Source organism: Sphingomonas sp. 1185 (genome assembly GCF_040544655.1).
GTDB lineage: Bacteria > Pseudomonadota > Alphaproteobacteria > Sphingomonadales > Sphingomonadaceae > Sphingomonas.
Map to the genome: position 1 here is coordinate 113,086 of NZ_JBEPKL010000006.1, position 57,671 is coordinate 170,756.

Consider the following 57,671-nt stretch of genomic DNA (forward strand, 5'->3'; position numbering starts at 1 on the left):
CGCTGCCCGGCATTCCTACCGAAGCACGGCCAGTGTTGCCGCGACCCCGACCGCCGCCGAGGCCATGGACAGCAGCGCATAGCGCCAGCCGCCGCCGATCCGCACGACCTCGATCTGCTTGAGCGGCGGGGCGGGCGGCTCGCCACCCGGCGCGGGGTAGCGCGCCTCGATCCGGCGGACCAGTTCGGGCAGACGGGCGAGCGTCTGCACGTCCTCGATCAGGCGATCGGCGATCTTGGCCTCGGGACCCAGTTCGGTGCGGATCCACTCGCGCACGAACGGTGCGGCCGAGTCCCACAGGTTGATATCGGGATCGAGGCTGGTCGCCACGCCCTCGACCATCACCATGGTCTTTTGCAGCAGCAGCAGATGCGGCTGCGTCACCATGTCGAAATCGCGGGTGATCGAGAACAGGCCGTCCAGCATCATGCCGATCGACATGTCCTTGACCGGCAGCCCGCGCATCGGCTCGCCCACCGCGCGCAGGGCGGTGGCGAACTCGGCGACATTGTGGTGCGCGGGCACATAGCCCGCCTCGAAATGAATCTCCGCGACGCGCTTATAGTTGCCGGTGATCAGGCCATAGAGGATCTCGGCCAGCCAGACCCGCGCGCGCCGGTCGATCCGGCCCATGATGCCGAAGTCGATCGCGGCGATCTTGTTGCCGGGCAGGGCGAAGAGATTGCCCTGGTGCATGTCGGCATGGAAGAAGCCCTCCGCGATCGCCTGGCGCAGGAACGCGCGGACCAGCGTCTGGGCGAGGTGCGGCAGGTCATACCCCGCCTCGACCAGCGCCTGCCGGTTGGACAGCTTGATCCCGTCGATCCATTCGACCGTCAGCACCTTGGCGGTCGAGCGCGCCCAGTCGATCTGCGGCACCATGAAATCGGGCTCGGCGGTCATCGCCTCGGCGAGCTCGGAGGCGGAGGCTGCCTCGCGCCGGAAGTTCAGTTCACGCAGCGTCCAGCGACGGAAATTCTCGACCGTCAGGCGCGGGCGAAGCCGGGCGGCCTCGCCGCTCATCCCCTCGACCTGCGCGGCGGCCCATTGATAGGTGTCGATGGCGCGGGTGAAGTCCTCCTCCACGCCGGGGCGCAGCACCTTGACCGCGACCGTCCGGCCATCGGTCGTCACCGCCCGGTGCACCTGCGCGATCGAGGCGGCCCCGACCGGCGTCTCCTCGATCGAGGTGAAGAAGTGCGAGGGCGGGCGGCCCATGCTGGCCTCCATCGCGGCGCAGATCGTCGCGAAGGGGACGGGGGGCAGCTGGTCCTGGAGCCGCAGCAGATCCTGCGCGGCTTCCTCGCCGACCAGATCGGGGCGGGTGGCCAGCGTCTGGCCCAGCTTGATCGCCGCCGGGCCGATCGCCTGGAAGGCATCGGCATAGGCGGGCTGGGCGGGCACGCGCGCGCCGAATCGCGCGACGCGCGCCAGACGCCGCACGGGGGCGGGCGTGTTGGGATCGCGCTCGATACCCCGCAGCGCGCCATGCCGCGCCAGCGTCCGCCCCCATTTGAGCAGACGCCAGAGATGCACCACCGGCTGGGTCACAGGGCGTACCCGCCCATGCCTGGCTGCATCAAACCTTCCAGCCCGAATGGATGGCGACCAGGCCGCCCATGATCGGTTCGACCTTGGTCTCGATAAAGCCTGCCTCGCGGATCATCCGCTCGAAGGTCGGCATGTCGGGGAAGCGGCGGATCGATTCGATCAGATAGCGATAGCTGTCGGCATCGCCCGCCAGCATCTGGCCCAGCTTGGGGACCAGCTTGTGCGAATAGGCGTCATAGACTTCCGAAAAGCCCGGCCAGACGGTGGTCGAGAATTCCAGGCAGAAGAAACGCCCGCCACGGCGCAGCACGCGGTGCGCTTCCTTGAGCGCGGCCGGGATGTCGGTGACGTTCCGGATGCCGAACGCGATCGTATAGGCATCGAAGAATTTGTCGGGGAAGGTCAGGATCTCGGCATTGGCCTCGGTCCAGACCAGGCCGTCGATGCCGCGATCCTGCGCACGCTTCATGCCGACTTCCAGCATCGCCGGATTGATGTCGGCGACCGTGATGCTGGCGCCCGATTCGGCCAGGCGGAAGGCGATGTCGCCCGTGCCGCCCGCCATGTCGAGGATCTGGTCGCTGGCGCGCGGCTTCACCCGGCGGACGAAGCGATCCTTCCACAGCCGGTGCATGCCGCCCGACATGGCGTCGTTCATCAGGTCGTATTTGGCGGCGACGTTGGTGAAGACCCCGCCGACACGGGCAGCCTTCTCGTCGCGGGGCACATCTTCATAGCCGAAGGAGACGGTATCGCTCATGGACTTGCCCTAGCCCGGCCTTGCGGGCGGGGCAAACGCTACCTAGCTGTTTGGGCGACGAAAGCCATTCAGAGGGACGATGCCCGAACTTCCCGAGGTCGAAACCACCGTGCGCGGCCTGACGCCGGTGCTGGCGGGCGAGCGGTTGACGCTGGTCGAGCCACGCCGCGCCGACCTGCGTCGCCCGTTCCCCGCCGAGCTGCGCCAGCGGATGACGGGCGCGACGGTCACGGCGCTGGGGCGGCGCGCCAAATACGGCCTGATCGACACCGATCGGGGCGATACCATGGTCTTCCACCTGGGCATGTCGGGCCGCTGGCGGATCGATCCGGGCGAGCCGCTGGTCCATGACCATCTGCTGCTGGAGACGGGGGCGGGGCGGCGGCTGGCGCTGAACGATCCGCGGCGATTCGGTTTCGTCGATCTGTGGCCGACCGCCCAGCTCGCGGGCTATCCGCCGTTCCTCGCCATGGGGCCCGAGCCGCTGGGGCCCGACTTCACCGCCGACTATCTGGCGACGGCGCTGGAGGGGCGCGCGGCCCCGATCAAGGCGATGCTGCTCGACCAGCGAATCGTCGCGGGCCTGGGCAATATCTATGTGTGCGAGGCGCTGCACATGGCGCGGATCACGCCGGGGCGCGCGGCCGGGCAGATTTCGCGGACGCGACTCGTGCGGCTGGTCGAGGCGATCCGGGCGGTGCTGGAGGCCGCGATCCTGGCGGGCGGGTCGTCGCTGCGCGATTATGTCCGCCCCGATGGCGAACTGGGCTATTTCTCGAAGGAGTGGCGGGTCTATGGTCGCGAGGGCGAGGCCTGCGAATGCGGGGCGATCGTCCGGCGCCGGACCGATTCGGGGCGGTCGACTTTCTGGTGTGCGACCTGCCAGCGGAGTTGACGACCGTCCCGCCAAGGTTTAAGGGGCGCGGCTTCAAAGCTGGTGCGTCGCGCCGCTATTCCTTTTGATCGAAATTTAGAGGTTTTCATGGCGAACACGCCGCAGGCCAAAAAGCGTATCCGTCGCAACGAACGTCGCGCCGTCATCAACGGCAACCGCGTCAGCCGCATCCGTACCTTCGTGAAGAAGGTCGAAGCCGCCCTGGCCGCCGGTGACAAGGAAACCGCGACGGTCGCTCTGGCCGCGGCGCAGCCCGAAATGGCGCGTGGCGTTGCCAAGGGTGTGCTGCACAAGAACACCGTGGCGCGCAAGTTCTCGCGCCTGACCAAGCGCATCGCCGCGCTGGCCTAAGCCTCTCGAAGCGACGAACGAAACCCGCCGGGGGCGGTCCCCCGGCGGGTTTTTTCGTGCGCCTGTCCCGGGTTAACGCATCGATTCCGTATCGGGCGGCGGGAACAAATCCGCGCTTTGCCGAACCCTAGGATTCTCCGCGATTCGACTAGATCGGGTCCGGGGAAGGCTTTCGTGTGACTTGGTTAATTTACAGCGATTTCAGTGGGTTACGAGATAATTGAACGGGTTTCTGCGGGCTTTTGCCTGTCAATCCGGTTTATTTCAGATTTATGGCCGGACACGGTCTTGATCAGACCCCACCATGGCTCATAATCGGTATCCCAGCAGCGGCGTTACGTCGCCGCGTCATGGAAATAGCAAGGTGACAGGACCGGGCCGAATCCCCTCGATTCGCTCCAGGGATGTCCTGTCGCCAAGTGAAACAGGGTCGGCCGTCAGCGGCGGCCGGTGAGTATGGAGTGCGCGGGTGACGAATTGGCAGGCAACGCGACCGACGTCGGACCAGGCTCGTGCCTGGGCGCGCGTCCGCGCGAACCTGCGCGAATCGGCAGGGGCGCGGCTGTTCGACCAGTGGCTCAAGCCCATGGAACTGATCGAGGGCGATGAGCCCGACACGGTCCGCCTGGCGCTTCCCTCGGCCTTTGCGACCAACTGGGTGCGCAGCCATTATGCGGACCGGCTCCATCTGGAATTCAAGGCGGTGCTGCCCGAGGTCCGCTCGGTCGTCATCGAAACCCGCGCGCCCAGCCGCACCGCACGGCTGACCAGCGCGGACACGCTCGACGTCGTGACCCCGTTGCGTGCGGTTGCGGCCCCGCGTGTCGAGGAGGCCGCGCCACCTGCCGAGCAGCCGTCGCTGTTCGCGGTTCCGGCCGAGCCGGTGGCCGCGCCCCCCGCACCGTCACGGGCCCGCGCGCCGCGTGCCGCCCCCGCCGCCGCGCCGCATCCGGTCGCGCAGGAGGCCGCTCCCGCGACCACTGCCGCGCCGGCGATTCGGGTGACGAGCGACCGCCCGCCGCTCGACCCCCGCCTGACCTTCGACCGATTCGTGGTCGATTCGTCGAACCGGGTCGCGTTCAATGCGGCGCTGTCGCTCGCCGAACCTGGCCCGCCGCGCTTCAGCCCGCTCTTCCTCCATGGCGGCACCGGGCAGGGCAAGACCCACCTGATGCATGCCATCGCGCATGCCTTTCTCGAATCGCATCCCGAGGCGGTCGTGCTGTGCATGTCGGCCGAGCGGTTCATGTTCGATTTCGTCGCCGCGATGCGCGCGCGCGACACGCACAGCTTCAAGTCGCGGCTGCGCTCGGCCGACCTGCTGCTGATCGACGATCTCCAGTTCATCGCGGGCAAGGATTCGACGCAGGAAGAATTCTTCCACACCGTCAACGAGCTGGTCGGCGCGGGCAAGCGGCTGGTCATCTCGGCCGATCGTTCGCCCCAGTCGCTCGACGGGGTGGAGCCGCGCATCATCGGTCGCCTGGGCGCCGGGCTGGTCGCCGACATCAAGGCGCCCGACCTGACGCTGCGCCGCACGATCCTGAACCGCAAGGTCGCCGACCTGCCCGAGAATGTCCCCAACGACGTGCTCGACCTGCTGGCCTCGCGAATTCGCGGCAATATCCGCGAGCTGGAGGGCGCGCTGAACCGCGTCGTCGCCTATGCGCAGCTGACCGGCGACAAGATCGACCTGGAATTCGCGGTGGCGACGCTGGGCGAGGTGCTGCGCGGCGCCCAGCGGCGAATCACCATCGACGAAATCCAGAAGCTGGTGAGCCGCCATTTCGAGCTCAAGCCGCTCGACCTGGTCTCGGCCCGCCGCGCCCGCGCGATCGCGCGTCCGCGCCAGATCGCCATGTATCTCGCCAAGCGCCTGACCACCCGCTCGCTGCCCGAGATCGGCCGCAAGTTCGGCGGGCGCGACCATTCGACCGTGATCTATGCGGTGCGCAAGATCGAGGAACTGCGCGATACCGACCGCGATATCGACAATGCGGTGCGGGTGCTGATGAAGGAACTGGAAGGCTGAGGTCCCGCCGGGCGGGGTGGGGGGGCGTGGCCTTCGACTTCGCTCAGGCTGAACGGAACAAGGGAAACAAACCCTGTTCCAACAGCCGTTCAGCCTGAGCGAAGTCGAAGGCCACGCCCGTCCATTCACCCCAGATCGGCCAGCACCCACTCGAGCGTCGGCGCCCGCTGCCCGGCGGCCCCATCACCATGATGCGGGTGACGGGGCCGGGGGTCATCAGATTTGCAGGCCCATGGTCCGCTGCACGTCGAGCAGCATCGGCGCGGCCAGATCGCGCGCCTTCTCGGCGCCACGCTCCAGGATGCGGCCCACCTCGCCGCGATCGTCGAGCAACCGGGTCAGCCGCTCGCGGATCGGGCCCAGCGTCGCGACCGCCAGATCGGCCAGCTCGGGCTTGAACGCGCCGAAGCCCTGGCCCGCGAACTGCGCCAGCACATCGGCGGGCGCGCGGTCCGCCATCGCGGCATAGATGGTGATCAGGTTGCGCGCCTCGGGGCGGCCCTCCAGCCCCTCCAGCGTCTCGGGCAGCACGTCGGGGTCGGTCTTGGCCTTGCGGAATTTCTCGGCGATCTGGTCGTCGCTGTCGATCAGCTTGACCAGCGACATCTCCGACGGGTTGGACTTGGACATCTTGGCCGATCCGTCGCGCAGGGACATGATGCGCGGCGCCGCGGCGCTGATCAGCGGTTCGGGCAGGGTGAAGACCTCGCGGCCATAGTCGTTGTTGAACTTGGTCGCGATGTCGCGGGCCAGCTCCAGATGCTGCTTCTGGTCCTCGCCCACCGGGACATGGGTTGCGTTGTAGAGCAGCACGTCGGCGGCCATCAGCACCGGATAGTCGTACAGGCCGACGCTGGCGCCCTCGCGGTTCTTGCCCGCCTTGTCCTTGAACTGGGTCATGCGGTTCAGCCAGCCGACCCGCGCGACATTGTTGAGCAGCCAGCCCAGCTCGCTATGCGCCGGCACCCGCGTCTGGTTGAACAGGATCGAGCGTTCGGGATCGATACCGGCCGCGATCAGGGTCGCGGTCATCTCGATGGTGTTGGCCGCCATCGCCTCGGGCGCGATCCACTCGGTCAGGCCGTGCAGGTCGGCGATGAAGTACATCGTCTCGCCGCCCTGGGCCTGGATCCGGTCCTGCATCGCCACCCACTGCTTCACGGCGCCCAGATAATTGCCGAGATGAAGGTTGCCCGTGGGCTTGATGCCGGAAACGACGCGCATGATGGTCCTCAACTGTTGCGGCGAACGAGCCGCTTGATGTCCGCGATCCGGAAAGCGCCGGTCGCGAAGGTGGCCATCGCATAGACCAGCATGCCGGTGGCGACCAGTAGGAGGAGCGCACCCCAGCGTTCGAGGTTGGAGCCGGTCACATAGGGCTGGAACTGCGTGTTGAGCAGCGCCATCGCCCCGCCCATCAGCAGCGCCGCGACCCCCATCCGCCACGCGCGGCGGCGCAGCTGCGCATCGGCGACGAAATGCCCACGCTTCGACAGGGTGCGATAGAGGAGCGCGACATTGACGGTCGAGGCGATCGCGGTGGCGAGCGGCGGGCCCATATGCTTGAGCGGCCAGATCAGGATCAGGTTCAGCACCAGATTGACCAGCATCGACTGGGTGGCGAACCGCACCGGCGTACGGGTGTCGGCGCGGGCATAGAAGCCCGGCGTCAGCACCTTGACCAGGATATAGCTGGGCAGCCCGATCGAGAAGGCGGCCAGCGCCTGCGAGGTGTAGAGGCTGTTGGTCGCGGTGAACTTGCCATGCTGGAACAGCGCGGCGGTGATCGGCTGGCCACAGACGATCAACGCGACCGTGGCGGGCAGGGTGAGCAGCAGCGCCAGCTCCATGCCCCGGTTCTGCGTCTCCATCGCCTCGGCCTCCTTGCCCGCGCCCAGCAGGCGCGAGATGGTGGGCAGGAGGACGGTGCCCAGGCCGATGCCGATCAGCCCCAGCGGCAACTGGTTCAGCCGGTCGGCGGCGTAGATATAGGACACCGAGCCCGCAGGCAGGAAACGCGCGGCCAGCCCGGTCGAGATCAGCAGGTTGATCTGCACCGCGCCCGCCCCGGCGGCGGCGGGCAGGATCAGCTTCAGCAGCCGCTTGACGTCGTCGTTGATCGTCGGCCGCTTCAGCCGCAACCGGACCCCGGCGCGGCGGCAGGCCCACCAGAGCCAGACGAATTGCAGGATGCCCGCGACCGACACCGCGATCGCCTGGTTGCGCGCGGTGGGGAGCGGATCATGCGCGTGGAACAGCAGGAGGGCCGCGATCAGCGTCAGGTTGAGCAGGATGGGGGCGGCCGCATTGACCCAGAAACGGTGCAGCGAATTGAGGATGCCGCCCAGCAGAGACACCAAGCTGATGAACAGCAGATAGGGAAAGGTCAGCCGGTTGAGCAGCACGATATAATCGAACTGCGCGGCCGTCCCGTCGCCATAGCCGAAGGTCTGGAGCCAGGTGACGGGCCAGGCCGCGACCTCGACGATCGCGGTCATCACGATCAGGACGGGCAACAGCACCGACAGCGCGTTTTCGGCAAAGGCCAGCCCCAGCGCCAGGCCGGAGCCTTCCGCCGCCTTGTCCCCCTCCGCCACCTTGCGGTTGAACATCGGGATGAAGGCGGCGGAAAAGGCGCCCTCGGCGAAGAGGGCGCGGAAAAGATTGGGCAGGCGAAACGCGATCTGGAATGCGTCGGAGGCGAAGTTCGCGCCCACGAAGCGGAAGAACAGCGAGTCGCGAACCAGACCAAGCACGCGGCTGGCCAGAGTCAGCCCGCCGACCGAGCCCAGCGCCTTGGTCAGATTCATCGATCAGTCCGGATCAGGCGTGGCCGGTTTCCGGGGTGTTCGGCTGGGCCGTGCCCTGCGCCTCGGACTGCTGGACATAGAGCTGCGCGAAGTCGATCGGCTCCAGCATCAGCGGCGGGAAGCCGCCGTCGCGGACGGCATCGGCCAGCACGCGGCGCGCGAAGGGGAAGAGCAGGCGGGGCGCTTCGCCCAGCATGAAGGGCTGGATCTGGTCGACCGGCACGTTGCGGAAACCGAACAGGCCCGCATAGCTGAGGTCGACGATGAAGGCGGTCTTGCCCTCGGACTCGGCGCGCACCTCGATCTTCAGGACCAGTTCGTGCACTTCCTCGCCGACCTGCGACGCCGAGATATTGAACTGCACGTCGATGCCGGGGGCGGCCTGCGCCTGGTAGATGCCCGGCGCGTTCGGGTTCTCGAACGACAGGTCCTTCACATATTGCGAGATCAGACCGGCGGCGGGGCCGCCATCCTCACCCTCGGCGGTCGGCGCTTCGAAGCCCTGCGGCAAACCCTGTTCGTCCATCGTCAATACCTTCTAGCGTAGCATAAAGGGGAAAAGGGAACCGAAAGGGCGGGTTCGCGCGTTCGGCCCAATGGCCGCTTCGCGTAGCAGCGGGTCGACGGGGATTCAACCTTGGCCTCTTGCATGGGCCGTGCGGGTTTCCATTGTCGGGCCGCGCGCCTATATCGGCCCTACTAGTGAAAGGCGCCTGCGTTGTTATTCTACGTCGTTCTTCTCGCGATGGTCGCGCTCTTCCTCGCGCTGAGGCTGTACAGCGTGCTGGGCAAGCGTACCGGTCATGAACAGCAGCCGCTGGCGCGCAGCGCCGACGATCGGGCCCTGCCGGTCACGCTGCCCCGCGCGCCCGAACCGGCGCAGGCGGCGATGCCGGTGATGAACCGCAACATCGATCCGCGCGCCGAACAGGGCCTGCGCGCGGTGATCGCGGGCGAGTCCGGTTTCGACGTGGCGCAGTTCCTGAACGGCGCGCAGGCGGCCTATCGCATGACGCTGGAAGCCTTTTGGAAGGGCGACGAGGACGCGCTGGCCGATCTGGTCGAGGCCGATGTGCTGGGCGCCTTTGCCGAGGCGATCGAACAGCGGCGCGCGGCGGGCCAGACGCTCGACAACCGCCTGATCCGTATCGAGAGCGCCAAGATCGTCGACGCGCAGGTGCAGGGCCGCGATGCGCGCATCACCGTCCGCTTCGACGCCGACATCGCCGCGATCACGCGCGATGCCGACGGCAACGTCATTGCCGGTTCGCTGAGCGACGCGGTCGAGACGCACGACGTGTGGACCTTTGCCCGGACGCTCAAGAGCGGCGATCCGAACTGGAAGCTCATCGACACCGACGAAGCCTGACGCGGCCATATGGGGGACAGGAAAGCGGTGAGGGGGCTGAGGCTCGCGGCGACGGTCGCGCTATCGTTGAGCTTGGCGGCCTGTGCCGGACGGATCGTGCCGCCGGGCGCGGCGGGTAAGGCGCCATCGCGCGGACATGGGGTTCGGCCCGAGCCCGTCCGGCCCCGTGCCGGTGGCGCGGCGGTTCAGCCGGGCGGTCCCAGCGTGTCGCGCGTGCCCAATGGTCCGGCCCGGATCGTGGGGGCGACGCCGCTGCCCGCCACCCCGGTCGTGCCCGTTGCGGGCGCGCTGAACGCGGCGCAATCGGGTATCCTGGCCGGACCGCCCGTTGCCTCGCTTCCCATCACCGAGCCGCAGGCGGAGGCCGCGCGCGCCGCCTTCGCGCTGTCCTGCCCTGGACTGATGCGGCGCACCGATGCCAGTGGTCTGACGCAGGGCGCCGACTGGCAACCCGCCTGCCAGGCCGCCGCCAGCGTACCGCCTGGGCAGGCCCGCGACTTCTTCGCGCGCTATTTCGAGGCGGTGCAGGTCAGCGACGGCCGCTCGCTCGCCACCGGTTATTATGAGCCCGAGATTGCGGGCTCACGCGACCGGCGCGCAGGGTATGACGTGCCGATCTATGCCCGGCCGCGCGACCTGATCGATGTCGATCTGGGGGCCTTCTCGACCGATCTGAAGGGCAAGAAGGTGCGCGGCAAGGTGCAGGGCAGCAACCTTGTCCCCTATGACGACCGCACCGCGATCGAACAGGGATCGCTGGCGGGGCGTGCGCCGATCCTCGCCTGGGGTGCCGATCCGGTCGAGGTGTTCTTCCTCCAGATCCAGGGATCGGGGCGGCTGCGCCAGCCCGACGGGTCGGTCATGCGGATCGGCTATGACAGCCAGAATGGCCGCGACTATACCGGCATCGGCGCGCTGATGAAGGCGCGCGGGCTGCTGGGGCCGGGGCAGACCTCGATGCAGGGCATCGTCGCATGGCTGCACGAGCATCCCGAAGAAGGCCGCGCGATCATGCGCGAGAATAAGAGCTTCGTCTTCTTTCGCGAGCTGAACGGCGCACCCCAGGGGGCGATGGGCTATGCGGTGACCGGGCAGGTCAGCGCCGCCGCCGATCCGAAATTCGTGCCGCTGGGCGCGCCGGTTTTCCTGTCGATGGACCGGCAGGACGTGACCGGCCTGTGGGTCGTGCAGGACACCGGGGGGGCGATCAAGGGCTCCAACCGCTTCGATACCTTCTGGGGGGCGGGCGATACGGCGCGCAGCGTCGCGGGCGGCATGTCGGCGCGCGGCACCGCGTTCCTGCTGCTGCCGGTGGGCACGCTGGCGCGGGCGGGTTTGGCGAGCGCGAGCGGAACGCCCGGTGCGCCCCCTCAACGCTGACGAAGCGCAGCTCTGGGCGCGGGTGATGGAGACGGTGCGCCCGTTGCGCGCCGCCATCGTCCCCGCACGCCCCGCGCCGCCGCCGCCCAGCATGGAGGCGGTGTTCCACGAAACGCCCGGCGCACCCAAGGTTCGCGTGAAGGGACGGGTGCCGCCGCTGCGCCAGCCCGCGCCGCCGCCCGCCGCGCCTAAAAAGGGGCCGGGCGAGACGCTGGACGGCGGTTGGGACAAGCGGCTGGCGCGGGGCAGCGTGATGCCCGACAGCTCGCTCGACCTGCATGGCCATACGCTGGCCTCGGCGCATGCGCTGCTCGATCAGGGGCTGGGCCGGGCGATTGCGCGGGGCGACCGGGTGCTGTTGCTCGTCACCGGCAAGCCGCCGCGTCCCGAAAGCGAACGGCCCCATGCGCGCGGCGCGATCCGTGCGGCGATCAGCGACTGGCTGGGGGCGTCACGCCATGCCGATGCGATCGCGGCGATCCGGGGCGCCCATCCGCGCCATGGCGGGCTGGGCGCGCTCTATATCGTGTTCAGGCGCCCGCGCGAGCGATGACACCGGCATAGATACGGGTCAGCGCGCGCAGGTCGTCGACCGCCACCGCTTCGTCGACCTTGTGCATCGTGGCGTTCAGCAGGCCGAACTCGACCGTCGGGCACAGCTTCGACAGGAAGCGCGCGTCGGAGGTGCCGCCGGTGGTCGACAGTTCCGGCTCGATCCCGGTCTCGGCACGGATGGCCTCGGCGATCATCGCGGAGAAGGCACCGGGCTGGGTCAGGAAGGCCTCGCCCGAGATGCGGCCTGTGACCTGCGCCGATGGGGCATGGGCGTGCGCGATTTCGGTGATGCGCGTCACCAACGCCTCGCCGCTCTGTTCGTCGTTGAAGCGGATCGACAGCCGCGCCTGGGCCGAGCCGGGAATGACGTTGGTCGCCGGATTGCCGACATGCAGGTCGGTGATCTCGATATTCGACGGCTGGAACCAGGCATTGCCGGTGTCGAGCGTGATCCCCTCGATCGCCGCCAGCATCGCGACCAGCGGGGTGATCGGATTGTCGGCAAGATGGGGATAGGCGACATGGCCCTGCCGGCCGGGCACGGTGATCCAGATATTGACCGACCCGCGCCGTCCGATCTTCATCATGTCGCCCAGCCGCTGGGTCGAGGTCGGCTCGCCGACCAGGCACAGATCGGGTGCGATGCCGCGCGCCGCCATCCGGTCGATCAGCGCGCGGGTGCCGTAGATGGCGGGGCCTTCCTCGTCGCCGGTGATGATCAGCGACAAAGGGATGGTCGCGGGGCAGGCGGCGACCGCCGCGACGAAGGCGGCGACCGCGCCCTTCATGTCGACCGCGCCGCGCCCGAACAACAGCCCGTCGCGCACGTCCCCCGAAAAGGGTGAGCCCCGCCAGCCATCGCCCGCGGGCACGACATCGACATGGCCCGCAAACGCCAGATGGGTGCCGCTGCCGCCGCGTGTCGCCAGCAGATTCTCGACCGGACCGTCGGGGGCCTCGCCCGCCACGAAGCGATCCACCGCAAAGCCGAGCGGGGTCAGCGCCGCTTCCAGCACGTCGAACACGCTTCCCATCGCGGGCGTGACGCTGTCGGCGCGGATCAGCGCCTGGGCGAGGTCGAGAACATCGGTCATGCCCGGCGGCATAGGCACCGCATGGCCGCTCGGCAATTCCCCGTTTGACGCAAAGCCCAAGGGCGGCGGCTTGGACCCCTGCGCCGCCCGGCTTCGTTCTGTCCTCCGGATAACAGGAGCGATGCGATGAACGATCCCGATCATAAGGGGCACAAGGCGGGCGGACGATTGCTGATGTGGCTGGTGATCGCACTGGGGATTGCAGGAATCCTGCTCTACACCTTCAGCACGCGCGTCGCCGAACCGGCGGACGAACAGCGCGCGCCGCTGAACGAGGTGCGGCAGACCGCGCGCTAGGTCGGATCGACATTCACGATTGCTTCTTTTCCCTCTCCCCTGGACAGGGGAGAGGGTTAGCGAAGCTTGCCAGCGTGCTGGCTAGCGCAGCTTGGGTGAGGGGTTGAGCGAGCCGAAAGGCTCGCGCGCTCGCCAAGCGAGCGCCCACCCCTCACCCAGCTCCGACTAAGCCTTTGCTCTCGCAAAGGCCAAGTCTGCGCAACCCTCTCCCCTCTGCGAGGGGCGAGGGAAAGAAAGGCAGCGCTGAATGGCGATCGGCCCTAGATTCCCCCTCCCTTCGCGCCGCGTCGAGCAGCGAGCGGAGGGGCGGCGGTCACGCCACGGGCTGCTCGAACCGCTCGATCACCCATTCCTCTTCCTGCGCGGCGGCGATCCAGTCCTGCATGAAGGGATGGCGCAGCACCGCGTCCATATAGGGCACGGCGAAGCGCGCGACGGGCAGCTGATAGGTCACGATGCGGGTGACGACCGGCGCGAACATGATGTCAACCGCGCCGAACGCCCCGAACAGGAAGTCGCCCCCGCCGCCGAAGCGCGCGCGGGCCTGCGCCCACAGCTCCATGATGCGCTTAAGATCGACGATGACGTCCTCATCGGGTGTTTGCGCCGGATAGACCTGGCGGATGTTCATGCTGTGCTTGCGGCGAAGCGCGACGAAGCTGGAATGCATCTCGGCCGCCATCGACCGCGCCATGGCGCGCGCGGCATCGTCCTGGGGCCAGAAACGGTCGCGGCCTACCTTGTCGGCCAGATAGTCGATGATCGCCAGGCTGTCCCACACGACCGCCTCACCGTCCCACAGGATCGGCACCTTGCCCGAGGAGGGGGCGAACTCGGCACCCTCGCGGCGGCGGTCCCAATCCTCGTCATAGAGCGGCACGACCACTTCCTCGAACGCGATGCCCGACTGCTTACAGGCGAGCCAGCCGCGCAGCGACCAGGAGGAATAGGCCTTGTTACCGATGATCAGCTTCATGGGCCAAGGCGTAACCGGCCCGACGCGACGCCGCAACCACACAAAAAAGCCCGCCCGGAGGGAACCGGACGGGCCTTTTCGTTTCGGCCGGGGCCGATCAGAAGCGGGCGGTGGCCGCCACGCGGAAGAAGCGCCCGATGATGCCCGAATAATAGGGCTGCACGCCCGTGGTGCCGACCGGCAGCGGGTAGGGCGGCCGGGCGTTGAACACATTGTCGACGATGAAGCGCAGGTTGAACTGCTCGTTCACCTTCATGCCGACCGTGGTGTTGAACACCATCCAGTCGCTGGCGCCCTTCACGTCGCGGGCATTGGCGGCCTCGTCCATGTCGAAGCGGACCTTGCCGGTATATTGCCCCTGGAACAGGACGTTGAAGTTCCGGCCCTCATAGGTGAGGTTCGCGGTGCCCGAATGGCGCGGATAGCCGATCTCGCCCGCATTATGGTTGATGTCGCCGGTGCCGACCTGGGTCTGCAGCTTGTCGCGGTAGAAATAGTTGACCGACAGGCCGACGGTTCCCGCATCGGTCAACCCGACCCGGTCGAGCGGCAGGCGATAGGCGATGGTCGATTGCAGCCCGGCCGTCTCCAGCACGGCGGCATTGTAATAGCCTTCGCGGATGGTCGTGATCTGCCCGTCGGCGCCGCGATCCAGCAGGCCGCAGAACTGGTTGGGATAGCTCGACGAGTCGTAGCAGGCGTTCAGAATGTCCGTCCCGCCTAGCGAGGCGATGGCATCGTTCAGCTTGATGTTCACCCAATCGACCGCGATCGACAGGCCGGGGATGAAGCGCGGCTGCGCGATGGCGCCGACGGTCCAGCTGTCCGCCTTTTCGTTGCGCAGACTCGGGTTGCCCGCGACCGTGACCGGCACGGTGAAGTCGCTGAAGTTCGACGTGAAGCTGTCCGGATTGATCCCGGCGGCGACGCAGTTTGCGCGACGGACGGCGGGATTGGGACCATTGCCGACATAGCGGGCGTCACACGGGTCGTTGCCCGAATCGAACGCGCGCGAGGTCGGGTTGAACACCTCCGTGATCGCGGGCGAGCGGATCGAGCGGGTGAAGTTGCCGCGGAAGGTCAGCCCCTGGAAGAAGCCGACCCGGCCGCCGGCGGTCCAGGTCAGGTCGCCGCCCGACAGCGAATTGTCGACATAGCGCGCCGCCCCGTCGAATTCGAGCGTCTTGAGCCAGCGCAGCTCATTCTTGCTCGACACGAAGGGGACGACCAGTTCGCCGAACACCTCGTTGGTGTGGAACTTGCCACGGATCGGGTCGATCGGGATGATCCGGCCATATTGGACGCGGCTGCCGTCCGCCTGCGGCTCGCCATAATAATAGGTGCCGGGATCGAAGCGGGTCTTTTCCTCACGATGCTCGTAACCCAGCGACAGCGAGACGTCGTTGCCGAACAGCTGGAAGACCGGGCCGTTGATGTTCGCGTTGAGCACGATCTGCTCGTTGACCGAACGCGGCGTGGCGACCGCGAAGATATAGTCGCGCGCCGCCTGGCTGGCCTGGCCGATGCCGAAGATGTTGAGGGGCGTGCAGCTCTGGTTCGCGGTCGGGATGGTCGCGTTCACGACGCCGGGGCGGCAGGTGATGTTGCCCGACGCATCGCGCACCGCGTCGATCGCATTGGCGAAATTCTGCTGCACCAGTTCGTAATTGCGGCCGTCGGTCTGCGAACGGCCATAAACGCCCGAGGCTTCCCATTTGAAGTCGCGGCCGAGCAGCGGCACCGTGCCGTCGAACCCGCCGACGAAGCGATAGGTCTCTACCTTCGCCTCGGCGCGGCCCGTGGTCAGGTCGGCGAGCGCGCGGCCCAGATAGAATTGGTTCTGTCCCGCAGGCAGGTTGGCGGCGATCGTCGCGCGGTCGGCGGCGGACAGGAACGGATTGTCCAGATTGACGATGATGTTGCCGTCGGCGGTGCCCGCAGCGTCGAACAGCGCGGTGTTGTAATTCGGCTGGTCGATCAGGTTCACGCCCTTGCTGTGCGTGTACCAGGCCTCGCCGAAGAAGCGGATGCGGTCGCTGATCTGATAGCTGGCCTGCGCGCTGGCGATATAGCGTTCGGAATTGGTCAGCAGATTGTTCTGGAGCGGCAGGTTGAAGCCGTTGCCGCCGCTGCTGATGTAACCCTGGCGCATCGGCGTGCCGAGGTCGAGCGGAACGAGCGTGCCGTCCGCGCCGAACTGGAGCAGCTGGCCCGCCGCGTTGCGGATGCCCGACCGGCGGGCGAGATAGTCGTCCGCGCTGAACGGCACGCCGCCCACGGTGAACGCGCTGTAACGCTGCGACGGATAGAGGATGCGCTGGAACGGCGAACTGGTATCGGTCGGCGTACCGAAGAAGCGGCCCTCGGCGGTCACTTCGCGATCGGCATAGGTCAGGCCGGTGACGCGGTTATACTCGCCCGAGATAGTGATGTTGCCGCGCCCGTCGGCGAAATTCTTGCCCGCCAGCACGCTCAGCCGCTGATCGGGGGCGTCGCCGCGCTGCGAGACGCCCGCCTGACCCTCGAGCTGAAGCCCCTCGTAATTGCGCTTCAGGATGATGTTGACGGTGCCCGCGATCGCGTCCGAACCATAGATCGGCGCGCCGCCGATGGCGACGGTCTCGACCCGATCGACCAGCGTGGTCGGGATGTTGTTCAGATCGACCTGCGTACCGGCCGACACGGGGCCGAAGATGCTGGCGGTGTTCGACGAAACGAAGCGGCGGCCATTGATCAGCACCAGCGTGCGCTGGGTGCCCAGGCCGAAAAAGTCGACAAAGGTCTGCGCGGGGCCGAAGGACGACTGGGCGCCGACGCCGCTATTGCCCGGAGGGCCGAAGGCGGGGATTTCGCTCAGCACCTGGCCGACATTGGTATAGCCGCGATTTTCGATCTGCGCCGCGCCCACGACCTGGGTCGGCTGCAAGGTTTCGAACTCGGGACGGGCGATGCGCGATCCGGTGACGACCACGTCCTGGCTGCCCGCCGCGTCCTGATCCGCCGGGCTATCCTGCGCGGTGGTGGTTTCCGGCGCGCTGGGGGGGCAGGGTCTGCGCGGCGGCGGGGGCCGCAAGCAGAGTGAGCAGCGCGACGGCGCTGACGTCGCGCAAGGCGCGCGAGCGGATATTCCGGGACATGATACGCTTTCCCCATGTTATGGTCTTGTTTTCATGGGGCTATTCCTGCGTATGACAGGAGGTCAATAAAAGCGTCATATTTGCTGACATTTGTCGGCCGTCGCTGCATTTTTGCAACAACATCAGTTAGTTCGTCGGGGGCGATCGACATTCAGGGGCCTCCTTCCCTCGCCCCTCGCAGAGGGGAAAGGGTTGCGCAGACTTGGTCTTTGCGAAAGCAAAGGCTTAGTCTGAGCTGGGTGAGGGGTGGGCGCTCGCTTGGCGAGCGCGCGAGCCTTTGGGCTCGCTGTACCCCTCACCCAAGCTGCGCTAGCCAGCAGGCTGGCAAGCTTCGCTAACCCTCTCCCCTGTCCAGGGGAGAGGGAAGAAGGCGCAATGCTGAATGCCGATCCGACCTAGGCCCCGGCATGTGGCCGGAATGTCATGGCGAGAGACGGGAGCCCGCCGCCACGCGGCCGGGCTCCCACGCCTGGTTCAGCCGATCGCTTCGAGTACGGCGGCGCGCAGCTCGGGAATGCCCAGCCCGCCCTCGCTGGAGGTGGCGAGGATCTCGGGATGCGCCGCGGCCCGCTTGCGGGCCTCCGCTTCGGTCCGCTCGACGACGGCGGCCAGTTCGCTCGCCTTCACCTTGTCCGCCTTGGTCAGGACGATGCGATAGCTGACTGCCGCGCGGTCGAGCATCTCCAGGATCTCGCGATCGACCTCCTTGATGCCGTGGCGTGAGTCGATCAGCACCAGCGCGCGCTTCAGCGCCTGCCGTCCGCGCAGGAAGTCGTTCACCAGGAACCGCCACTGCTTGACCATGTCCTTGGGCGCCTTGGCGAAGCCATAGCCCGGCATGTCGACCAGCCGCAGCGTCGGCGGCGTGCCGACGTCGAAGAAGTTCAGCTCCTGCGTCCGACCCGGCGTGTTCGAGGTGCGGGCCAGGCTGTTGCGGTTGGTCATCGCGTTGAGCAGCGACGACTTGCCGACATTGGACCGGCCCGCCACCGCGACTTCCGGCACGATCGGATCGGGCAGGAATTTCAGCGCGGGTGCCGATTTCAGGAAGGTGACCGGCCCGGCGAACAGCTTGCGCGCCGATTCGACCAGTTCCTCCGAAAAACCGGTCGGTTCTTCGAAGGGGAGGGGGGTGGGAAGCTCGCTCACTTGGCGACCGGCTGCTTCAGGCCCGGATGGCGGGCATAGAGCAGGCGCTGCTGCAGGATCGAGATGCAGTTGGTCGTGATCCAGTAGACCTGAAGGCCGACCGCGAACGGTGCCATCACGAACATCAACACCCAGGGCAGGATCGCGAAGACCTGCTTCTGCGCGTCGTCCATCGGCTGCGGGTTCATCTTGAACTGGAAGTACATCGAGATGCCCAGCAGGATCGGCACCACGCCGATCGCGATGAAGTGCGGCGGCACGAAGGGCAGCAGGCCGAACAGGTTGACCGGGGTCAGCGGGTCGGGCGCGGACAGGTCCTTGATCCAGGCGACGAACGGCTGGTGCCGCATCTCGATCGTCAGCATCAGCACCTTGTAGAGCGCATAGAAGATCGGAATCTGGATCAGCGTGGGCAGGCAGCCCGCCAGCGGATTGACCTTCTCCTGCTTGTAGAGGGCCATGACCTCCTGCTGCATCCGGACCTTGTCGTCCTTGAACCGTTCCTGCAGCGCCTTCATCTTGGGCTGCACCGCGCGCATCGCCGCCATCGAGGCGAACTGGCGCTGCGCGATCGGGAACATCAGCGCGCGGATGGTGACGGTCAGCAGGATGATCGCGACGCCGAAATTGCCGACGAGTTTGAACAGCCAGTCGAGATAATAGAAGATCGGCTTTTCGAGGACGCGCAGATAGCCCCAGTCGAGCGCGTAATCGAGCTTCGTCGCGCCTTCCTTGTCGGTATAGCGGTCGAGCAGCGCGACTTCCTTGGCGCCCGCGAAGAAACGGGTCGTCTGGGTGATCTGCTTGCCCGGCGCCAGCGTCTGCGGCTGGAGCGTATAGTCGGCCTGATAGGTCTGGCCCGCACCCGCGCGGAACTGGCCGTCAAAGGCCTTGGACTGGTCGGGGATCAGCGTCGCCAGCCAATATTTGTCGGTAAAGCCCAGCCAGCCGCCGGTCGTGGTGAAGCGGGTCGGGGCCTTGTCCAGATCCTTCCAGTTGGGGCCGTAATGCGCGGTGCCGTCATTGACCGACATCGGGCCGACATGGATCGTCCAGGTGTCCGGGTCGGCCGAGATGCCGCGATTGACATAGCCGTATGCCGCGACCGGCACGGCCGCGTTGCCGCCGTTCGCCACCGTCTGCTGGACGGTGAACATATAATCCTTGTCGACCGACAGGGTGATCTGGAAACGCTGGCCGGTCGCGTTGGCGGCGGTCAGCGTGACCGGCTGGCCGGGGCGCAGTACGGGCGCGCTGGCGGTCCAGACGGCATCGGCGGCGGGCGGGTTCAGCCCGTCGGTGCGCCAGCCGAACCCGGCGAAATAGGCACCCTGCGCGCCGGCGGGCGACAACAGGCGGATCGGCGGCGAATCCTTGGCGACCGTTTCCTTATAGTCGAGCAGGACGAGGTCATCGATCCGCGCGCCCTTCAGGTTGATCGAGCCCTTCAGGCGCGGCGTCTCGATCGCCACGCGCGGGGTTTCGGCCAGCACGACGCGGCGGTCGCGAATCGCGGAGGGCGTCGTCGCGGTCGGATTGGCCGTCGAGTTGGCCACCGGCACCTGCTTGCCGTCGACGATCTTCGTCGCGGGCGGGTTGCTCGGGAAGAACTTGTTCTGGATGAGCGGCCATCCGAACAGGATCAGCGCCGCGATCACCGCGAACACGACGAAATTCTTGCGGTCTTGGTTCACGTGGAAACCCCAGTTGTGACGCCAGTTACGTCAGGGGACCGGGTCGGGTCCGTGCCCGCCCCAGGGATGACACCGCGCAATGCGCTTGAGCGCCAACCAGCCCCCTTTGACCGCGCCATAGCGGCCAATGGCCTGTATTGCATAGGCCGAACAGGATGGTTGATAGCGGCAAGTGGGCGGTAAAATGAGCGACGGGCCGAGTTGCCAGCCCCGCGCGATCAGAATCAAGGCCCGCGCGAACAGGGTCACGCGGGCTCCTGAGACGGTGTGGCGGGCTGGCGATACGCGCCGCCGCGGGGGCTGCGCCCCTTGCCGCGACCATGATGCACGCGCGGTTCGCGCGGTTTCTGGTCGCCGCCGGTGTCGGGCGAGGCGGCGCGGGTCAGCGCCTTGGCCAGCTCGGCGGTGAGGGCGGCATAATCGCGCTCGATCCCGCCTTGCCGTCCGATCAGGACATGATCGGCGCCCGCAATGCCCTTTACCGGCAAAAGATCGCGCGCGAGCGCCCGCAACCGGCGTTTCATCCGGTTGCGAACGACCGCGTTGCCGATCTTCTTGGTGACGGTGAAGCCGACGCGAATCGTGGCCTCACCATCGTCACGCGGGCGAACCTGCAGCACGAAGCCGGGCATCGCCACGCGTCGCCCGCCATTGGCCGCGAGGAAATCGCGGCGGCGGGTCAGCGTCGTGATTACGCCGACAGCTTCTTGCGGCCGCGCGCGCGACGCGCCCGGATCACCGCACGGCCACCGGGGGTCGCCATCCGCGCACGGAAGCCGTGACGGCGAGCGCGCACCAGGTTGCTGGGCTGAAAGGTCCGCTTCATCGTTCATTCCTTGGATACGTCTGAATAAAAACGGCCGCCACGAGGACGGCCTTGGTGGCAAGCGGCTTACGCAAAGCGGGGTTTCAAGTCAATCCGCCGCACGCGATCCCCGTGCACCCGTCGCCCCTTGCGGTCGGGCGGTATCCTTTGCAGGAAGCATAAGCGGGCAGGGGAGCGCCCGTACAGGGGGATTTGCATGGCGACGATCGTGTCCACGGTGGCCTATCTGGGGCTGGAGGCGCGTGCGGTCGAGGTGCAGGTCCAGCTGATCGCCGGGCTGCCCGCCTTCAACCTGGTGGGCCTGGCCGACAAGGCGGTGGGCGAAAGCCGCGAGCGCGTACGCGCCGCTATCGCCGCGATGGGCCTGGCCCTGCCGCCCAAGCGGATCGCGGTGAACCTGTCGCCCGCCGACCTGCCCAAGGAAGGATCGCATTTCGACCTGCCGATCGCGCTCGCCCTGCTGGCGGCGATGGGAGTGATCGATGCCGAGTTGCTGGCCGATCATGTCGTGGTCGGCGAGCTGGCGCTGGACGGACGGATCGGGCCGTCGCCGGGGGTGTTGCTGGCCGCGCTCCATGCGGGGGCGCTCGACAAGGGGCTGATCTGTCCCGTCGCGCAAGGCGCCGAGGCGAGCTGGGCCGGGGGCGGGGCGGTGATCGCCGCGCCCGACCTGCTGTCGCTTATCAATCATTTGAAGGGACATTCGCTGCTGCCCATGCCGCAGGGCGGGGTGGTCGAGGACGGCGTGCCCGGCCCCGATCTGTCGCAGGTGAAGGGCCAGGAAAATGCCCGCCGCGCGCTGGAGATCGCGGCGGCGGGTGGCCACAACCTGCTGATGAGCGGCCCGCCGGGGTCGGGCAAGTCGCTGATGGCGGCGTGCCTGCCCGGCATCCTGCCACCGCTCGACGCCGCCGAGGCGCTGGAGGTTTCCATGGTCCAGTCGGTCGCCGGGACCTTGGTCGGAGGACGGCTGACCCGTACGCGTCCGTTCCGCGCGCCGCATCACTCGGCCTCGATGGCGGCGCTGACCGGCGGCGGGTTGAAGGCGAGGCCGGGCGAGGTGAGCCTGGCGCATCTGGGCGTCCTGTTCCTCGACGAACTGCCCGAATTCCAGCGCGCCGTGCTCGATTCGCTCCGCCAGCCGCTCGAGACGGGCACGGTCAGTATCGCGCGCGCCAACGCCCATGTGACCTTCCCGGCGCGGGTGCAGTTGGTCGCGGCGATGAACCCGTGTCGCTGCGGCCATCTGGGCGACGCGGCGCTCGCTTGTGCCAGGGCGCCGCGCTGTGCGGCGGATTATCAGGCCAAGATTTCCGGGCCGCTGCTCGACCGCATCGACCTGTCGGTCGAGGTCCAGCCGGTCCGCGCCATCGACCTGTTCGCCCCCGCCGCCGCCGAATCGTCCGCGATCGTCGCCCAAAGGGTCGCCGCCGCCCGCGCGCGCCAGACGCAGCGCTATCTCGACGCCCCGGTCACAGTCCGCACCAATGCCGAGGCCGATGGCGCCTGGCTCGAACGCTGGGCCACGCCGGACGAGTCGGGCCGCGCCCTGTTAATCGAGGCGGCGGAGCGGATGCGCCTGACCGCGCGCGGCTACACCCGCGTCCTGCGCGTCGCTCGGACCATCGCCGACCTGGCGGGGGTGGAACAGGTGGGGCGCATCCATGTCGCCGAAGCGCTCAGCTATCGCCAGCGACCGCCGGTGAACTGATCGGCCTGCGGCATAAGGGTGACATTGCCGACAATCCCCGCTTGCGCGACGCATCACCCTCGTCTAGCAGCACCCCTTCGCTGCCCCTGTGGCGAAATTGGTAGACGCATTCGACTCAAAATCGAACGCCGCAAGGCATGCTGGTTCGAGTCCGGCCAGGGGCACCATTTCCCAAGCTTCTGAAAAAGCTGGGTATTTCACGGAAATTGCTGCTTGTGACGAGTGCCTGCTACAATCGTGGCGAGGCAAGGGCGAGCTCGTACCTGCTCAAGCGTGATGACGGCTCCTGTTATTTCCGGCGGTCGATACCGTTAAGGTCAGGACTCGATCACAGCCAGAAGACGACGGTGGCAGGGAAGGCGATGGAGAAAAAGGGGGCGGTGCCAGCGGTCCGGGCTGGCGGCGACGTTGGGAAGATGCCGATCAAGACAGCCGCCGCATTCCCGCAAGGATGGTGAAGCGGGAAAGGCGATGAACTCGTCCATCGTGCCGCGGTCCGGCCACCGGCAGATCGTCGAACGTCACCGCCGCATTCCCGCCCGCGCTGGTTCGGCGAAGGGCGGGAGAGGGCAAGCTTGAAACGCCAGTCAGAACCGCGGGGTGAGGCCCGGCATCGTCAGCGTTCCCGCCCCGCCGGACGGTTCTGCACGGATGCGGCCAACGTCTCGTCATAGAAGTTCGCCAGATCGGTATGGAGCTGGTGCAAGGCGTCCGGGTTGAGATAGATCATGTGCCCCGAGGGATAGTATTTGAAGCTGACATTGCCGCGCAATTTCTTGTCCAGGAGCATGTGCGAAATGTCGTATTCGGTGGCGAAGAACGGCGTCGCCATGTCGTACCATCCGTTCAATGACAGGACTTTGAGATAGGGATTGGTGCGGATCGCGGCGGCCAGATCGACGGCGACATCGGGGTTGTTCATCGGATATCCCGATCCCGGCGCCTTATGCTTCCAGTTCCAGTCGAAGTCCTTGAGGCCATAGGTGCCGATGCGATAATCCAGCCCCGGCTTGTACTTCAGGTCGCGCTGCACATAGTCGCTGAACGTCGTGATGAACGCGCCGGAAATCGCGGTGTCCGAGGCGTCGAAATCGGGATTCTCGCCAGCGGAGTCCGCATCGACCCCCGTATAGCGGCTGTCGAACCGCCCCACCGTCAGCGCCTGGTCGCGCAGCAGTTCCTTTTGGAAACGGCCGAGATCGACGCGCAGCTTGGCGCGCTTGATGAAGGTCGCGGACAGGCCGGTATAGGCGGCCATCCGGGTGGCGATCGCATCCTCCTCCGCATCGGACAGATCCTGTCCCTTGCTGAGCGCCTGCGCATAGGGACCGGCGGCGAAGGCGCGTACCTCCTTCAGAAAGGCCGGAAGATCGGCGGGCTTGTTCGCGAGGCGATCATGATACCATGCGGTCGCGGCATAGCTTGGCAGATAGCTGATATAGCTCTGGTCATAACCCTGCTGCTCGATGCCGTAGTTGAGGATCGACGAGAGCAGCACCACGCCGTTCAGCGCCATGCCCCGATCCTGCAACTGATAGGCAAGGGCCGCCGAGCGTGTCGTGCCATAGCTTTCGCCGAACAGGAATTTGGGGCTGGTCCAGCGGCCGTTCTTCGTCGTCCAGCGAAGGATCGTCTTGGCGAAGGCGTCGGCATCCTCGTCGACGCCCCAGAACTGCTTGCCCTTCGCATCGCCGAGCGGGCGTGAATATCCTGCGCCGACCATGTCGATGAAGACGAGATCGGTCTTGTCCAGCAGCGTGTCCGGGTTGGGGCCAAAGCCATAGGGGGCGGGGCGGATATATTCGGGATTGGCGGTCTTCACCCGCACCGGCGCGAAAGACCCCATGTGCAGCCACACCGACGAGGAGCCGGGGCCGCCATTGTAGAAGAAGGTCACCGGCCGCGTGCCGGGCGCGGCGCCGTCGAGCGTATAGGCGACGTAGAAGACGCTGGCGGTCGGCTTGGCGTCGTCGTCCTTGATCGTGACCGTACCGGCGGTCGCATGATATTTGAGCGTGCGGCCATCGACGACGACGCTGTGCGCGGTCACGCTTTCCTGCTCCTTCGCGGGGGGCGCCACCCATGCGTCGGCCAGATCCTGCGCCACCTTCTCGTCATGGATCGCAGCGGGAGACTTCCCGCCGGGCTGCGCGTCCTTGGGCGCGTCCTGCGCCATGGCGGGGGCTGCGATCGTCAGGGCGGTCAGGAGGGGGATCGTCAGAAGGCGCATGAGGCTATGAGTTCCTTTGATGAGGCTCAGGAAAGACGTGGAAGGCTAGCCGGCGAAATGAACCACTCCAGCCATGGCGGCGATGCCGCACAGGCTCGCCAGCCCGCTTGCCGCGCCGGACCGTCCACACCGGCTGCGGGGCAGCAGTTCCGACGCGCCAATATAGAGGAAGCCACCGGCGAAGAGCGCGAGCAGCAGCGAGAAGCGTTCGAGATCGACGGGCACGGCCTGACCGATCGCGACACCGGCCAGCGGCGCGGCGGCATTGACGATGAGCCACCGATGCGTGCGTTCGGTCTTGCCCGCCAGCCTGCTCAAGCCGACCATGTTGGAGCCATCGGCCATGTCATGCGCGAGCACCGCGATCGCGACCAGCCAGCCGGTTGCGCTCGAAAGCTGAAAGGCGATGCCGATGCCGAGGCCGTCCATCACGCTGTGCAGGATCAGGCTGATCCGCCCCGCCGCATCGGCGGCCGGCATCCGATGAAGCAGGATATAGAGGGCCACGCCGGCCACCGTCGCACCGAAGACGATGTCGGCGCCGTGCACGCTTTCGCCACTTTCCAAGGCCTCGGGCAACAGATCGAGAAGGGCCAGCCCGATGACCATGCCGCCGGTCAGCCCAAACAACAGGTCGCGCCGCTGCCCCCAGCGCATCGCCAGCCTACCGCCGACATAGGTCGACAGGCTTGCCATCGCGCCGAGCAGGAAGGGTAGGGTCGTCACGGTTTCGGTTCAGACCAGAGCGGTGCGGAGCCTACATGCACGAGGATGTGGCGGGGCGAGAATGTCTGACGCCCGTTCGGATAACCGGGCAGGGGCGCTATGGGCACGGGCATAGGGTTGTAGGGCCACGTTATTAAATTATACGATGTAATAAGGTAACATTACTATACGAGATGTGATCGTCAACGTAAATAGGCTGGCGTTGATCCTGGCTGGCGGAACTGGCGCGCCACAGCCCGGCGGGCACCGCCAAGCCGCCCGATCGAAACCTGGCCCGACGGATACGCCAGCGCCAGCCTTCGTCCGTGGTCGGCGGGGGACCGCAATGGCCCCCCGCCGATGCCGGTCGTCAGAACCGGAAATTCGCGCCGAAGCGGAACGTCCGGCCGACCGCGCCGATTTGCGTATAGGTCGGATTATAGTTGGTCGCGGCATAGTTGCCCGCGTTCAACGGCGCCTTCTCGTCGGTCAGGTTGATGACGTTCATGTAGAAGGTGAACTTATCGTTGACCCGCACGCTGCCGACCAGGTCGACGTCGATGAAGCGGCGGACATGGCAGTTGAAGTTGGGGTCGGAACCGCCATAGGTGCTGCCGCCGTTGCAATCCATCGTCCCGAACTGGTCGAACCCGACCGCCTTGTAACCCGATACGTAATAGGTGGTCGCGGTCAGCGAATAGGGGCCGTAGTCGACGCTGTTTTGCCAGTTGCCGCGCCATTGCGGCGTGCCCGCACCCGACGAGGTCACATAGGGCGACTGGGTGCCGACAAAGTCGGTATAGGGCTGGTCCGCGCTCGGCTTGAACAGATAGTGCAGGATGTAGGTCGCCTCGGCGCGGCTGGTGAAGCGCAGATCATCGCGATGCAACTGCACCTGCGCCGACACGTCGATGCCCGAGGTTTTGAGCGCCGCCGCATTGGCGAAGGGCGCATTGACGAACAGCGCGCGGGTCGGGGCGTTGGGGAAGGCGGGGTCGATGACGTCGGGCGTCACCGAATAGCCTGCGGGCATCGTGCCATTGCCGTAAAAGGCCGCCAGCGCCTGGTTGGACAGCGGACCGCCGGTGATCACGTCGGTCTTCTTGATGTTGTAATAGTCGGCGGTGAAGCTCAGCCAGGGCGTCGGCTGGACGACGGCCCCCGCCGTGAAGCTCTGCGACAATTCGGGCTTGATGTTGGGATTGCCGACCGTGTTGAACCCGATCGAATAGCTCTGGTTATAGGCGCTGCCGCCGGTGCAGCCGGTGGCCGTCGCGGTCGCGCCATGCTGCAGCTGGATCGAGCAGGGGGCCTTGGTCGAGGTGAAGCCGATGACCGTGCCCGCGCTTTCGGCGAAGCTCGGCGCGCGGAAGCCCTTGGAGAAGGTGCCGCGCAGGGCCAGTTGCTTGAACGGCGTGAACTTGACCCCGACCTTGGGCGAGAAGCGGTTATAGCCTTCCTCATAATGGTCGTAGCGGCCCGATCCGTCGATCTCCAGGCTGGTGAGGATCGGCGCGTTGATTTCGAAATAACCCGATTCCACCGTGCGATGGCCGATCGCCGAGAACTGGTTCAGGCCCAGCGTGGTCAGGTTCGGATTCTGGTTGGGATCGTTCTGCGCCTCGTAGCGGAAGGACCCGCCGACGCCGACCTGCAACGGGCCGCCGGGGAGCTGCACGACCTCCTTGGTGATCACGCCCTGGATCATGTCCAGGTCGGTCGTCGCCTGGGTATGGACCGCCGGGGACAGGGCATTGCGGACTGCGGCGCTGTTCTGTGTCGGGTCGACGAAGTTGTAGGTGCCGTTGTTGATCGCGTTGGTCAGTGCGGCCAGGTTCAGATAGCCGTTCTGGGTGATGTCGAGCCAGCTATGCGCGATCGTGCCCGACACGGAATAGGTCCAGCCGTCACCGAATGCGCCGTCGATCCCGGCGGCGGCGCGCAGCACATGGTTCTTATAGTCGGACGAGGCGGGGATGTCGCCGAACAGATAGCGGATCGCGGCGGGCTGGCCCGACGCCGCATAGGGATTGTTCGGGTTCAACTGCCCATTGGCCAGCACCGCGGGCAGGACGATGTTCTGGGTGTTGATCGGATTGATCGAGCGGATATTGGCCGGGCCGCCCGCCGCCAGAACCTCGTTCTGGTAATAAGAGGCCATCAGATAGGCCTGGGTCTGCGCATTGACCTGCACCGTCGCATGGCCGGTCACGCCGAACCGGGTCTGTTCGGGGGCAATCTGGCCGTAATCGGCGACGGTGTTCTGGGTGCAGCCATTGCCCAGCGCGCCGCTGACCGGCGAGGTGGTGCCGGTGCAGCCATTGGGGTTGAGCACCTGGAAGGGGCCGTTGGCCACGCCCGAACCCGACAGGATGTTGCCGGGCGTCAGCTGCGTCGTCGGGGCGACCAGCGCGCTGGTCGTCGAACCGGGCACGACCGAGCCGGCCTGGTTGTTGTCGCCGCCAATGCGGGTCAGATCGGCGGTGTTGAACGGAAAGCCGCGATTGCGCGACCAGATCGGGTCGTCATGCTGATATTCGCCGCTGATATAGACGTTGAAGCCCTGCTCCTTCAGCTTGCCGGTGCCCAGCGTCAGGGTCGCGCGCTGCTCGCCGCCATCGCCACGCTGGGTCACGCCGCCCTCCAGCGTGCCGGCGACGCCGGTGATTTCCTTCTTCATGATGATGTTGACCACGCCGCCGATCGCGTCGGCGCCATAGCTGGACGAGGCCCCATCCTTCAGCACCTCGACCCGGTCGACGATCGCGTCGGGAATGGTGTTCAGGTCGACGAAGGAGCGCTGGCCGTCATCCGACAGCGGATAATTGGCGGTGCGCATTCCGTCGATGAGGGTCAGCGTCGAGTTGACGGTCAGGCCGCGCAGCGACACTGCCGAAGAGCCCGCGCCGAAGCCATTGGCAAAGGCGGTCGGGATCGACCCGCTGCTGTCGGCCGAGATCGAACGGATCGCGTCCGAGACGTTGTTGATCCCGGCCTTCTTCAGATTGTCGGCCGACAGGATGGTGACCGGCGAGGGGGTTTCGGTATTGGTACGACGAAACAGCGTGCCGGTGACGACGATGTCCTTGCCATTGGTGTCGGACGAGACAGCGGCGGGGGCGGTGCTGGCGGACGGCGCGCCCTGAGCCGGGGTGGCGTTATCCTGCGCCAGCGCCGGGCTGGCCATCAGAAGGCTGCCAATCAGCACGGCGGGTGCGGCGGTTCCCCGCAACAGGGTTGCGCGGATGACGGATACGCTGGTCATGTCTCGATACTCCACCCTTTTCCGTGACCTGTGGCCGCGGCAATATTTCGTAGGTGGGCCTAGTATTGGTGGCGCATTCCGGCTGTAAATGACGCCAATATTTCATGATCCAAAAGTCGCGCGGATGTTGCGCCGCTGACACGGAATGTGAAATCTGCGTTATATTGCGAATACCATTACGGGTTGAGCATATGTAGGTGGAAATACGACGCCTCCCTCTTGTGGCGCGTCTATGCTGCGGAGGCCGAGAGCGTCATCATGGCGATCGGTTCATAAAACTATTAGATTGGCGATGCTGGCAAGGCCGGTTTTTCCGTCCGCATGCCAGGAGGCCCGGAACGGCCCTTCACGTGCGAACTCTTCCGGGGTCTCACTTCGGGCTCTTCAAATGGTCGATAAGCGACCGGAGGGCGGCGGACACGTGCCGGTGCCCCGAATAATAAAGGAACAATTCGCTGAACTGCGCGCGATAGTCGGGCAGGCATCGGATCAGCCGTCCGCTGTCCAGATGGGCCCGCGCCCCCTCTTCGAAGACGAAGGCGAGTCCGGCGCCTTGCAGGGCGGCTTCGATCATGAGCGATTGATCGTTGAGGATCAGCGATCCCGTGACGTTCGTCTTGCTGATCTGGCCATTCCGTTCGAACATCCAGGGTGTCAAAACGCCGCTCGGCAGCCGGTACAGGATGCAGCGGTGGTGCGCGAGGTCGTCGGGGCTCATCGGCAGGTCTCGCCCGGCCAGATAGGCGGGTGAAGCGAGGACCGCGAAGTGGAATGCCTGGTTCAGTCGCACCGCGATCATGTCCTGCTGCATGGCGATGCCGAACCGGATACCGGCATCGTAACCCTCGGCGACGATGTCGACCATCTGGTCGTTCGCGTCGATCTCCACCGACAAGCCGGGATAGGTCGTGGCCAGCGCGGTGACCGCCCCGATGATGCTGGCGCTGACCGAACGGGGTACGGTGATACGAAGCGATCCATGCGGCTGGTCGCGAAAATCGTCGATCGCATCGACGGCGTGGTCGAGGTCGCCCAATGCCTGCTTCGCACGGGAATGCAGCACGCGACCCGCCTCGGTGAGCGACACGCTGCGCGTGGTCCTGTTGAGCAGCCGAACCCCCAGCCGTTCCTCCAGCGTCCGGACCGCGTGGCTGAGCGTGGACCGGGTGACCCCGCGATCCAGCGCGGCTCGCTGAAAGCTGAGCCTGTCGGCGACGGCCACGAACGCGGCGATTTCCTGAAGATGTCGGCCCATTGTTCGATCTCATTCACCAGCTCATTCGGGATTGTCCATCTAATCGTCGCAAGTTTTTGCGGATAGAGATCGAATGTCAGGGGCAAGCAAGCGCCGGACGGGGTGATCGAGCGGATCAGGAGTCGTCTATGACTGGCAGGAGATCGTTGAGACGCGCTTGGCTTCCGCTGGTCGGCATCGCGACGATCGCCGGATCGCTGGGCGCGGCATTTGCCTGGAGCGCGGGACTGGTCGGCGACCGGATCACCACCTCGACCTTCCTGGCCGATACGCCAAAATCCTTTCCGGCGGGCTATCGCCGCGCGCATGGCAAGGGCATCTGCTTCGACGGGGTCTTCCGCGCGAGCGGGGCCGCCGCGTCGATTTCGACATCGCGCGTGTTTTCCCAGGCGCAGACACCGGCGATCGGTCGTTTCTCGATCGGGACGGCCGATCCCTATGCACCGGACAATTCGACGCGCACTGTCAGCATGGCCATGCTGATCATCGCCGATGACGGTGAGCAATGGCGCATGAAAATGAACAATGAGCCGCTCTTCCCGACCCATGATGCGCAAGGCTTCCTCGCCCGCATCGCGGCCTTTGCGCCCGATCCGGCGACCGGCCAGCCCGATCCGGCGAAGGTCGCCGCGTTCTACCGGGTCTATCCCGAAGCGCGCCGCGTCATCGAAGCGAAGGCCAAGGCGCCATGGCCCAGCAGCTTCGCGGGCGTGCATTATTATGCGATCCACGCCTATCTGTTCGTCGGCCCGGACGGGCGCCGCCAGCCGGTGCGATGGTGGTGGCGTCCGCATGCCGATTTTACCGGCTGGAGCGTCGAGGAGCGCGCCAAGGCCAATCGCGATCACCTGTTCAGGGATATTGCCGAGCGTTTGACGCACGGCCCGCTGCGCTGGGACCTCGTGCTGCAACTGGCCGAGCCGGGTGATCCCGTCGACGATCCGTCGCAGCCATGGCCCGCGACACGCAGGCAGATCGTCGGCGGCACCCTGGAGGTGACGCGCGTAGTCGATCAGGCCAAGGGGGCATGCCGGGACGTCAATTTCGATCCGACCCTGGTGCCGAAGGGCATGGCGCTCACCAACGACCCGGTGCTGGCCGCGCGCGGCGGGATCTACGCGCATTCCTATAACGCCCGCCTGCGCGAGATCGGCTATGGCCGGGCCACCGATGCGGTCGGCAGGAAGGACGGCCGATGACGGATAGGAGGCATTTCAATCGGCTGGCGCGGGTGCTGCATTGGGCGATGGCGGCGGCGATCTTCGCCATGCTGTTCATCGGTGTCAGCATGACGACGTCGCTGACCTGGCGTCCGGCCCTGCTCGACCTTCACCAGCCGCTAGGGCTCGCCATCCTGCTGCTGGTTGTCGTCCGGCTGGCCAACCGGTTGCGTCACGGCGTACCGGCGCTACCGGCCGAGACACCCCGTTGGCAGGCGCTGGCGGCGCTGGGCAGCCACTGGATTCTGTATGGCCTGATGGTCCTGATCCCGCTCCTCGGCTGGGGAATGCGGTCGGCCGGGGGCTGGCCGGTCAGGATGACCAAGGGATGGAATGTGCCGCCGATCGCCCCGGTCGACCCGACGCTCTATGCCCTATTGCGCGATGCCCATGGCATTCTGGCCTGGTTGCTGTTCGCCGTGGTGATCGCTCATCTTTCGGCGGCTCTGCTGCACGGCTGGGTTTACCGCGACGGCGTGTTCTCGTCGATGACACGGTCCCGTTAGGCGATCGGCCCGACGCCGTCGCGTGCGCATCCACAGCCTTCCTCCAACACCTTCCGGCCACTGCGCCAAGCACCGACACAGTCGGAGAAAGAGAAGCGACCAATGGCAATTCTATTGACAGGAAGCACCGGCCATACGGGCATGTACGTCGCCCGCATGCTCGCGTCGCAAGATGTTCCGGTAAGGGCTTTGACGCGCTCGCCCGATAAGGCCCGCTTCCCGGCCGGTGTGACGCCGGTGCGGGGCGATCTGTCCGATATCGAGGTCATGCGGAGCGCGCTCGAAGGGGTCGAGACGCTTTTGCTGGTGGCGCCCAATGTTCCGGACGAACTGAACCAGACGCTGACGGCGCTCGCTCTGGCCCGGGACGCGGGCGTGCGCGGGATCGTCTATCTCTCGGTCTTCGAATGCGATCGTCATGCCGACGTTCCGCATTTCGCCTGCAAGGTCGCAGCGGAACGGATGATCGAGCGATGCGATCTGCCCGCGACGATCCTGCGCTCCGCCTATTTCATGCAGAACGACCTGGGGCAGAAGGCGCCGCTGCTGGATCATGGGGTCTATGGCATGCCGCTGGGCCATGTCGGCATTGCGGCCGTCGATACCCGCGACCTTGCCGAGATCGCGGCCAGGCAGCTCCTACGGCGCCACGCGGCCCCGACCCCGCTGCCCAGGGACGGCTATAATGTCGTCGGTCCGGACGATCTGACGCCGGAGACGATCACGCGGATCTGGAGCGAAGCCCTCGGCCGTGCCGTAACTTACGCCGGTGACGATCTGGATGTGTTCCAGGATCGACTCAAGCCGTTCGTGCCAGCGGGGTTCGCCTATGATCTGGCGCTGATGCTTCGCGCCTTCCAGCGTCATGGCGCCCGCGCCAGCGCGGAAGACCTCTCGACCATGACGGCATTGCTGGGCCGCCCGCCGAGGCGCTATGCGGCGTTTGCTGCGGAGACCGCGGAGGCTTGGAAAAGCGCACCGGCTCAGGATCGACCCGATTGAACGGGATGGTCGCCGATGCCCGGGATATGGCTTTCCTCCGTCACCAGCGGGCGCTGACCATCATGTCGTCGAACAGATGCGCGCCCAGCATCGCCAGGGCGCTCCCCGCGCTGGCGCTCAGGAAGCCGGCGGTGGCCAGTTCGGCCGGCAGGAGATGCGCCGCCATCGCGGAGGCGGGGAGGGCGCAAAGCGTCCGGATCGCCAGATAGGCGAGCCCGCAGAGAATGGCTCCGAGAGCACGCAGGCCCAGATCGGCGCGTCGGGAGCGATGCCATTTTGCCATGCCACAATCCTTGTTGTGGCTGTCCACCTATCGGGCGCGGCATAGCATTTCGAGCGCGGTTTCGCCCTTTCGCATAGTGCGCGCATAGGGTTGGGGCTATGCCTCCACCGCAGCGCGGCGGGGAAGCGCGATGCCGCCGTCCGCTAGCCGCCCGGCCCCCACCGCCTCGCCGATCAACAGCAACGCGGGGTCCCGGTCGCCGATCGTGCGGGTCAGGAAGCCGAGCGCGTCGAGGCGGCCGGTGATCAGTCGCTCCGAGGGGAGCGAGACGTTGACCGCGATCATCACCGGCGTCTCCGGCGCCATGCCCGCCGCCATCAGCTGTCGGGCGATCTCCGGCGCGGCGGCGCGGCCCATATAGACCGCCAGCGTCGCATCGGGCGCGGCCAGCGCCTGCCAGTCGAGCGAAAGCGGCTCGCCCTCGCGCAGATGCGCGGTCACCAGGGTCAGGCGGCGCGACAGGCCGCGCAGCGTCAGCGAGATCATGCCCGATGCCGCCGCCGCGCTGGCCGCGGTGATGCCGGGGCAAATCCGCACCGGGATACCGGCGGCGCGGCACGCGTCGATCTCCTCGGTCGAGCGGCCGAAGATCGACGGATCGCCGCCCTTCAACCGGACCACGCGCCGCCCTGCGCGCGCCGCCGCGACGATCATCGTGTCGATCGTCCCCTGATCCTTGGAATGACGGCCCGAGCGTTTGCCGACGCTCGCCCGTTCGGCGGTGTCGGGGACGAGCGCCAGGATATCGGGTCCCACCAGCGCGTCGTAGAAGACGATGTCGGCGGCGGCGATCAGGCGTTCGGCCTTGCGGGTCAACAGGTCGGGATCACCAGGACCCGCACCGACCAGCCAGACCGAACCGGCGGGAAAATCATCCATGCGCATGGGCGGGCTCCTGGGCTTCGGTGAGCAGGCGGGCAAGGGCGGGGCGGCACGATCCGCAATTGGTGCCCGCACCCAGCGCCGCGCCGATCGCGGCGACATCGGCCAGTTGCTGGTCGCGGATCGCGGCGACGATGGTCCGCAGGCCGATATCGAAACAGGCGCAGACGATCGCGCCGCGATCGACCGGGGCACCGGGCGCGCGACCCGCAAGGACGGTGGGCGCGACCTCGCTGGCGCTCAACTGCGCGATCAGCCAATCGCGTGTGGGCAATTCGCCGCGTTCGGTCAGGAACAGGGCGGCAGCAAGCCGACCGTCGGCGATCACCGCGACCCGTCGCGATCCCCGCGCGGGATCGGTGGCCTCGATCCGCTGGCCCTTGGGGAGCATCGTCTCCAGCGCCACCGGGTCGCCATCGCCCGCCACTTCCCACAACCATCCGCCGGGAATGGCGACCCGCGTCGCCCAGAGGCAATCGGGCGTCGCGCGGGCCTCCCCCGACAGGATGACGAAGCCGCGCCAACGGGTCGCGACGGGGGTGATGGCGGCGGGGGTGCGCTTGAAGCCTGGCTGGCCTGAATAGGGATCGGTCAGCGGGCGGGGAAGCAGTCCGGTGCGGCCCCCGGTCGCGGTCTGGTCGGTCCAGTGGATCGGGACGAACAGCTCGCCCGGCCGTTGCCCGGCGCTGACCGAGACGCGGTAGAGGCTCGTTCCCTGTGGTGTGCTGACCCGCGCCAGCCCGCCATCGGTCAGGTCCAGCCGCGCGGCATCGTCGGGATGGACCTCGACCAGCGGTTCCTCGCGGTGGCGCGCCAGCTTGGGGGCCAGGCCGGTGCGGGTCATCGTGTGCCAATGATCGCGGTAGCGGCCCGTGTTGAGCGTCATCGGCCAGTCGCGCAGCGGCTCGGGGAGCGTCTTCTGCGCGACGGGAACCAGCCGGGCGCGGCCGTCCGGCGTGGGGAAACGGCCATCGGCAAAGGGCACTCCGCCCCAGCGGAACGGCTGCATCGCGTCATAATCGGCATTGCCGCCGCTCGACCGGCCGGGCAGCGCGAACAGGCGTGAACCGTCGTTTTCATAATGTGATAGGCGGCAATGCTCGCGCCAGATCTCGGCCGGTCGGTCATAGGCGAAGGCGGTCTTCCACCCCATGCGGCGGCCGACTTCCTTGACGATCCACCAGTCGGGCCGGGCCTCGCCGGGCAGGGGAAACAGCGCCCGCTGGCGGCTGACCGTGCGGTCGCTATTGGTGACGGTGCCGTCCTTTTCGCCCCAGGCGGCGGCGGGCAGGCGGACATGCGCGTTCACCGAGCTGTCGGTCTCGGCGATCACGTCGCTGACCACCACGAAGGGGCAGGCGGCCAGCGCCTCGCGCACCGATCCGGCGTCGGGCATCGACACGGCGGGGTTGGTCGCCATGATCCAGAGCGCCTTGATTCGGCCCTGGCCCAGTTCGCGGAACAGGTCGACCGCCTTCAGGCCCGGCTTGGGTGCGATGGCGGGGGAGGCCCAGAAACGCTGCACGCGGGCGCGGTTCTCGGGCGCGAAGTCCATATGCGCGGCCAGCGTCGAGGCGAGCCCGCCGACTTCCCGACCGCCCATCGCATTGGGCTGGCCGGTGATCGAGAAGGGGGCCGCGCCAGGCTTGCCGATTCGTCCCGTCGCGAGGTGCAGGTTGAGGATCGCGTTCACCTGATCGGTGCCCGTGACCGACTGGTTGATGCCCTGGCTGAACATCGTCACCGTGCGCGGCGTGGCGGCGAACAGCTCGTAGAAGCGGCGCAGGTCGGCGGGCGCGACGTCGCAGGTCCTGGCGACCGACCACAGGTCGCTGCCCGCTTCCAGCGCCGCCCAGAAATCCTCCGGCACCGCGACCGAGGCGGCGAGGAAGTCCGCGTCCACCACGCCCGCCGCGCGCGCCCAGGCGAGGGCGCCGTTCATCAGCGCCACGTCGCTGCCCGGCCGGATGGCGAGGTGAAGGTCGGCCTGCTCCGCCGTCTCGGTGCGGCGCGGGTCGATGACGACGAGCTTCGCGCCCGCATCGCACCGGGCGCGGATGCGCTGATAGACGATTGGGTGGCACCAGGCGGTGTTGCTGCCGACCAGCACGATCAGGTCGGCCTCGTCGAGATCGTCATAGCTGGCGGGCACGATATCCTCGCCAAATGCGCGATTATGGCCCGCCACCGCGCTCGACATGCACAGCCGCGAATTGGTGTCGATATTGGCCGAGCCGATGAACCCCTTCATCAGCTTGTTGGCGACGTAATAATCCTCGGTCAGCAACTGGCCCGAGACGTAGAAGGCGACGCTATCGGGGCCATGCTGCGCGATGGTGTCGCGAAAGCGTTTCGCGACGAGGTCCAGCGCCTTGTCCCAACTCGCGCGGCGCTTGCCGATCATCGGGTGGAGCAGGCGCCCCTCCAGGCCGACCGTCTCGCCCAGATGGGTGCCCTTGGAGCAGAGCCTGCCCTGATTGGCGGGGTGGTCGGGATCGCCCTCGATCCGCACCTGACGGTCGCCGGTCACGGTCGCGCGGATGCCGCAGCCGACGCCGCAATAGGCGCAGGTGGTCTTGATGGTCATTAGCCCTCTCCCCCTCGGGGAGAGGGTTGGGTGAGGGGCAGGGGCCTCGCAGAGGGGTTCGGCTCGGTGAGACACCCGCCCCTCACCCCGACCCTCTCCCCGGAGGGGAGGTGGATGCTGCTCACGCCGCCGCCTTCAGGGTGGAGGCGCGGCAGATCAGCACGCGGCCGCCGCTGATCTTCACCGGCACGGTCGGTGTGCAGCCCTTGTCCTCGCCCAGCGCCTCGCCGGTCGTCAGGCTGATCCGCCAATTGTGCAGCGGGCACGCCACCGCGCCGCCATGGACGATGCCCTGGCTCAGCCGCCCATGCTTGTGCGGACAGCGGTCGAGCAGCGCGAAGACGCTGTCGTCTCCGGTGCGGAAGACGGCAATGTCGTCGCCGCCCTCGACCTGCACCGTGCGGCTGCCGCGCAGGGGGATTTCCTCGACCCAGCCGATATCCAGCCACTCGCCCATCATGCCATTTCTCCCATCATTTCCCTGGCGGGCTGAAAGCGCGCCATCGGCGCATGGATCTCGCGTTCGGCCCCGGCGACCCGCGCCGCCCAGGGATCGTCCTGCGAGAAGCTCTGCGAGAAGAAGAAGCGGCGGGCGAGTTCGGCCCGCGCCTCCTCGTCGGGCAGCAGGCGCGACTGGATATAGGCCAGCCCAACCCGCTCGATCCACGGCGCGGTGCGCTCCAGATAGCGCGCCTCCTCGCGATAGAGCTGGATGAAGGCCGCGCACATCTCCATCGCCTCCGCCTCGGTCGCCACCTTGCAGAGCAGGTCGGTGGCGCGGACCTTGATCCCGCCATTGCCGCCGACATGCAGCTCATAGCCGCTGTCGACGCAGACCACGCCGAAATCCTTGATCGTCGCCTCGGCACAGTTGCGCGGACAGCCCGACACCGCGATCTTGAACTTGTGCGGCATCCACGAGCCCCAGGTCGCCCGCTCCAGCTTGACGCCGAGGCCGGTCGAATCCTGCGTGCCGAAGCGGCACCATTCGGAACCGACGCACGTCTTCACGGTGCGCAGCGACTTGCCATAGGCATGGCCCGACACCATCCCCGCCGCGTTCAGATCGGCCCAGACGGCGGGCAGATCCTCCTTCTTGATGCCGAAGATGTCGAGCCGCTGGCCGCCGGTCACCTTGACCATCGGCGCGTTGAACTTCTCGACCACATCGGCGATCGCGCGCAGCTCCTTGGGGCTGGTGATGCCGCCCCACATGCGCGGCACGACCGAATAGGTGCCGTCCTTCTGGATGTTGGCGTGCATCCGCTCGTTGACGAAGCGGCTCTGCTGATCGTCGACATATTCGCCGGGCAGCGCGCAGAGCAGATAGTAATTGAGCGCGGGGCGGCACGACGAACAGCCATCGGGGGTCGACCAGTGCAGCTTCTGCATCACCTCGGGGATCGAGCGCATATTCTGCGCGACGATCTCGCGGCGGACATCGTCGTGACCGAAGCTGGTGCATTTGCACATCGTCTTCGGCCCCGCCTCGACCTCGCCGCCCAGGCGGATCGCCAACAGGCTCTCGACGATGCCGGTGCACGAGCCGCAGCTCGCCGACGCCTTGCAGCCCGAGCGGACCGCATCCAGGCTGTGCGCGCCGCCGTCGATACAGGCGAAGACCTTGCCCTTGGTCACGCCGTTGCAGCCGCAGATTTCCGCATCGTCGGAAAGCGCCGCAACGGCCGCCTTAGGGTCCGCGGAGGCGCCCCCCTGGGCAAAGGCCTGGCCGAAGATCAGCGCGTCGCGAATGTCGCCGACGCTCTCGCCCTTCTTGAGCAGGTCGAAATACCAGTTGCCGTCGGCGGTGTCGCCGTACAGCACCGCGCCGACGATCCGGTCGTCCTTGACCACCACCCGCTTGTAGATGCCGCGCGCCGCGTCGCGCAGGACGATGTCCTCCGCCCCGTCGCCGCCGCCGAAATCGCCCGCCGAAAAGACATCGAGCCCGGCGACCTTCAGCTTGGTCGCGGTGGCGGTGGGACGATAGCCGCTGGGGCTGCCGGTCAGCGCATCGGCCAGGCTGCGGCACATGTCCCAGAGCGGCGCGACCAGGCCGTAAACCTGTCCGTCATGCTCGACACACTCGCCGACCGCCAGGATGCGGGGGTCGGAGGTGACCATATGGTCGTCCACCTTGATCCCGCGCCCGACGTCCAGCCCGGCGGCACGGGCGAGCGCGACCGAGGGGCGGATGCCGACCGCCATGACCACGAGGTCAGCGGGGATTTCGCGCCCGTCCTTCAGGCGGATCGCCTCGACCTTGCCGTCGCCGACGATCTCGGCGGTGTCGGCGCCGGTCAGCACGGTCTGGCCGCGTGCCTCCAGCGCCTGTTTGAGCAGCCAGCCCGCTGCCTCGTCCAGCTGCCGCTCCATCAGGGTCGGCATCAAATGGAGGACGGTGACGGTCATGCCCCGAAGCGACAGGCCGTGTGCGGCCTCCAGCCCCAACAGGCCGCCGCCGATCACCACCGCGCTGCCACCCCGCTCGGCGGCGGCCAGCATATGCTCGACATCCTTCATGTCGCGGAAGCTGATGACGCCGGGCAGATCGTGGCCGGGCACCGGGATGATGAACGGGTCGGAGCCGGTCGCGATCAGCAGCCGGTCATAGTCCAGCACCATGCCGCTCTTGGCGGTGACAGTCCGGGCCTCGCGATCGATCGCGGTGACCGGATCGCCGCTGACCAGGGTGATGCCGTTGCCGGCATACCAGTCGAGCCCGTTGATGACGATCTCGTCGAACGTCTTTTCTCCCGCCAGCACCGGCGACAGCATGATCCGGTTGTAATTCACCAGCGGCTCGGCGCCGAAGATGGTGATGCGGTAGCGACTGGGATCGCGCGCCAGCAATTCCTCGACCGCACGGCATCCGGCCATGCCGTTACCAATGACGATGAGGTGCTCGCGGGTATCGGTCGCCGCGACGACGGGGGTGTGTTCCATCAGATGGTCCAGTCCAGTTGGAGCCAGAATTTCTTGGTGTCCGTGCCGAAGCGATCCGCCTGGTAATCGGCGTAGCGCAGCGACGCGGTGGTGCGGCCGACCTTGCCTTGCGCCAGCAGATCGATCTCATTGCCGTAATGGCGGACCAGACGGTCGCTCTCGAAACGGTGCCAGACGGCGGACAGGCTGACCGCCTTGACCGCGCCGACCTGTTTCCAGCCCCAGCCGGTGCTGGCGTACAGGTCGCGAATGCCATCGGGCGGGGTGGTTGTGAACTTGTCGGCCCAGCCCTGGAACTTGAAGATCGAGGACAACGGTGTCTGGAAGCTGGTCAGCGCCTGACCCTTATCCGCGCCCAGCACCTCATAGCCGCCGCCCAGACGCGGGCCGTTCAGGTCCAGCGCGAGATCGGCCAGCCAGTAATCGGCCGCATAGCGGTTGGGATTGCGGTGATAGTCCGACTGGCGCGCCCAGCTCGCCTGATAGGCCAGCTTCGCCTTGCCGATCGGCCGCACGTCCGAAAGGCGCGTGCCATAGGTCTGGCTGGACAGGCGAAAGCCCTGCACCGCCGCCTCGTCCTCGTCGATCAGATAGGCAAAACCGGTCAGCGTACCGATCGGCGAGGCCCAGCCCAGATTGGCGAGGACGGTGTTGCCGCCGACCGAGCGGGGCCGCACGCCCGTGCCGTCGATGCCCCAGACGGTGCGGACGCCCCAGACATAGCTGACATCCGCCTTCACACCCTTCACCGGCACGATCTCGGCACGCACCGCGTCGAAGGTCTGGCCGTTGTTGCGGATCGCGGCCTGGCCGACGAAACGCTCGTCGTCCAGCGTGATGCGCTGCCGCCCGACGGTCAGGGTCAGTGGGGCGGACTTGTACTGCACCTGGGCGCGGTACAGGCCGATGCTCTGCGGATCGCCGATCAGCGGGCGGCTGGCATCGGAGTGCACGCCGTCGAAATAATCCGGGACGATCGCCAGATTGCCCTGCGCCTCCGCCAGGGCCGACCAGCGGCCCGAGGTGGCGGCCACCCCGGTACGGATGCGGGCGGTGACCGCATCCGACGTGAGGGGCAGGCCGTCCTGGTCCACCTGCTCCCAGCGCAGCCGGGCATCGACGAGCGGCTTCAGCGTCACCGTCTGCGCGGCGGCCGGGGCCGCGACCAGGGCGGAGGTCGACAGGAAGAAGAGGGCGGGGCTGCGCATCGTCATCAGATCCGCACGCCTTCGGCCGCGCCCCAGGTCCGGCGCCACCGGCCCTTGACCGTCAGCAGCCCGGTCAGCGCGACCAGCGCCAGCGCGGCGAAGATCAGGAAGCCGCCGGAAAAGCTGCCGGTCCACTGCTTGGCCAGACCCAGCGAGGAGGCGAGGTAGAAGCCGCCAATGCCCCCCGCCATGCCGACCAACCCGGTCATCACGCCGATCTCGGCCGAGAAGCGCTGCGGCACGAGCTGGAAGACCGAGCCGTTGCCGACGCCCAGCGCCAGCATCGACAGCACGAACAGCGCCAGCGAGGCGGCGAACCCGTCGACCATCGCCACGCCCGTCAGCGTAACGGCGGCGGCGGCGAACACCGCCATCAGCGCCTTCACGCCGCCGATCGCATCGGCCAGCGCCCCGCCCATCGGCCGCACCAGCGAGCCCGCAAAGACGCAGGCGGCGGTGGCATAGCCCGCCTGCACCGGGGTCAGGCCGAAGCGATCGGTGAAATAGATGGGCAGGCTGGCGGCGAGCCCGACGAACCCGCCGAAGGTGACGGCGTAGAAGCCCATCAGCCACCAGGCATCGGCCTGACGCAGCGGCGCCAGATATTCGACGAACCGGCGCGGCGGCGGCGCGCCGGGCGCGTCCTTGGCCATCAGCATATAGACCAGGAAGACGATGCCCAGCGGAATGCAGGCCAGACCCAGCACCGCGTTCCAGCCGAACAGCTTGGCGAGCGCCGGGGCGAACAGCGCGGCGAGCACCGTGCCCGAATTGCCCATGCCCGCCAGGCCCATGGCCTTGCCCTGATGCTCGGGCGGATACCAGCGGCTGGCGAGCGGCAGGGCGATCGCGAAGCTGGCGCCCGCAAAGCCCAGGATGACGCCCAGCGCCAGTGTGCCGCCGAAGCTGCTGACGCCCAGCGCCCAGGCGGAGAACAGCCCGGCGATCACGATGATCTGGCTGATCGCGCCTGCGCGCTTCGGCCCGATCCGGTCGACCAGCAGGCCGTTGACGACGCGCAGGATCGCGCCCGCCAGCGTCGGCACCGCGACCATCACGCCCTTTTGCGCCGGGGTGAGAGCGAGGGTGGCCGAAATCTGCGGCGCGAGCGGCCCGAGCAGCACCCAGACCATGAAGGCCAGATCGAAATACAGAAAGGCCGCGATCAGGGTCGGCGTATGTCCGCTTGACCAGAAGCCGCCGTCATCCGCTGCCTTTCCTGTCTTGCTGTCGTCCCAGAATGCCGTCGCCATCGTGCTTTCTCCCCCTGATCCGGGCCCAAACGGAAAAAGCCGCCAGGACGTGGACCCGTGGGTCACATCCTGGCGGCTTCGTTGCCTCCAAGCAGAACGCGCGCCTCAGCCCGCTTCCGCCAGCGTGCTACCCCGTCGTTGGAGCGGCATTCGCTGCTATCTCGTGCCCGACGCCATTGCCGGGCGAATGGAAAATTGCCTGATTCGCGGTCCCGGCGCAAGTCCCTTTCGCAATCGCAGCAATCGATCCTCCCTCGCGCCGGGAAGGGGCGTCAGGGCAATCCCGCCAGATACCCCGGAATGTCATCCGGATCGAAGGCACGGCCGTCGAAGAAGCGGTCGCTGCCCAGCACCAGCCGTCCCTGCGTCGAGCCCGCGCCGATGGGTTCGACCAGCGCGCCCTCCAGCTTGGAGCTGGCGCCGGGCAGCGGCGCGCCCGATCCGGCCAGCGCGGCGCGGTAGAGATCGGGGCGGAACACGCCCTGCGCGGTCGCGGCATCCTGCGGGGAGAAGGGCAGCCCCTCCCACCGCACCATCTGGGCATAGAGCCAGGCCGCCTGGCTGCGCCACGGGAAGTTCGCCGCCTCGCGATATTGGAACATGAAGTCGGGATAATGGACCGGCTCGCCGCCGGGCACGACGCGGATGCGGTCGGTGATCGCCCGCAGGACCGCATCGACCGGCGCGTCCAGATATTCGCGGCGCGACAGGATCGTCGCGCTCTGTTCCACCGTCGCGGGATCGACGAAATGCGCGGCCGCCGCGTGGAGCGCGCGGATCAGCCGGAGAACGCCGTCGCGGCGCTCCTCCGCCCGGTCGCCGCGCAGCGCCAGCACCTTCTCCACCCCGCGTCGCCAGATCTGCGCGGTGGCGAGGGCGATCCGGCCGACGCCGCGATCGACCGCGATCGAGTTCCACGGCTCGCCGACGCAGATGCCGTCCACCTCTCCGGCCGCCAGCGCGTCGGCGGCGAAGGGCGGGCTGGTGACCAGGATCTCGACATCGGCGTCGGGCCGGATGCCGACCCCCGCCAGCCAGTAGCGCAGCATGTAATTATGGCTGGAATAGCGATGCACCACGCCGAAGCGAAGCGGCCTGCCCGCATCCCGGCGCTGGTCGGCCACACCCTTCAGCGCCGCGCCGATCGCCACCGGATCGCCCAGCGTCTCGCCCAGGCCCACCGCCTCGCCCAGCGCGGTCGAAAAGGTGATCGCATTGCCGTTCAGGCCCAGCGCGAAGGGCACCGCCATCGGCACCGCCGGACGGTCGCGCCCCAAGGCGGTGGAGATGGCGAGCGGCGCGACCAGATGCGCGGCATCGGTATGGCCATAGAGCAACCGGTCGCGCACCGCCGCCCAGGTCACGTCGCGGACCAGTTCGATCTCGACCGCCTCGGCCTCGGCAAAGCCCAGTTCGCGCGCCAGGATGGGCAGGGCGGCATCGACCAGCGGCAGAAAGCCGATACGGAACGTCTCGGCGGTCATGGCAGGTCTCCCATCAACTGCTCGCTGGTCACGATCGCCTCGGCCACGTCGGCGATGCGGCGGTTGGTGGTCATGGCATGGCTGCGCAGCAAGGCATAGGCGGCGGGTTCGTCCAGCCCGCGCCGCCGCATCAGGATCGCCTTGGCCCGGTCGATCACCTGCCGGTCGGCGAGCGCGGTCCGCGCCTCGGCCAATTCGGTCTGGAGCCGGGAAAAGGCCTGGAAACGGCGAACGGCCAGGTCGAGGATCGGCTTGATCCGCTGCTTGGCCAGGCCGTCGACGACATAGGCGGACACGCCCGCATCGACCGCCGCCATCGTCGCCTCGGGCTCCGACTGGTCGACGAACATCGCGATCGGCCGGTCGAGCGCGCGCGACATGGCGAAGAAATCCTCCAGCACGTCGCGGCTGGGATTTTCCAGATTGATCAGGACCACCTCGGGCGCGGCGCGTTCGACCTGCGCGGCCAGCGGCCCGCCGGGGTCGATCACCACCAGATCGGTCAGCCCCGCCTCGCGCAGCCCGTCCGAGATAATCGCCGCGCGCGTGCTGCTGGTATCGATAATCGCGATCCGCATGACGGCTTAGTGCCGCGTCGCCGGGCGTGCGACAAGAGGGGCCGGACGCGATCCTCTGCCAGCGGGCGAAAGCCGCTTGCCATCGCATATGTCCGACTATATCGCTGTCATCAATAGCCGGACAAAATCACGGCTTTATCATGGGAGGACGCCAAGCATCATGCGCCAGCCGCGCCGATTCCGGAGCCTGTGCGCCTTGCGTCCTGCGCTGCTGGGCATGGTCCTGCTTTCGATGCCCATCGATCCCGTTGCCGCACAGGACATGGCCCTGTCGGGCGATGTGGTGCCCGCCCATGATCCGGTCCTGATCCGCGAAGGCTTGGATTATTATAGCTATTCGACCGGGCAGCGGGGCCGGGTGCCGCTGGTCGCGCGGCGGTCCCGCGATTTGCGGCACTGGACCGCCTTGCCGTCGCCTTTGGCTGCCATCCCCGACTGGGCGCTGGCGGCGGTGCCCGGCGCGCGCGAGATGTGGTCGCCCGACATTGCGCGGGTCGGGGAGCGCTATCGGCTTTATTACTCGGTGTCGCGCTTCGGTCGGCAGCAATCGGTGATCGGGCTGGCGACTTCTGCCACGCTCGATCCGGCGAGCCCGGCCTATGGCTGGCGCGACGAGGGATTGGTCGTCGCGTCGAAGGCGGGCGACGCCTATAACGCGATCGATCCCGCCTTCGCCCGCGACCGGCAGGGCGGCGAGTGGCTGGCCTTTGGCAGCTTCTGGGGCGGCATCCAACTGATCCGGCTCGACCCGCGCACCGGCAAGGCCATGCCCGGCGCCGTCCCGAAACCCATCGCGCGACGCGGGCCGGGCGAAGGGGCGGGCGGCGCAAATGCGATCGAGGCGCCGTTCATCGTCGATCATGGCGGCTGGTACTGGCTGATCGTTTCGTTCGACCTATGCTGTCGCGGCGTGAAGAGCAGCTATCATCTGGCCGTCGGGCGGTCGCGCGTGATCGAGGGGCCCTATGTCGACCGTGCGGGGCGCGCGATGCTGGATGGCGGCGGAACGGTGCTGTTGCAGGCGGATGCGGCGGGGCGCGACCGGTTTCGCGGGCCGGGCCATGCCGGTGTCCTGCACGATCGCGGCGGCCGCGACTATCTGATCCATCATGCCTATGACGCGGCGGCGGGGGGAGCCCCCACGCTGCGCATCGCCCGGTTGCGCTGGGACGCGGCGGGCTGGCCCTTCATCGGAAAGGAAAACCCATGACCCAGATCGAGATGACCCGGCGCGCTCTGGTCGCGGGGGGCGCCGCGCTGGCCGCCGCGCCGCTTTTGGCTAGAACGGGTGGCGAGCGGGTGCGCAATCCGCTGATCCGCCAGCGCGCCGATGCGCAGATCGCGCTTCAGGCCGATGGGCTCTATACCTTCATGGCATCGGTCCCCGAATATGACCGGGTGGTGCTGCGTCGGGCAAAGACCATCGCCGGGCTGGCGACCGCGCCCGAGACGGTGCTGTGGCGGCGGCCCGCATCGGGCCGGATGGCGGGGCATATCTGGGCGCCCGAGATCCATCGGATCGATGGCCGCTGGTATGTCTATGTCGCGGCGGGCGATGGCGGCGACGTGTTCCATATCCGCACCTATGTCCTGCAATGCGACGGCGCGGATCCGGTGACCGGCCGCTGGTCGGTGCTCGGCCAGCTGGAGACGCCGTGGGATACGTTCACGCTTGATTCGACCAGCTTTGTCCATCGCGGCACCCGCTATCTGGCCTGGGCGCAGAAGGAGCCGGGCATCGACACCAACTCCAACCTGTATCTGGCGCCGATGGCGACGCCGACCACGCTGGCGGCGCGGCCGACCCGGCTGACCGTGCCGACGCTGCCCTGGGAGATACGGGGGTTCAAGGTGGCCGAGGGCCCCGCGCCGCTGATCCGCAACGGCCGCATCTTCATGACCTATTCGGCCAGCGCCACCGATGCGCGCTATTGCATGGGCATGCTGACCGCGCGCGACGATGCCGACCTGATGGACCCCGCCGCCTGGACCAAGTCGCCCGAGCCGGTGTTCCGCACCGACGCCGCGCGCCACATCTACGGCCCCGGCCACAACAGCTTCACCGTCGACCGGGCGGGGGGCGATGTGCTCGTCTATCACGCGCGCGATTATGAGAAGATCAGCGGCGATCCCCTCTACGACCCCAATCGCGATACGCGCGTCCAGCGTTTCGGCTATCGCGCCGATGGGGCGCCTGATTTCGGGCGGCCGCTGGCCAATGGACCGACCTTGGTATGATTCGGGTCATTAAGACCGACAAGTCAGCCCAGCGACCGCCTCTCCGGGTTTCGCTCGGGCGGACTCGAACTTGTGGCGACGGATCAATCGCATGAACGATTGTTCGCGCTAACATGCCGTTGCCCTCCTTGCGCCCTGGTGTTGCGGAAAATCAACGGACCACATCGTCTTTCATAATTCGTTCATCAACGGCTTGACGATCACGAAGGATAGTCAGACAAATGCTCCCGAAGGTGACACCGAAAACTCGGGTCCGATGAGGGGAGAGGTTATGAAGCATCACATTCTGCTGCTGTCGGTCGCACCGATCGCGCTGCTGGCGGCGCCCGCCCAGGCGCAGACCGCCGCACCCGCGACCAAGGCCCAGACGACCGATCCCAACGCCCCGGTTGAGGCGCAGACCGCCGTCGGGATCGAGCAGGATCTTTCCGAAGTCCCCAATCGCAGCCCGGTCCAGGCCTCGACCACCGGCCTGGAGGACGATCAGGCCGATCCCCGCGACATCGTCGTCACCGGCTACCGCGCCAGCCTGGGCAGCGCGCAGGCGATCAAGCGCAACTCGGATGCGATCCTCGACGCCATCGTGGCGCAGGACATCGGCAAGTTGCCCGACAATACGGCGGCCGAATCGCTGGCGCGCGTGACCGGCATCCAGGTCAGCCGGTACAGCGACGAAGTGACCCAGGTGCTCGTCCGCGGCCTGCCCGACGTGGCGACGACCTTCAACGGCCGCGACATCTTCACCGCCGAAGGCAGGCGGGTTGCGCTCCAGGATTTCCCGGCGGGCGCGCTGGCGGGTCTGGAAGTCTATAAGTCGGGGACGGCCGATCTGATCGAGCCGGGGCTGGCGGGCCTCATCAATGTGCGGTCGCGTCGCCCCTTCGACTTCGAAAAGGGGCTGACCGTCGCGGGCGGCGTGCGCGGAACCTATAACGACCAGACCAAGAAGTTCGACCCGCTGGGGAATCTGCAGATCAGCCAGCGTGCGGATACCGCGATCGGCGAGATCGGCTGGCTCATCAACGCCGCCTATACCCAGGCCCAGTATCGCAACGCGGTGCGCTGGGGCGAGAACAACTCGGCAAAACCGTCGGACGGCGTGACCGTCCTTCCGAGTTCGGTCGGGCGCAATTTCGAGATTCCGACGGCGATCGGGGTGTATAACGACAGCGGCAAACGCTGGCGCCCCGCTGTCAACGCCAGTGTGCAGTGGCGTCCGGCCCACAATCTCGAACTTTATTATGATTTCCTTTACCAAAGCTATCGTGGCGAGATCGCGAATGACTGGCTCCGCGTCCCGCTGCTCGACAGCAATCCGACGCTCAGCAACGTCGTGCTTCGCCCTGGCCAGTCGGCACAGGTTGACAGCCTGACGAAGACCGGGGGCTTCCGTCCCGAAGCCTATCGCAGCACGGTCAAGGGATATACCGATACCTATCAGGTCGCAGGCGGAGCGAAATGGGATATTGGCCGGGCGCATTTGTCGACCGATCTGGCCTATACGACGTCGCAATACGGCTCGGATGAGTGGAGCTTCGACACGGCATTTGCCAAGTCGCCGACCGCAGATGTCCGCTTCTTCGTCAATGACGGCATTTCGTTCGATCTGCCGGGCTTCGACGCCACCAATCCCGCCAACTATATCTGGCGCGGATATTTCGAAGCCACTTACCGGGTGAAGGGGAAGGGGTGGCAATGGCGCACGGATCTGGACCTGGAAACGGATGTGTCGCTGTTCCCCCGGCTGCAATTCGGTTTCCGTTGGACGGATCGCGATGCATCGCTGCGTCGGGGCAATCGTTATGCCTCGACCGAACCGCTCGCCATCGGGCTGGCCGACACCCCGACAGGCGATCTGGCGTTGACCCAGAACGCCTTTCGTGGGGACCAGGGTTTCACCAGTTGGCTGATGCCGACGCGCGAGGGGATCGCCGGCAATGCGGCCCGGTTACGGCAATTCTCCTTTGAAGCCCTTCAACGGCTGGTCGCCGGAAACCCCGATAATACCGGCTATCGCGATGCGTTGAACCGCTTTGCGACGCCGGAAGTCCAACTCGATCCGTTGCAGGCCTTTCTGGCGGATGAGCAGACCTATAGCTTCTATGGGCAGGCCAAATATGAATTCTATCTGGGTTCGGTCCGCTTCGACGGCCTGATCGGCACGCGCATCGTCAATACGGTGGGGTCCTATCGCGGTGTGTCCAGCGTCGAGTTCAATGGCGTTCGGCGCAGCGAACCGCGTTCGACCCGTGCCAACTATGTCGACGTCCTACCCAATGTCTCGCTGCGCATTCGTCCCGACGACAAGCTGCAAATCCGTTTCGGCATCACCAAGACGCGGACCAAGCCCGAATTCGGACAACTGAACCCGGCGATCAACATCACGCAGAATACGGCTGCGGTGGTGCCGGGCGCGGTGGAGGATACGCGGTTCGGTCCGGGCTTGCGCGGACGGCCCGATGCCTATGGCAGTGGCGGCAATCCCGGCCTGCAGCCCCTGACGTCGACCAATTACGACATGTCGGTCGAATATTATTTCTCGCCGACCGCGTCGGTTACGGCAGCGGTCTTCTATCGCGATCTCAACGGCTTCATCAGCAATTATACCAATCGCGTGATCGATCCGGTCTATGGCCTGCTGGAAATCTCGCGTCCGGAAAATGCAGGCGCGGGCCGGATCAAGGGCATCGAAGTGGGCGGCCAGACCTTCTTCGACTTCCTGCCGGGACTGTGGAGCGGGTTCGGCATCCAGGCCAATATGACGTATCTCGACGGAAAGCAGCGTTATCCCGCCAATCTGTTCGTCTCGACGGGCGGGACGACGCAGCCGCCTTTCGTCGCCATCCCCAATCTGTCCAAATGGACCTACAACATCGCTCTCTTCTATGAGAAGGGGGATGTCTCCACCCGCTTGTCCTTTAACAATCGGGACGCGTTCCTGAACGGGAATTTCTTCACCGCGGACGGTATCTATCAGGGGGAAGGGACGACGCGAATTCAGCGCCTGGACTTCGGGTTCAACTATAACATCACCAAGGAAATCACGATCGCGTTCGATGTCGCGAACCTACTGGCCAAACCCTTCAACAATTATCGCCAATATGGCGAGGGACTGGTCTATCCGCGCGATGTGCGCGACGAAGGCCGCTATTATGGTGTAGGCGTCCGCTTCCGCTTCTGACGGTCGCCCCCTGGCCGACAGGCATGGAAAACCCCGCCGATCGGCCGATCGGCGGGGTTTTTTGTCATGTGGGTAGGATCAGACCAGCGCGTTGCGGCGGATCAGTTCCTTGTACCAGCGCGCGGACAGCTTGGGGGTGCGCTTCTGGGTGGCGAAGTCGACATAATGGATGCCGAACCGCTTGCCATAGCCATCGGCCCATTCGAAATTGTCCATCAGGCTCCAGAGGAAATAGCCCTTGAGCGGGAATCCCTCGGCCGCCGCGCGGCGGAACTGGCCCAGATAGTTGCGCAGATACATGATCCGGTCGCCGTCATCGACCGTCCCCGCCGGGTTGAGCGTATCGTCGGCCGAGGTGCCGTTTTCGGAGATGTAGATCGCCTTGGGCTTCCACAGCTCGCTGGCCGCGCGGACGCCCCAATAGGCGGCCTCGGGGCCGACATAGAGCCAGGGCGAGGCCATGCGCGGCGACTGGGGCAGATGGGGCAGGGGGACATAGCCGCGCGGATCGCTCGCATCGGCCTTCACGAAGGTCGGCGTGTAGATGTTGAGCGCGACGAAATCGAGCGGGCTGCCGATCGCGGCCATGTCGCCCGCCTGCACCTTGGGCGCATCCGCCCCGGCCGAGGCGAGATAGCTGTCGATATAGCGGCCTTCCATGACGGCGGTCAGGAACATCGCATTCTCGTCGCGCATCGCCTTCTTGGTCGCCTCGATATGCTCGGGCGTCTCGATGACGGGGACGAAGATGCTGGCATTGTCGGCGATGCCGACCTCGGTCCCCGCCTTGGCATGGGCGCGGATCGCCTGCACGCCCAAGCCGTGCGCCAGGACGCCGTGATGGCGGACCTGGTTCACCTGTGCGGGGGGTAGCTTCAAGCCCGGCGCGTGGATCCCGACCATATGGCCCAGATCGGTGAAGCAGCGCAGCTCGTTGACCGTCATGAAGCGGTGGACGCGGTCGGACAGCTTGCCCGCCATGAAGCCCGCATAATCGGCGAACGCCTTGGCCGTGTCGCGATTCTGCCAGCCGCCGGGCAGCGCCTGGGGCAGGTCCCAGTGGAACATGGTGACATTGGGCTGGATTCCCGCCGCCAGCAGCGCGTCGATGACGCGGTTATAGTAATCCAGGCCCTTCTGGTTGACCTTGCCGCGCCCCTCGGGGAAGATACGCGACCAGGCGATCGACATGCGATAGGCCTTCACGCCCAGATCGCTGAGCAGCGCGATATCGTCCTTGTAGCGGTGATAGCTGTCGCAGGCGACGTCGCCGGTGTCGCCATTGGCGACCTTGCCCGGCGTGTGCGAGAACACGTCCCAGTTGGTCAGCCCGCGCCCATCCTCCTTGACCGCACCCTCGATCTGATAGGCGGCGGTGGCGCAACCCCAGAGGAAGTCCTTGGGAAAGCTCAGGCCGGCGGTCTGCGCGGCGGCGCGTGCGGCGGCCAGCGTGCCGCCGCCGGTGGCGAGCGCGGCACCGCCCATCGCCATGCCGGTCTTCATGAAATCACGACGATCCATCGAATGTCCTTTTGTCCTGAAATCGAATTTTGCAGAAACTTGGTGAACCCGGGCTGTCAGCGTGCCGGGGCGGCTGGCCGGGTCAGGTCGCTGGCCAGCCAAACCAGCGGCGCGTTCCAGTTGATCGCGACCTCGTTATGCGCATAGGCGCGCGCATCGTCGATCCAGCAGCGCTGGCCCACGCAATGCCCCTTCATCGGCGCGGAGGCGGGTTCGGGAAAGACGGTGCTGTTGGCCCCGCCACTCAGCACGCCGGGCGGCGGTCCGGGCATGCGGGCATCCATCTGATGCGCCCAGAAACGGTGATGCGGGTTCTTCATGGGCTTCCACCCGAAGCCGCTGACATAGCTTTGGTCGAGCGGATTGCGGCCCAGCACATAATCCATCGTATCGACCGCCGCGTCGCGGTAGCGGGCCTGCCCGGTGAAGCGCGCGGCCAGCGCCAGGATCATGCCCCGGCCCAGAATGCCGCTGTTCGACCCCCAGTGATAGGCGGTGTCGGCAAAGGGAATGTGATAGCCCGACCGTGCCTCCTCGGCCAGGAAATGGTCGGCCAGCGCCACCAGTTTGGCGCGCGCGGCGGCGCGTTCGGCGGGCGCCACCCCGGTCGCGGTCGCCAGCGTGATGGTGCCCAGCGCGGCGGTGCTGCCCCAGCTCGGCTCGGCGGTCAGCGGTGCGGCATGGAGCGGCATGGCGTGCAGGGCCTCGGCCAGTTCGGGCATCCCGGTCGTGGCATAGAGTTCGGCGGTCGCCCAATAGAGTTCGTCGGACAGCTCGCCATCGCCGTAACCGCCGCTGCCGTTGAAGTCCTGCGCGGCATAGATGTCGGGATTGCGCCGCGCCGCGCGATACGCCTTGCCCGCCGCGACCAGACAGCGTTTGGCGAAGGCGTCGTCGATCCCGCGCCAGATGCGCGCGCATTGCGCCGCCGTCGCCGCCAGGTTCAGCGTCGCGGCGGTGCTGGGCGGATAGAGCAGCCGCTCCTCATGATCGTCGGCGGGCGCGGTGGGCAGCGCCGTCCAGTTGCGGTCGGCGATCTTGTGATGCGCCATCCCGCCCGCATCGACCGGCGTCAGCTGCTTGACGCGCCCGGCCTGCCGCCCGACCGGCAGCGCCAGCGTCTGGCCGTCGGGCACCTGCATCGCCAGCAGGAAGCGCATCTCCCATGCCGTCTCGTCCAGCAGGTCGTTGATCCGGTTCCCGGCCTCGGGCAGCGCGGCGGCGCCATCGGGGAAGGGCGGCGAGGCGGCATCGACCTCATAGAGATTTTGCAGCATCCACAGCGCGATGCCGCCATTGACGACATATTTGCCCTGGTCGCCCGCATCATACCATCCGCCGGTGACATCCAGCCTATAGGGGCAGCCCGGCCAGACCGTGCCCGCCAGATCCGCCCCCTTGAAGCAGGTGACGACTTCCTTCGCATGACCGGCGGCCCGCGCCCATTGCGGCCCGCCGGCGAAACGCGCCTCGATCGGCACGCCTGCGCGCTGCTGGTAGAAGAAGTTCAGCGCGGCGCGCGCCAGCGGGGCATAGACGCCTGCGTCGATGGTGAAGACGGGGCTGGTCCGCCCGTCCACCTGAAGCCGGTAGCGGCCCGGCGTGGCGAAGCGGCCGAAATCGATCTGATGGACCGTGTCGCCCGAGGCGGCATCGGGGCCGAAGGGCGTGGTCCGCCCCTCCGCCACCGTCGCGCCGCTTTCGTTCAATAGCCGCCAGGGCAAGGGCTGCATGCCGTCATGCGCCAGGATGGCGCGCTTGGCGGTGTCGGGGCGAAAGCCGATCTGGTTGAGATGGGGCCCCGGCGCGTCGGTCGCACCGATCGCGGCCAGCGCCAGCAGGGGAAGAACGAACCGCTTCACAAGATCACTCCCTGCGCCCGCCCGGCATCGGGGGCGGTGCGCGCAAAATCATAGCCGGTGTCGTCGGCCTTCGCCGCCCCCGTCATGCCCGTCATCGCGGGGGCGAGCGGCGAGGGCGCGACGGCGCGCAGGAAATCGCCATGGCTGGGCAGCCGCGCCCCCGTGTCGGCATAGCCCTGATGCATCTGCGCCAGCGCCTGCGCCACCAGATTTTCGTCGAGCGCATCGGCGGCGGGCTCCCACCCCTGCGGAACCATCCCCTGGCCCAGGCAGACCGCGATCCAGCTGGGGTTGCCGAACAGGTCATAGCCTTCGCGGAACAACCGCCCCTTGCCCGACCATAGCGCCATCTTGCGCGCCAGGCTGTCGGGCACGTCCATGGTGCGCACCCGGTCCCAGAAGGGCGTGTCGCTGCGCCGCGTCGCCTTGTAGTGGAGGATGATGAAGTCGCGCACATCCTCGTACAGGTCGTGCATCTGGCGGTTGAACTCGTCCCGCTCGGCCGGGTCGAAGCGGGCGTCGGGGAACAGCGCGATCAGCCGCTGGATCGCGGCCTGCACCAGATGGATGCTGGTCGATTCCAGCGGTTCCAGAAAGCCGCTCGACAGGCCCAGCGCCACGACGTTGCGGTTCCAGCTTTGCCGACGCCGCCCGGCGGTGAAGCGTAGCTGGCGCGGATCGCCCAGCAACTCGCCCTCCAGGCTGCCGAGCAGCTGCGCGCGCGCGGCATCGTCGTCCAGATACTCGCTGCAATAGACCAGGCCATTGCCCATCCGGTGCTGGAGCGGGATGCGCCATTGCCAGCCCGCCTCTCGCGCGGTCGAGCGGGTGAAGGGATCGGGTTCGCGCGGGTCGGGCAGCGCGCACGGGGCGGCAACCGCACGGTCGCAGGGCAGCCACCGGGCATAGCTTTCATAGCCGGTGCCCAGCGCCTCCTCGATCAGCAGGCCGCGAAAGCCCGAGCAGTCGATGAACAGGTCGCCCTCGACCCGGCGGCCATCGGCCAGCGTCACCGCCTCGACATAGCCGTCCTCGGGGCGCAGCCCGACCGCCTCGATCCGCCCCTCGATCCGCGTCACCCCGCCACGCTCGGCATAGGCGCGCAGATAGCGGGCATAGAGCGAGGCATCGAAGTGGAAGGCGTAGAACAGCTCGCGGATCGGCGAGCGCGCATCGGGTTTGGCGCGCCCGAACTTGCCCCCACGCGCCGCGACCGCGCTCATTGCCCAGTCGGCGATGTCGGGCAGGGCGGGCGTGCGGCTCTTCTCGCGCAGCCAGAGCTGGTGGAAATGGACGCCCTGCAAATCCTGGCCATAGCGTCCGAAAGGGTGGAAATAGCGTTCGCCGCGCTCGCCCCAGTCGACGAACTCGATCCCCAGCTTGAACGTGCCGCCGGTCGCGGCGAGAAATTCATTCTCGTCCAGCCCCAGCATCTGGTTGAAGGTGATGATCGGCGGGATCGTCGCCTCGCCGACGCCGACCGTGCCGATCTCCTCGGACTCGACCAGCGTGACCTGGGTATAGCCGTTGTTGAGGAGGCGCGCGAAGGCGGCGGCGGCCATCCATCCGGCAGTGCCGCCGCCGACGATGACGACCCGACGGATGCTGTGCTCGTGGGATGTCGTCATCGGGCAAGGCGTCTCATCTGGGCCGCCCGCCATTCGGCATGGGCGGGAAGGCGGGGCAGGGCGGCGGCGATGGCGTTGGTGAAGCGGTCCATCATGCCCCGCAGTTCGGCGAAGCTCATGGTCTCGGCCAGCGGATCGACGCGGCGCGGCAGCACACCCTGACCCAGCAGGATCGCGGCCCAGCTGTCGCGCGCGAACGTCTCTTCCTCATAGAAGGGCAGGCGGCCACGCTCGGCGAATTGCGCCAGCGTGTGCGCCAGGCTGGCGGGCGGTGCGGCATGCGCCATCGCCTGCCACATCGGCTCGGGGCGGCGCGCGGTGCGGTAATGCGCGGCGAGGAAGTCGCGCACCCGCTCGGCCTCGGCCAGGGTCTGGCGGTTGAAATCCGCGCGCTCGACCGGGGCCATGTCCGCGTCGGGCAGCATCGCGACCAGCCGGTCGATCGCGCTCAGCGCCAGATGGAGGTTGCACCATTCCAGCGGCTCGACCTGGGTGGCGGCATCGCCGATCGCGACGCAATTGCCGCGCCAGGGCTGGGGGCGGGTGCCGGGGTGGATGGTGACGGGCCGATCCGGTGTCGCGTCGTCCGCCGCCAGCATCGCGGCGGCCTGCGCATCGGGCAGATGGGCCGCGGCATAGGCGATCCCGACCTGCTCGCCGCTCGACCAGTGCCATCCCGCCGCATGGGCGGTGACGGGGGTGAGCACCGGCGGCCCTTCGCCCCCCTGGCGGCTGCCGAGCAACACCCGGTCGCAGGGCAGCCAGGCGCTCCAGTCCTGCCGCTCCGCGTCGATCACGCCGCGCATCCGCGCCGCCGGGCCGGTCGCATCGACATAGAGGTCTGCGGCCAGCGTCTCGCCGCCGGTCAGCCGGATGCCGGAGAGGAAACCGCGCGCGTCGCAGGCGGCCTCGGCGATCTCGCCGACCGTCTCGCGCACTCCGACATGCAGGGCGAAGGCGCGCATCATCGCGCGGTGCCGGTCCAGGTCGAGCGTCAGGCCATAATCGTGCGCGGCGAACAGCGTGTCGGGCGTCGGCGGTACGAAGCGCCCCGCGCGCGCGGCTTGGGCGGCGGGGGAAAAGCCGTCGAACGGGGTGGTGCTGCCCTCGCGTGCCGCCCGCACCCAGTGGAGGTGGAAGGCGGCCGGACCGATGGCATGGCCATAGGAGCCATAGGCATGGACGTAATCGGGCAGCCCCTCGGCCCAGCCCGCAAAGCGCGTGCCCAGCCGATAGCCCGCCCCGGCGCGCGTCACCCCGTCATCCTCGCCCAGCCCCAGATCGGCCTGGAAACCGGGAAGCGAGGGCAGGGTGCAGGCGATCCGGTCGGCCAGCGCATCGGGCGCGATCGCGGTGGCGAGCAGCGTGACGTCGAGGAACGGCGCGCGCCGCTTGAGCGCGGCGGCGGCGCACCAGCCGGTCAGCCCGCCGCCCGCGACCAGGACCCGCGTGATGGCGCGCGCCGTCATGCCGCCTCCACCATCGGGCAATAGCGTTGCAGGAAGGCGCGGTGATCGGGCCGCGCGCCGACATCGGCGTCGATCTCCGCCTGCAGGTCCGCGACCGCGCGGGTCAGCGTGTCGGCCCTTGCGACATCCGCGCGCGGGTCCCAGCCTTCGGGCAGGATGCCCTGGCCCAGATAGACCGCGATCCAGCTGGCATCCAGGAACACGCCCTCGCGATACTTCACCACCCGCGCCCGCCTGCGCCACAATTCCATCTTCTCGGCCAGGCTGTCCGGGATGGGCATGGTGCGGACATAGTTCCAGAAGGGGGAATCGTCGCGGGTCGTGGCGTGATAATGCAGGATCAGGAAATCGCGGATCCGGTCATATTCCAGGTCGATGATCCGGTTGAACTCGTCGCGGTCCGACGCGGCCATCCCGCGTTCGGGAAACAGCTCGATCAGCGCGGTGATCGCCTGCTGCACCAGATAGATGCTGGTCGACTCCAGCGGCTCCAGAAAGCCGCTGGCCAGCCCTATGGCCACGCAATTGCCGACCCAGCTGCGCCGCCGCCGCCCCGCCTTGAAGCGCAGGAGGCGCGGGCTGGCGAGCGGTTCGCCCTCTACCGCCTGCTCCAGCGCGCGGGCCGCCTCGTCGTCGCCGATGAAGTCGCTGGCATAGACATAGCCATTGCCGGTGCGGTGCTGGAGCGGGATGCGCCAGCGCCATCCGGCGGGCATCGCGATCGCGCTGGTATAGGGGGTGACGGCGGTCTCGGTCCGGCACGGCATCGCCACCGCGCGGTCGGTCGGCAGCCATTTCGACCAGTCCTCGAACGGCTCCTCCAGCGTCTGCCCGAGCAGGAGCGAGCGGAAGCCCGAACAGTCGATGAAGAGGTCGCCCTCCACCCGCTCGCCATCCGCCAGCGTGACCGCGCGGATCAGGCCGCTCTCGCCGTCGCGCTCGACATCGACGACCATCCCTTCGGTCCGCACCGCGCCGGCCTCCTCGGCCAGTTGCCGCAGATAGGGGGCGAAGAGCAGCGCATCGAACTGATAGGCATAGCCGAAGGTCGAGGAGAGGTCCTCGCGATCCCGCCCCGGATGGTCGAACCGCCCCGCGCGCGCCAGGGCACAGGCATAGGACAGCCGGTCGAGCGGCGGCGGCGCGTGCCCCTCCCGCGCCAGCCGGGTCCAGTAATGGTGGAAGTCGATCGGGCCCGAACCGCGTCCGAAGGTGCCGAAGGGATGGATATAGCTGTCCCCGATCCGGCCCCAGTCGCGAAACTCGATCCCCAGTTTGAACGTCGCGCGGGTGCGCGCCATGAAATCGGCCTCGGCGATGCCCAGCCGTTCGTTGAAGGCACGGATATGGGGCAGGGTGGCCTCGCCGACGCCGACCACGCCGATCGCCTCGGATTCGATCAGCCGTACCGAACAGCGTCCTGAAACGAGACGCGTCAGCGCGGCGCCGGCCATCCACCCGGCGGTCCCGCCGCCCACGATGACGACCCGCAGCCGATCCGTTGTCACGCTACCATCCCCCCCTTTGGCCTCGATTCCCGTGCCAATTTTCCAAGTCATGCCGCGCCTTGGTCCTTGCCGCAATCCGTCGCGATGCGAAGCGTGGCAGGAATGTCGCACCTTGTCCCGGATCGGCCATTTTTAGGATCAGTATCTTGTTGTTTCGCGACTGGTAGCGCAATCATGTTGCGGTGAATCGCGGTAACAGTCGCGATCGCGACCTAGTCTGCGACGTCAATAGTGGCGCGCACAAAAGGGGGGGATGACCGTTATGCGCAGCTT

The 57,671-nt window shown here is 67.2% G+C and carries 46 protein-coding genes and 1 tRNA gene (1 of these 47 running past the window's edge); 16 read left to right on the top strand and 31 right to left on the bottom strand.

All coding sequences use genetic code 11. The features are described 5' to 3' along the window. Positions 1 to 15: 15 nt before the first annotated feature. Both ubiB and ABIC44_RS06900 read right to left on the bottom strand, forming a co-directional pair. A complete protein-coding gene (ubiB, locus tag ABIC44_RS06895) occupies positions 16 to 1,551 on the bottom strand; it encodes a 2-polyprenylphenol 6-hydroxylase (protein WP_354294474.1) in 1,536 nt (511 codons plus the stop codon). A gap of 28 nt (positions 1,552 to 1,579) precedes the next feature. Beyond that, positions 1,580 to 2,311 (bottom strand): class I SAM-dependent methyltransferase, encoded by a 732-nt coding sequence (locus ABIC44_RS06900; protein WP_354294475.1) that lies wholly within the window; start codon positions 2,309 to 2,311, stop codon positions 1,580 to 1,582. 79 nt (positions 2,312 to 2,390) lie between these two features. On the opposite strand from ABIC44_RS06900, the gene mutM reads away from it, so the two are divergent. From mutM to dnaA, 3 genes are all read left to right on the top strand, one after another. Then, positions 2,391 to 3,206: a bifunctional DNA-formamidopyrimidine glycosylase/DNA-(apurinic or apyrimidinic site) lyase gene (gene mutM, locus ABIC44_RS06905; protein WP_354294477.1), complete on the top strand. Its 816-nt coding sequence runs from the start codon at positions 2,391 to 2,393 to the stop codon at positions 3,204 to 3,206. Positions 3,207 to 3,293: 87 nt separating this feature from the next. Continuing rightward, entirely contained in the window at positions 3,294 to 3,557 is a 264-nt protein-coding gene (gene rpsT / locus ABIC44_RS06910) for a 30S ribosomal protein S20 (RefSeq protein WP_007404699.1), read from the top strand. 469 nt (positions 3,558 to 4,026) lie between these two features. Further along, a complete protein-coding gene (gene dnaA / locus ABIC44_RS06915; RefSeq protein ID WP_354294479.1) occupies positions 4,027 to 5,589 on the top strand; it encodes a chromosomal replication initiator protein DnaA in 1,563 nt (520 codons plus the stop codon). 216 nt (positions 5,590 to 5,805) lie between these two features. On the opposite strand, the gene trpS is transcribed toward dnaA, so the two are convergent. Genes trpS through secB form a run of 3 tightly spaced genes read right to left on the bottom strand, consistent with a single transcriptional unit; the run spans position 5,806 to position 8,925 of the window. Beyond that, on the bottom strand, positions 5,806 to 6,813 hold the full coding sequence (gene trpS / locus ABIC44_RS06920; RefSeq protein WP_354294481.1) for a tryptophan--tRNA ligase: 1,008 nt from the start codon (positions 6,811 to 6,813) through the stop codon (positions 5,806 to 5,808). A gap of 8 nt (positions 6,814 to 6,821) precedes the next feature. Continuing rightward, positions 6,822 to 8,399 (bottom strand): murein biosynthesis integral membrane protein MurJ, encoded by a 1,578-nt coding sequence (gene murJ, locus ABIC44_RS06925; RefSeq protein WP_309693849.1) that lies wholly within the window; start codon positions 8,397 to 8,399, stop codon positions 6,822 to 6,824. Positions 8,400 to 8,412: 13 nt separating this feature from the next. Then, positions 8,413 to 8,925 (bottom strand): protein-export chaperone SecB, encoded by a 513-nt coding sequence (gene secB / locus ABIC44_RS06930; protein WP_307104089.1) that lies wholly within the window; start codon positions 8,923 to 8,925, stop codon positions 8,413 to 8,415. Positions 8,926 to 9,144: 219 nt separating this feature from the next. Here secB and ABIC44_RS06935 point away from each other — a divergent pair, with 219 nt between their 5' ends. From ABIC44_RS06935 to ABIC44_RS06945, 3 genes are read left to right on the top strand one after another with little or no spacing between them, the layout of a single operon-like run. Next, positions 9,145 to 9,768, top strand: coding sequence for a Tim44/TimA family putative adaptor protein (locus ABIC44_RS06935; RefSeq protein ID WP_405052658.1), 624 nt, complete (start codon positions 9,145 to 9,147; stop codon positions 9,766 to 9,768). Positions 9,769 to 9,777: 9 nt separating this feature from the next. After that, positions 9,778 to 11,148, top strand: coding sequence for an MltA domain-containing protein (mltA, locus tag ABIC44_RS06940; protein ID WP_354294483.1), 1,371 nt, complete (start codon positions 9,778 to 9,780; stop codon positions 11,146 to 11,148). A gap of 25 nt (positions 11,149 to 11,173) precedes the next feature. After that, entirely contained in the window at positions 11,174 to 11,701 is a 528-nt protein-coding gene (locus tag ABIC44_RS06945; RefSeq protein WP_354294542.1) for a Smr/MutS family protein, read from the top strand. Here ABIC44_RS06945 and dapE read toward each other — a convergent pair. After that, positions 11,679 to 12,797, bottom strand: a complete 1,119-nt coding sequence (dapE, locus tag ABIC44_RS06950) for a succinyl-diaminopimelate desuccinylase (RefSeq protein ID WP_354294485.1) — start codon at positions 12,795 to 12,797, stop codon at positions 11,679 to 11,681. The two genes, ABIC44_RS06945 and dapE, sit on opposite strands and share 23 nt — an antisense overlap. A gap of 126 nt (positions 12,798 to 12,923) precedes the next feature. On the opposite strand from dapE, the gene ABIC44_RS06955 reads away from it, so the two are divergent. Further along, positions 12,924 to 13,094: a hypothetical protein gene (locus ABIC44_RS06955; RefSeq protein WP_354294487.1), complete on the top strand. Its 171-nt coding sequence runs from the start codon at positions 12,924 to 12,926 to the stop codon at positions 13,092 to 13,094. A 313-nt stretch (positions 13,095 to 13,407) separates the two neighbouring features. Here the strand turns inward: ABIC44_RS06955 and ABIC44_RS06960 are convergent, their stop codons facing one another. From ABIC44_RS06960 to rpmH, 7 genes are all read right to left on the bottom strand, one after another. Continuing rightward, positions 13,408 to 14,070 (bottom strand): glutathione S-transferase, encoded by a 663-nt coding sequence (locus tag ABIC44_RS06960; protein WP_354294489.1) that lies wholly within the window; start codon positions 14,068 to 14,070, stop codon positions 13,408 to 13,410. Between the two features lie 97 nt (positions 14,071 to 14,167). Continuing rightward, positions 14,168 to 17,143 carry a TonB-dependent receptor plug domain-containing protein gene (locus ABIC44_RS06965; RefSeq protein ID WP_354294491.1) on the bottom strand — a complete coding sequence of 992 codons (2,976 nt, stop codon included), beginning with the start codon at positions 17,141 to 17,143 and terminating at the stop codon, positions 14,168 to 14,170. Positions 17,144 to 17,681: 538 nt separating this feature from the next. Next, the gene (gene yihA, locus ABIC44_RS06970; RefSeq protein ID WP_354294493.1) at positions 17,682 to 18,356 is read right to left on the bottom strand and encodes a ribosome biogenesis GTP-binding protein YihA/YsxC; all 675 of its coding nucleotides are present in this window, start codon (positions 18,354 to 18,356) and stop codon (positions 17,682 to 17,684) included. Next, the gene (gene yidC / locus ABIC44_RS06975; protein WP_354294494.1) at positions 18,353 to 20,050 is read right to left on the bottom strand and encodes a membrane protein insertase YidC; all 1,698 of its coding nucleotides are present in this window, start codon (positions 20,048 to 20,050) and stop codon (positions 18,353 to 18,355) included. The genes yihA and yidC overlap by 4 nt, the downstream gene beginning before the upstream one ends. A gap of 30 nt (positions 20,051 to 20,080) precedes the next feature. Next, positions 20,081 to 20,293 carry a membrane protein insertion efficiency factor YidD gene (gene yidD, locus ABIC44_RS06980; protein WP_042490341.1) on the bottom strand — a complete coding sequence of 71 codons (213 nt, stop codon included), beginning with the start codon at positions 20,291 to 20,293 and terminating at the stop codon, positions 20,081 to 20,083. 2 nt (positions 20,294 to 20,295) lie between these two features. After that, complete coding sequence (rnpA, locus tag ABIC44_RS06985; RefSeq protein WP_502959824.1) at positions 20,296 to 20,682, bottom strand: ribonuclease P protein component; 387 nt, start codon at positions 20,680 to 20,682, stop codon at positions 20,296 to 20,298. Between the two features lie 59 nt (positions 20,683 to 20,741). After that, the gene (gene rpmH, locus ABIC44_RS06990) at positions 20,742 to 20,876 is read right to left on the bottom strand and encodes a 50S ribosomal protein L34 (RefSeq protein WP_007404632.1); all 135 of its coding nucleotides are present in this window, start codon (positions 20,874 to 20,876) and stop codon (positions 20,742 to 20,744) included. Between the two features lie 196 nt (positions 20,877 to 21,072). Between rpmH and ABIC44_RS06995 the strand changes: the two genes are divergently transcribed. Next, positions 21,073 to 22,587 carry a YifB family Mg chelatase-like AAA ATPase gene (locus ABIC44_RS06995; protein ID WP_354294496.1) on the top strand — a complete coding sequence of 505 codons (1,515 nt, stop codon included), beginning with the start codon at positions 21,073 to 21,075 and terminating at the stop codon, positions 22,585 to 22,587. An 82-nt stretch (positions 22,588 to 22,669) separates the two neighbouring features. Continuing rightward, positions 22,670 to 22,754, top strand: a tRNA-Leu gene (locus ABIC44_RS07000). Positions 22,755 to 23,203: 449 nt separating this feature from the next. On the opposite strand, the gene ABIC44_RS07005 is transcribed toward ABIC44_RS07000, so the two are convergent. From ABIC44_RS07005 to ABIC44_RS07020, 4 genes are all read right to left on the bottom strand, one after another. Beyond that, complete coding sequence (locus ABIC44_RS07005) at positions 23,204 to 24,817, bottom strand: S10 family peptidase (protein ID WP_354294498.1); 1,614 nt, start codon at positions 24,815 to 24,817, stop codon at positions 23,204 to 23,206. 45 nt (positions 24,818 to 24,862) lie between these two features. Beyond that, entirely contained in the window at positions 24,863 to 25,543 is a 681-nt protein-coding gene (locus tag ABIC44_RS07010) for a ZIP family metal transporter (protein ID WP_354294499.1), read from the bottom strand. A gap of 349 nt (positions 25,544 to 25,892) precedes the next feature. Continuing rightward, positions 25,893 to 28,787: a TonB-dependent receptor plug domain-containing protein gene (locus tag ABIC44_RS07015; protein ID WP_354294501.1), complete on the bottom strand. Its 2,895-nt coding sequence runs from the start codon at positions 28,785 to 28,787 to the stop codon at positions 25,893 to 25,895. Positions 28,788 to 29,157: 370 nt separating this feature from the next. Further along, on the bottom strand, positions 29,158 to 30,042 hold the full coding sequence (locus ABIC44_RS07020; protein WP_354294502.1) for a LysR family transcriptional regulator: 885 nt from the start codon (positions 30,040 to 30,042) through the stop codon (positions 29,158 to 29,160). A gap of 146 nt (positions 30,043 to 30,188) precedes the next feature. Between ABIC44_RS07020 and ABIC44_RS07025 the strand changes: the two genes are divergently transcribed. The 3 genes from ABIC44_RS07025 to ABIC44_RS07035 all read left to right on the top strand — a co-directional run bounded on the left by ABIC44_RS07025 (position 30,189) and on the right by ABIC44_RS07035 (position 32,770). After that, positions 30,189 to 31,241, top strand: a complete 1,053-nt coding sequence (locus tag ABIC44_RS07025; RefSeq protein ID WP_354294504.1) for a catalase family peroxidase — start codon at positions 30,189 to 30,191, stop codon at positions 31,239 to 31,241. After that, complete coding sequence (locus ABIC44_RS07030; RefSeq protein WP_354294506.1) at positions 31,238 to 31,768, top strand: cytochrome b; 531 nt, start codon at positions 31,238 to 31,240, stop codon at positions 31,766 to 31,768. The genes ABIC44_RS07025 and ABIC44_RS07030 overlap by 4 nt, the downstream gene beginning before the upstream one ends. Before the next feature lie 102 nt (positions 31,769 to 31,870). Next, entirely contained in the window at positions 31,871 to 32,770 is a 900-nt protein-coding gene (locus tag ABIC44_RS07035; protein ID WP_354294508.1) for an SDR family oxidoreductase, read from the top strand. A gap of 40 nt (positions 32,771 to 32,810) precedes the next feature. Here the strand turns inward: ABIC44_RS07035 and ABIC44_RS07040 are convergent, their stop codons facing one another. The 9 genes from ABIC44_RS07040 to ABIC44_RS07080 form a co-directional block, all read right to left on the bottom strand. Continuing rightward, the gene (locus ABIC44_RS07040) at positions 32,811 to 33,053 is read right to left on the bottom strand and encodes a hypothetical protein (RefSeq protein ID WP_354294509.1); all 243 of its coding nucleotides are present in this window, start codon (positions 33,051 to 33,053) and stop codon (positions 32,811 to 32,813) included. A 96-nt stretch (positions 33,054 to 33,149) separates the two neighbouring features. Then, positions 33,150 to 33,932, bottom strand: a complete 783-nt coding sequence (gene cobA / locus ABIC44_RS07045; RefSeq protein ID WP_502959825.1) for a uroporphyrinogen-III C-methyltransferase — start codon at positions 33,930 to 33,932, stop codon at positions 33,150 to 33,152. After that, entirely contained in the window at positions 33,925 to 36,522 is a 2,598-nt protein-coding gene (locus ABIC44_RS07050) for a molybdopterin-dependent oxidoreductase (RefSeq protein WP_354294512.1), read from the bottom strand. The genes cobA and ABIC44_RS07050 overlap by 8 nt, the downstream gene beginning before the upstream one ends. 121 nt (positions 36,523 to 36,643) lie before the next feature. Next, positions 36,644 to 36,982, bottom strand: coding sequence for a nitrite reductase small subunit NirD (gene nirD, locus ABIC44_RS07055; RefSeq protein WP_309698418.1), 339 nt, complete (start codon positions 36,980 to 36,982; stop codon positions 36,644 to 36,646). Beyond that, entirely contained in the window at positions 36,979 to 39,468 is a 2,490-nt protein-coding gene (nirB, locus tag ABIC44_RS07060; protein WP_354294515.1) for a nitrite reductase large subunit NirB, read from the bottom strand. The genes nirD and nirB overlap by 4 nt, the downstream gene beginning before the upstream one ends. Continuing rightward, positions 39,468 to 40,682: an alginate export family protein gene (locus tag ABIC44_RS07065; RefSeq protein ID WP_502959821.1), complete on the bottom strand. Its 1,215-nt coding sequence runs from the start codon at positions 40,680 to 40,682 to the stop codon at positions 39,468 to 39,470. Before ABIC44_RS07065 ends, nirB begins: the two co-directional genes overlap by 1 nt. After that, positions 40,682 to 41,929, bottom strand: a complete 1,248-nt coding sequence (locus ABIC44_RS07070; RefSeq protein WP_354294517.1) for a nitrate/nitrite transporter — start codon at positions 41,927 to 41,929, stop codon at positions 40,682 to 40,684. The genes ABIC44_RS07065 and ABIC44_RS07070 overlap by 1 nt, the downstream gene beginning before the upstream one ends. A 272-nt stretch (positions 41,930 to 42,201) precedes the next feature. Continuing rightward, entirely contained in the window at positions 42,202 to 43,413 is a 1,212-nt protein-coding gene (locus ABIC44_RS07075; RefSeq protein ID WP_354294519.1) for an ABC transporter substrate-binding protein, read from the bottom strand. Further along, positions 43,410 to 43,991 (bottom strand): ANTAR domain-containing response regulator, encoded by a 582-nt coding sequence (locus ABIC44_RS07080; protein ID WP_307104166.1) that lies wholly within the window; start codon positions 43,989 to 43,991, stop codon positions 43,410 to 43,412. Before ABIC44_RS07080 ends, ABIC44_RS07075 begins: the two co-directional genes overlap by 4 nt. A gap of 232 nt (positions 43,992 to 44,223) precedes the next feature. On the opposite strand from ABIC44_RS07080, the gene ABIC44_RS07085 reads away from it, so the two are divergent. The 3 genes from ABIC44_RS07085 to ABIC44_RS07095 all read left to right on the top strand — a co-directional run bounded on the left by ABIC44_RS07085 (position 44,224) and on the right by ABIC44_RS07095 (position 49,410). Beyond that, a complete protein-coding gene (locus tag ABIC44_RS07085) occupies positions 44,224 to 45,201 on the top strand; it encodes an arabinan endo-1,5-alpha-L-arabinosidase (RefSeq protein ID WP_354294521.1) in 978 nt (325 codons plus the stop codon). Further along, on the top strand, positions 45,198 to 46,229 hold the full coding sequence (locus tag ABIC44_RS07090; RefSeq protein WP_354294523.1) for a glycoside hydrolase family 43 protein: 1,032 nt from the start codon (positions 45,198 to 45,200) through the stop codon (positions 46,227 to 46,229). Before ABIC44_RS07085 ends, ABIC44_RS07090 begins: the two co-directional genes overlap by 4 nt. Before the next feature lie 271 nt (positions 46,230 to 46,500). Further along, a complete protein-coding gene (locus tag ABIC44_RS07095) occupies positions 46,501 to 49,410 on the top strand; it encodes a TonB-dependent receptor (protein WP_354294524.1) in 2,910 nt (969 codons plus the stop codon). 78 nt (positions 49,411 to 49,488) lie between these two features. Here the strand turns inward: ABIC44_RS07095 and ABIC44_RS07100 are convergent, their stop codons facing one another. Genes ABIC44_RS07100 through ABIC44_RS07120 form a run of 5 tightly spaced genes read right to left on the bottom strand, consistent with a single transcriptional unit; the run spans position 49,489 to position 57,449 of the window. Next, positions 49,489 to 50,931 carry a GH1 family beta-glucosidase gene (locus tag ABIC44_RS07100; protein ID WP_354294526.1) on the bottom strand — a complete coding sequence of 481 codons (1,443 nt, stop codon included), beginning with the start codon at positions 50,929 to 50,931 and terminating at the stop codon, positions 49,489 to 49,491. Positions 50,932 to 50,987: 56 nt separating this feature from the next. Further along, positions 50,988 to 52,793 carry a glycoside hydrolase family 9 protein gene (locus tag ABIC44_RS07105; RefSeq protein WP_354294527.1) on the bottom strand — a complete coding sequence of 602 codons (1,806 nt, stop codon included), beginning with the start codon at positions 52,791 to 52,793 and terminating at the stop codon, positions 50,988 to 50,990. Further along, complete coding sequence (locus ABIC44_RS07110; RefSeq protein ID WP_354294529.1) at positions 52,790 to 54,421, bottom strand: tryptophan halogenase family protein; 1,632 nt, start codon at positions 54,419 to 54,421, stop codon at positions 52,790 to 52,792. The genes ABIC44_RS07105 and ABIC44_RS07110 overlap by 4 nt, the downstream gene beginning before the upstream one ends. After that, on the bottom strand, positions 54,418 to 55,890 hold the full coding sequence (locus ABIC44_RS07115) for a tryptophan 7-halogenase (protein ID WP_354294530.1): 1,473 nt from the start codon (positions 55,888 to 55,890) through the stop codon (positions 54,418 to 54,420). The genes ABIC44_RS07110 and ABIC44_RS07115 overlap by 4 nt, the downstream gene beginning before the upstream one ends. Next, entirely contained in the window at positions 55,887 to 57,449 is a 1,563-nt protein-coding gene (locus tag ABIC44_RS07120; protein ID WP_502959822.1) for a tryptophan halogenase family protein, read from the bottom strand. Before ABIC44_RS07120 ends, ABIC44_RS07115 begins: the two co-directional genes overlap by 4 nt. 211 nt (positions 57,450 to 57,660) lie before the next feature. Here ABIC44_RS07120 and ABIC44_RS07125 point away from each other — a divergent pair, with 211 nt between their 5' ends. Beyond that, positions 57,661 to 57,671, top strand: partial view of a TonB-dependent receptor gene (locus ABIC44_RS07125; protein WP_502959826.1) — the beginning only. Its footprint extends 3,439 nt past the window's final position; only the first 11 of its 3,450 coding nucleotides appear in the window; the start codon lies at positions 57,661 to 57,663; its stop codon lies beyond the right edge, outside the window.

Bases quoted from the DNA above. Each gene is read 5' to 3' on its own strand.
- ABIC44_RS06900 (WP_354294475.1), bottom strand. From the start codon at position 2,311: ATGAGCGATACCGTCTCCTTCGGCTATGAAGATGTGCCCCGCGACGAG.
- mutM (WP_354294477.1), top strand. From the start codon at position 2,391: ATGCCCGAACTTCCCGAGGTCGAAACCACCGTGCGCGGCCTGACGCCG.
- rpsT (WP_007404699.1), top strand. From the start codon at position 3,294: ATGGCGAACACGCCGCAGGCCAAAAAGCGTATCCGTCGCAACGAACGT.
- trpS (WP_354294481.1), bottom strand. From the start codon at position 6,813: ATGCGCGTCGTTTCCGGCATCAAGCCCACGGGCAACCTTCATCTCGGC.
- murJ (WP_309693849.1), bottom strand. From the start codon at position 8,399: ATGAATCTGACCAAGGCGCTGGGCTCGGTCGGCGGGCTGACTCTGGCC.
- secB (WP_307104089.1), bottom strand. From the start codon at position 8,925: ATGGACGAACAGGGTTTGCCGCAGGGCTTCGAAGCGCCGACCGCCGAG.
- ABIC44_RS06935 (WP_405052658.1), top strand. From the start codon at position 9,145: ATGGTCGCGCTCTTCCTCGCGCTGAGGCTGTACAGCGTGCTGGGCAAG.
- mltA (WP_354294483.1), top strand. From the start codon at position 9,778: ATGGGGGACAGGAAAGCGGTGAGGGGGCTGAGGCTCGCGGCGACGGTC.
- ABIC44_RS06945 (WP_354294542.1), top strand. From the start codon at position 11,174: ATGGAGACGGTGCGCCCGTTGCGCGCCGCCATCGTCCCCGCACGCCCC.
- dapE (WP_354294485.1), bottom strand. From the start codon at position 12,797: ATGACCGATGTTCTCGACCTCGCCCAGGCGCTGATCCGCGCCGACAGC.
- ABIC44_RS06955 (WP_354294487.1), top strand. From the start codon at position 12,924: ATGAACGATCCCGATCATAAGGGGCACAAGGCGGGCGGACGATTGCTG.
- ABIC44_RS06960 (WP_354294489.1), bottom strand. From the start codon at position 14,070: ATGAAGCTGATCATCGGTAACAAGGCCTATTCCTCCTGGTCGCTGCGC.
- rnpA (WP_502959824.1), bottom strand. From the start codon at position 20,682: ATGCCCGGCTTCGTGCTGCAGGTTCGCCCGCGTGACGATGGTGAGGCC.
- rpmH (WP_007404632.1), bottom strand. From the start codon at position 20,876: ATGAAGCGGACCTTTCAGCCCAGCAACCTGGTGCGCGCTCGCCGTCAC.
- ABIC44_RS06995 (WP_354294496.1), top strand. From the start codon at position 21,073: ATGGCGACGATCGTGTCCACGGTGGCCTATCTGGGGCTGGAGGCGCGT.
- ABIC44_RS07005 (WP_354294498.1), bottom strand. From the start codon at position 24,817: ATGCGCCTTCTGACGATCCCCCTCCTGACCGCCCTGACGATCGCAGCC.
- ABIC44_RS07015 (WP_354294501.1), bottom strand. From the start codon at position 28,787: ATGACCAGCGTATCCGTCATCCGCGCAACCCTGTTGCGGGGAACCGCC.
- ABIC44_RS07020 (WP_354294502.1), bottom strand. From the start codon at position 30,042: ATGGGCCGACATCTTCAGGAAATCGCCGCGTTCGTGGCCGTCGCCGAC.
- ABIC44_RS07030 (WP_354294506.1), top strand. From the start codon at position 31,238: ATGACGGATAGGAGGCATTTCAATCGGCTGGCGCGGGTGCTGCATTGG.
- ABIC44_RS07035 (WP_354294508.1), top strand. From the start codon at position 31,871: ATGGCAATTCTATTGACAGGAAGCACCGGCCATACGGGCATGTACGTC.
- ABIC44_RS07040 (WP_354294509.1), bottom strand. From the start codon at position 33,053: ATGGCAAAATGGCATCGCTCCCGACGCGCCGATCTGGGCCTGCGTGCT.
- cobA (WP_502959825.1), bottom strand. From the start codon at position 33,932: ATGGATGATTTTCCCGCCGGTTCGGTCTGGCTGGTCGGTGCGGGTCCT.
- ABIC44_RS07050 (WP_354294512.1), bottom strand. From the start codon at position 36,522: ATGACCATCAAGACCACCTGCGCCTATTGCGGCGTCGGCTGCGGCATC.
- nirD (WP_309698418.1), bottom strand. From the start codon at position 36,982: ATGATGGGCGAGTGGCTGGATATCGGCTGGGTCGAGGAAATCCCCCTG.
- nirB (WP_354294515.1), bottom strand. From the start codon at position 39,468: ATGGAACACACCCCCGTCGTCGCGGCGACCGATACCCGCGAGCACCTC.
- ABIC44_RS07065 (WP_502959821.1), bottom strand. From the start codon at position 40,682: ATGACGATGCGCAGCCCCGCCCTCTTCTTCCTGTCGACCTCCGCCCTG.
- ABIC44_RS07070 (WP_354294517.1), bottom strand. From the start codon at position 41,929: ATGGCGACGGCATTCTGGGACGACAGCAAGACAGGAAAGGCAGCGGAT.
- ABIC44_RS07075 (WP_354294519.1), bottom strand. From the start codon at position 43,413: ATGACCGCCGAGACGTTCCGTATCGGCTTTCTGCCGCTGGTCGATGCC.
- ABIC44_RS07080 (WP_307104166.1), bottom strand. From the start codon at position 43,991: ATGCGGATCGCGATTATCGATACCAGCAGCACGCGCGCGGCGATTATC.
- ABIC44_RS07085 (WP_354294521.1), top strand. From the start codon at position 44,224: ATGCCCATCGATCCCGTTGCCGCACAGGACATGGCCCTGTCGGGCGAT.
- ABIC44_RS07090 (WP_354294523.1), top strand. From the start codon at position 45,198: ATGACCCAGATCGAGATGACCCGGCGCGCTCTGGTCGCGGGGGGCGCC.
- ABIC44_RS07095 (WP_354294524.1), top strand. From the start codon at position 46,501: ATGAAGCATCACATTCTGCTGCTGTCGGTCGCACCGATCGCGCTGCTG.
- ABIC44_RS07100 (WP_354294526.1), bottom strand. From the start codon at position 50,931: ATGGATCGTCGTGATTTCATGAAGACCGGCATGGCGATGGGCGGTGCC.
- ABIC44_RS07110 (WP_354294529.1), bottom strand. From the start codon at position 54,421: ATGACGACATCCCACGAGCACAGCATCCGTCGGGTCGTCATCGTCGGC.
- ABIC44_RS07115 (WP_354294530.1), bottom strand. From the start codon at position 55,890: ATGACGGCGCGCGCCATCACGCGGGTCCTGGTCGCGGGCGGCGGGCTG.
- ABIC44_RS07120 (WP_502959822.1), bottom strand. From the start codon at position 57,449: ATGACTTGGAAAATTGGCACGGGAATCGAGGCCAAAGGGGGGGATGGT.